Genomic DNA, 56,025 nt, shown 5'->3' on the forward strand with positions numbered 1-56,025 from the left:
GCGCGCCCGACCATCGTGTCGCGGTCGGCGTCGAGCAGGTCGTTGGTCCATCCGACGGTGAACTGGCTGGCCGCCACGGTGAGCACCACCGCGACGACGCCGCCGGGTGGATGCCCGACACCGACGGCGAGCAGGCCGGCCACTGTGGTGACCGCTGCGGTCGGCTCCGGATGGCTTGCTCTGACCAGCCCTAACACCGTCGACGACATAACGGAAGTCTGGTCGTTACCGGGGAGTCGTGCCACGCTCGTTGCCATGCGTGACGCCGGCCTCGTGCTGCCCCGCAACGATCCGCGCCAGTACGACGACCTGGCGGACGAATGGTGGCGGCCGGACGGGGTGTTCGCCATGCTGCACTGGCTGGCCCGGGCGCGGGCCGCGCTGGTGCCCCCGGCGGCGCGACCCGGCGCGGTCCTGGTCGACCTCGGCTGCGGGGCCGGGCTGCTCGCCCCACACCTGGCCGGCAAGGGTTACCGGCATGTGGGGGTGGACCTGACCCGCTCGGCGCTGGCCCAGGCGGCGGCGCACGGCGTGACGGTGGTGAACGGCGACGCGACGGCGGTGCCGCTGGTGGACGGCTGCGCCGACGTGGTCGCCGCCGGAGAGCTGCTGGAGCACGTCCCGGACTGGCGTGCGGCGGTGGCCGAGGCGTGCCGACTGCTGCGCCCCGGTGGTCTGCTGGTGCTGGACACACTCAACGACACCGCGCTGGCCCGGCTGGTCGCCGTCCGCATCGCCGAGCGCCTGCCCACCGTGCCGCGCGGCATCCACGACCCTCGGTTGTTCGTCGACGACCGCGAGTTGGTCGCCGAGTGTGCCCGGCACGGCGTCGACCTGCGGGTCCGTGGTGTCCGGCCCGGGGTGCCGGGGCTGCTGCGGTGGCTGCTGAGGCAGGTGACGGGCGTGGCGACACCGACCGGTCAGGCACCACGCATCGTGCCGACCGGGTCGAGGGCGGTGCTCTACCAGGGTCACGGGCTGCGCGACGGATAGCTGATCCAGGTGAGGGTATGGCAATGTCCGAAGAGGGGGTTCCATCCATGACCGAGCGCAGTGGAGCGCCGGCGGCGGCCCGGCGGCTGGCGCCCCGGCTGGCGGCGCGGGCCGCCACACACGACCGGGACGGCTCGTTCCCGGTGGACGACTTCGCCGACCTGCGCGAGGCGGGGCTGTTCGGACTGATGGTCCCGGCCGAGCTGGGTGGCGCCGGTGCCACCTTCGCCGGGTACGCGGCGGTCGCCACCGAACTGGCCCGCGGCAACGGCGCCACCGCCCTGGTGTTCAACATGCACGCCTCGGTGACCGGTGCGCTCGGCGCGGTCACCGAGGAGCTGGCCGAGGCGCTCGGCGTACCGGCGGAGGCGCTGGCCGCCCGCGACCGGCTGCTACGCGCGGCGGCCGACGGGGCCTGGTACGCGGTCGCGATGAGCGAGCGGGGCGCCGGTGCCCGGCTGTCCCAGCTCGCCACGGTCTACGAACCGGTCGACGGCGGCTGGCGGATCAAGGGCAGCAAGACCTTCTGCTCCGGTGCCGGCCACGCCGATGGCTACCTGGTGGCGGCCCGGAGCGCCGCCGACCCGTCCGTGGTCTCGCAGTTTCTGGTTCCGGCCGGGGAAGGGCTCACCGTCGAGCCGACCTGGGACGCTCTCGGCATGCGCGCCACCGCCTCGCACGACCTGCACCTCGACGTGACCGTCGGGACCGACCGGCTGCTCGGCGGGGTCGAAGGGCTGGCCCTGGTGGTGGCCCAGCTCATGCCGCACTGGCTGGTGGCCAGCTATGCGGCCGTCTACGTGGGGGTGGCCCGGGCGTCGATCGACGCGGCGGCGGAACACCTGAACACCCGTAACCTCGCCGGCCTGCCGGCGGTACGCGCCCGGCTCGGTCGTGCCGACGCCGCAGTGGCGGCGGCGGAGCTGGTGGTCGCCGAGGCGGCCCGACGGGTCGACGACGCACCGGGTGACGAGGAAACCAACCGGTGGGTGTGGCGGGCCAAGCTGCTGGCCGGCACCACTGCGGCGGAGGTGGCCGCGTCCATGCTGGAGGCGGCCGGCACCTCCGCCACCCGACGGGGCCATCCACTGGAACGCCTGTACCGCGATGCTCGCTGCGGGTCGCTGCACCCGGCGACCTCCGACGTCTGTGCCGACTGGCTCGGCATTGCCGCGCTTGGCGGTGACCCGGACCGGGACGGATCGAGTCCTCGTTGGTGAGCGTGAGGGAATGAGCTTGTGGGCCTGGCGGTCGTGGACCGGCGCGTGGTCGGCAGGCGTGAGATGTGAGCTTGCGAGAGGAAGGTGGGACCGTGTCCGTACCGGTTATCGCGGGCCTGGGCACGGCCCATCCGCCCTCGGCCGACCAGCAGGAGTTGTGGGAGAAGTTCTTTTCCCAGCATTTCTCCGGCTCGACCCGGGCCCTGGCCGAGCGGATCTTCGCGCACTCCGGGGTGACCCGGCGGCAGGCGGCAGTCAACCCGTTGCTTGAGGACGTCTCCGACTGGCCGACCGAGCGACGGATGCTCCGTTACCAGGTCGAGGCGTTACCGCTGGGCAAGGAGGCGGTCGGCCGGGCGTTGACCGCCGCCGGACTGGACGCCCGTGACGTCGGCCTCTTCGTCGTGTGCTCGTGCACCGGGTACGCCACCCCTGGGCTGGACATCCTGCTCGCCCGGGATCTGGGCATGGCCGCGACGACCCAGCGGATGTTCGTCGGTCACATGGGCTGCTACGCGGCGCTGCCGGGGCTGGGTGCGGTGGGTGACTTCGTCACCGCCCGGGGCCGGCCCGCACTGCTGCTCTGCGCCGAGTTGACCAGCCTGCACCTGCAGCCCTCCTCGGCCCGGATGGACACCCAGCAGATCGTCTCCCACGCGCTCTTCTCCGACGCCGCGGTCGCCGCGGTGGTCGTTCCCGGTGGGCGGGGGTACGCCGTACGTGAGGTCGCCTCGGTGACCGACACCTCCACCGCCGACCACATGACCTGGGAGGTGACCGACACCGGTTTCCGGATGGGGTTGTCACCGAAGGTGCCGCAGGTGCTGTCGAGGCACGTCCGGGGGCTGGTCGACGAGGTGCTGGCCCGGCACGGCACCCACCGGTCGGAGGTGGACGGTTGGGCCGTGCACCCGGGCGGCCCGCGCATCCTCAACGTGGTGGAGCGTGAGCTGGGACTGGCACCGGCGGCGTTGGCGGCGTCCCGGGAGACGCTCGACGAGCACGGCAACTGTTCCTCGCCGACGGTGCTGTTGATCCTCGACCGCCTGTTCCGGTCGGCACCGGCACCGCGCCGCGTGGTGATGCTGGCCTTCGGGCCTGGCCTGACCCTCTACGCCGCCCTGCTGGAACGTCACGCCTGACCAGTCGACGGAGTTACTCTTCAAGGATGGACGTCGATGCCATCCCCCAGCTGCGCGGAGCACTGTTGGCCGCCGTCGGGGTGGGGGTGCTGACCCTCGGCGGCTGGTGGTGGCAGGCGCAGGCACCGCAGGCGCGAAGCGACACGGGTCTCGTGCCGGGCGGGTCGTCGTCCGTCACGTACTGGCGGGAGAACCCGGTCACCGGCGCCGTGGTGCCCGAGCCGGCGTCCTCGATGGTGATCGACCCGAGTACCGGAGCGGTGGTCGGCACGGACGGCCCACCGGTGGACGGCACCGTCACGAGTTCCGCCGTCGCGGACGGCTGGCGGGGCGCGAACGACCTGGTCTGGACCGAGTCGGCGCGGATCAGCTCCGGCGGCGCGGTGCTTCGGCAGACCCGGATGGAGCGCGGTGAGCGGCACCTGCTGTGGCTGCGCTGCACCGGCCCGGGTGAGCTGCTGGTGGCCGTCAGCGGGGCCCGGTCAGCGGCACCGATGACGATGGGCTGCGACGGTGGGCAGGTCCTGATGGAACTCACCGGCACCGGCGCAGCGGCCCGGTTGTCGTTCTCGCCGGCCGGGTCGCAGCCGGTCCAGATCGAGGCCCGGCTGGTCGTCCTCACCTGAGCAGTCCCGGCGGGGGCCTGGGCGCAGGGCGGGATCAATCGGCCAGTCGGGACAGTTCGGCGTGGTGGTCGGCGATCGAGGTGACCTCGGGTACCACCAGGGTGATCCGGCCGGTGCGGTCGGCGAGCACGGCCGTCACGCCGTGCTGACCGGCCGGCAGGTGCAGGAAGGCGCGTAGGCCGCCGGCCGGATCGGCGAGTGGTCGCACCGGTGTTCCCGGCGGTGCTGCCCGTGGCTGGGCAACCGCCACGGTGACCACGTTCACCCCCGGCGGCACCGCGGTCGCCGCTTCGGTCACCTGCTCCGGGCAGGCGCAACCGTCCACCAGCAGCACCACGACCGGCAGCAGTCCGCGTAGCGGCACCGGTGACTGCCCGCCGTCGACCAGGTCGAGCGCGGGCAGTTGGCGTCCGGTCAGCTGCGCTTGCGCCGGGTCGGGGGTGCCGGTGGCCGGTCCGGTCCGGCTGGCCCGGGGCCAGGTGACAGCGGCCAGGCCGGCGATGGTGGTCAGGACGGCGACGATCAGTACGAGCACCGGGCCGGCGGGCGGACGCCAGCGGCGGCGGTCCGCAGCCGCCCGCCGCAGCTCGCGACGGACCTGTTCGGCCTCGTCGGCCAGGGCGGCCAGATCGTCCGGGATGACCACCCGGCCCCACTCCGGCGGCAGGTCGGGCAGCCCGGGACCATCGGCGTCAGCCTTGCCCATTACGACCCCCTGGAACCTCGTGGGTGCGCGGACGCGGCACTCCTCAAGCGTCCCGCACCGGGCCGGGTACCGCTACCGCTGCCCGCGTCCGGCTGCGGCGGGATATCATGGAACGGGTGCGTAGCCCTTGATCTCCAGCGGGTGTGTCGCAGAGCCTCGGCGCTTGTTCTCCCGGATCTCCACCTCCACGACGGTGGTGTCCGGGGGTCATCCCAAAGTTACGCAACGTGTTCGAATCATCGTCTGGATGGTCTGTCAAGCCGAAGAAATACCTCTCACAGGGCCCCTGAGCTGCGCCAACGGTCAGGACAGCGGTGAGACATCGGTGCCTGAGCGTGTTACCCTAGACACAGCGAAAGGGGTTTCGAACCTATGGTTTTCAGTGTCGGCGAGACCGTTGTTTACCCCCACCACGGGGCCGCACTCATCGAGGCAATCGAGACTCGGGTCATCAAGGGCGAGCCTAAGCAGTACCTCGTCCTGAGGGTCGCGCAGGGTGACCTGACGGTCCGGGTACCGGCCGAGAACGCCGAGATCGTGGGTGTGCGCGAGGTGGTTGGCGAAGAGGGCCTCGGCAAGGTCTTCGACGTTCTCCGGGCTCCGCACACCGAGGAGCCGACCAACTGGTCGCGGCGTTACAAGGCGAATCTGGAGAAGCTGGCCTCCGGCAACCCGCTGAAGGTGGCCGAGGTCGTCCGCGACCTGTGGCGTCGCGAGCGGGAGCGAGGGCTGTCCGCGGGTGAGAAGCGCATGCTCGCCAAGGCCCGCGACATTCTGGTCGGCGAGGTCGCGCTGGCCGAGAAGAGCACCAAGGACGAGGCGGAGACGTTGCTCGACAAGGTGCTGACGGAGGCCTAGTCCGCACCGCATCGTCGTACCCGATTCGTAGCGAACAAACCGTCGAGGACCGCGACGTGACCGCGCAGCTCAACCCGTGCGGTGACGTCGCGGTCCTCGTGCCTGCGGCCGGTGCCGGCGTACGCCTCGGGCCCGGTCGACCGAAGGCACTTCGGCTGCTGGCCGGTGAGCCGCTGCTGGTGCACGCGGTCCGTCGGCTGGCCGAAGCCCCCTCGGTGCACAGCATCGTGGTGGCCGCGCCGGCGGCGGAGGTGGCGGCCGTGCGGGAACTGCTCGCACCGGTCGCTCCGGTGACCGTGGTGCCCGGTGGCGCGGAACGGCAGGCCTCGGTGGCTGCCGCGCTCGCCGCGGTACCCGCCGGTCCGGAGATCGTCCTGGTGCACGACGCGGCCCGAGCGCTCACCCCGCCCGCGCTGGTGGAGTCGGTGGCCGCGGCGGTCCGGGCAGGTCACCACGCCGTGATCCCGGTGCTGCCGGTCGTCGACACGATCAAGGAGGTCGACGCGGACGAGATGGTGCTGGGCACCGTCGACCGGGCCGCGTTACGCGCCGTGCAGACTCCCCAGGGATTCCGCCGGGCGGTGCTGACCGCCGCCCACGCCGCCGCCGGCGACGCCCTCACCGACGACGCGGGGCTGGTGGAGAAGCAGGGCTTGGCGGTGCACTGCGTGCCCGGTTCGGAGCACGCTCTGAAGATCACCAGACCGTTCGACCTGGCGCTGGCCGAGCACCTGCTGGCGACCGGGCGGTAGCGCGTACCCTCGGCTCATGATCGTTCCTCGGGTGGCCATCGGGACCGACGTGCACGCCTTCGAGGCCGGTCGGCCCTGCTGGGTGGCCGGTCTGCACTGGCCGGGGCAGGACGGCCTGGCCGGGCACTCGGACGCCGACGTCGCCGCCCACGCCGCCTGCAACGCCCTGCTCTCCGCCGCCGGCCTGGGCGATCTCGGCGCCAACTTCGGCGTCGGGCAGCCCGAGTGGGCCGGGGCCAGCGGGGTGGCCCTGCTCACCGAGACGGCCCGTCGGGTCCGCGCCGCCGGATTCGCCATCGGCAACGTGTCCGTGCAGGTGGTGGGGGTCCGTCCGAAGATCGGCCCACGCCGGGACGAGGCCCAGCGGGTGCTGTCGGAGGCGGTCGGCGCGCCGGTCACGGTCTCCGCCGCAACCACCGACGGCCTGGGCTTCACCGGGCGCGGTGAGGGACTCGCCGGGATCGCGGTCGCCCTGGTGTACGAGCAGCCGAGCGCCTAGGCTCGCCGCGATGTCCGCCGATCCGCCCGCCGCCGACGGCTACCTCGAACGTGCCACGCTCCTGGCCGAGCTGGGCCGCTACGACGAGGCCGCGGCCGAACTCGGCTTCGCGCTGGCGCTCGACCCGGCCGCCGCCGAGGTGTCGACCATGCTGGCCCGGGTGCACCTGGCCGCCGGTCGACCGACCGAGGCGCTTGCCGCCGCCGAGGCCGCGGTGGCTGCCGCGCCGGGTCAGGTGTCCCCGCTCGTCGCCCGTGGGCTGGCCCTCGGTGACCTCGAACGGTACGCCGAGGCCGCCCGCGCGGCAGACGAGATCCTGGCCCTGGGGCCGCAGGACGCGTACGCCCAGCGCAGCGCGGCGGCGATCCTGGCCGGCTCGCGCAACGGCCAGCCGGCGTTGAACGCGGCCTGGCGCGCGGTGGAACTGGCCCCCGAGGAACCGCAGGGCCACCTGGTGCTGGGCCTGGTCGCGGCCAACATGCGGATGTACGACCTGGCGGAGCGGGCCTACCGGGAGGCGCTCCGGCTGGACCCGCGCCTGGCGGAGACGGCCGACGACGTCGGGGTACTGCGGCTGGAACAGCGTCGGTGGAGCGCCGCACTGGAGCGACTTGCCGAAGCGGCGGTGGCGAACCTGCCGCCGACCGACCCGCGCCGCGCCGACGAGGTGCCGGACGAGTCGACCCGGCCGGACGCGGCCGACGACGATCCGGACCGGCCCGGACGCGACCCGGACGAGGCGGGGCGTTCGGCGGCCGGCGACGTCGACGCCAGCCGTCCCGCCGGACCGGAGGACCGTCCGGGCTGGCCGGTGCCGGGCGGAGATGAACCCACCGGCGGGCCGGTGACCGGCCCCACCGGAGAGCCGGAGCGGGGGCGTGGCGAAGCCTGGCCGTCCGGGCCGGACCACCTCGGCACCGGGCCGGTCGTGGCACGCCAGCCGGTGCCGGCGGCATTGCGGCAGTTCGTGCTCTGGGGAGCCGGCTGGTCGGCGGTGGCCGCCCTCGTGGTCGCCTGTTCGACCGCGACCGGCTCCGGATTCTCCCGGCTGCTGGCGGTGGTGGCGGCCGCTGGCGGTGGCATCGTGCTCTGGCAGCAGGCGTCCCGGCTGCCCGGACTGACCCGGACCGTGCTGCCTGTGCTGCGGCGTACCGACCGTCCGCTCGCCCTGGCCGTGTACGCCGCCGCAGCGGCACCGGCGCTGATCCTGCTCTACGCCCTGCTCGGCACCCCGTGGCCGCTGGTCCTGGCCATCGCGATCGCCACCGCCGCCCGGCTGGCGATCATCGGCCGGCCGGTGGCCTGACCGCCTCAGGGACGGCGGGCCCAGGTCCAGGCGTATCCGTCGTCCTCGCACTCCGTCGCGGCGTCGCAGAGGTCGAGCGGGCGGAAGGTGTCGACCATGACCGCCAGTTCGTCGAAGAAGTCCACGCCGATGGCGCGTTCCGCCGCGCCGGGCTGCGGTCCGTGGGTGAAGCCGGACGGGTGCAGCGAGATGGAGCCCTGCTCGATGCCGGAGCCGCGCCGCGCCTCGTAGTTGCCCCCGGTGTAGAAGAGCATCTCGTCGGAGTCGACGTTGTGGTGGTGGTACGGCACCGGGATGGCGTCCGGGTGGTAGTCGACCTTGCGGGGCACGAACGAGCAGATCACGAAGTTCGGGCCGGCAAAGGTCTGGTGCACCGGTGGCGGCTGGTGGATCCGGCCGGTGATCGGCTCGAAGTCGTGGATGGAGAACGCCCACGGGTAGAGGTGCCCGTCCCAACCGACCACGTCGAAGGGGTGGTTGGCGTAGACGTGCCGGGTCCATCCCCGACGATGGCGGACCAGCACCTCGACGTCGGTGCCGTCGACGAGCAGCGGGGTGTCCGGTCCCCGGACGTCGCGCTCGCAGTACGGCGAGTGTTCCAGGAACTGGCCGCGTACGGAGAGGTAGCGCTTGGGTGGGCCGATGTGCCCGGACGCCTCCACGGCGAGCAGTCGGGTCGGGGTGTCGCCGGTGGGCACCAGGCGGTGCACCGTAGAGGTCGGGATGATGACGTAATCGCCGGCCACCGCGTCGAGCACGCCGAACGTCGACTCGACCCGCAGGGTGCCCGCCTCGACGTAGAGGCAGTGGTCGCCGGTGGCGTCGCGGAACAGGGGCGAGGGGCGGTCGGCCAGGACGTAGGCGATCCGCACGTCGTCGTTGGCGAGCAGGTAACGCCGGCCGAGGACCGGGTCCGCGCCGGTTCCGTCGAGCTTGTGGGTACGCAGGTGCCGGGGCTTGAGCGGCAGATTCGGCATCCGCGTCACGGCCGGCGGGGTGAACTCCTCGGCGGCGACGATCGCGGTCGGGGCGTACCGGTGGTAGAGCAGGGACGAGTCGGAGGAGAAGCCCTCCTGCCCCATCAGCTCCTCGGTGTAGAGGCTGCCGTCCGGCTGCCGGAACTGGGTGTGGCGCTTGCGTGGCAGCTCGCCGACGCTGCGGTAGTACGGCATCTCGCCCTCCCGGTCCGCTGTCCGTCCGATAATCGGACGCTGTTGTCCGCTTCTTGAAGCGTCCCGTACATTCTTGTCTCGTGTCAACGCAGCTGCCCACTCTTGTCGCCGGCCTGGTCGACGACGCCGCCGTCTTCCCGCCGGGCAGCGCGCCGCTGCCCGACGCCGTGGCGGCCCACCGGCGGCACCGTGCCGCGTGGTACGCCGACCTGGTCGGCCCGCTGCTGCTGCCCGCCTCGGCGATCACGGCGGGCGAGCTGAGCGGTCTGGTCGACCCCGAGGAGAACTTCGCGATCGGGCTGATCGGTGACACCGGCGTCGACCGGCTGCCCGTCGCGCTGTCGATCCTGCCCCCACTCGGGGTGACCGCCCGACAGGTCGAGGTGCCCGTCGCGCGGCGGGGCGAGGACCCCCAACCTGGGCTGACCGAGCTGGTGAAGCTGGCCGACCGGCTGGACGGCGTCCCCGTCTACGCGGAGGTGCCGCTCACCTTCGGGTTGATGGGTGCCCTGGACGTGCTCGCCGACGCCCGTACCCGAGGGATGTCGGTCGCCGCCAAGTTCCGCACCGGCGGGCTGGCCGCCGAGCTGTTCCCGACGCCCGCCGAGCTGGCCGCGGTGATCTGCGCCTGCCGGGACCGGGAGCTGCCGTTCAAGCTGACCGCCGGGCTGCACCACGCGGTGCGGCACGTGGACCCGGAGACCGGGTTCACCCACCACGGCTTCGGCAACGTGCTCGCCGCGACCCTGGCCGCCGCCGAGGGCGCGACCGTCGCTGCCGTCGCCGAGCTGCTCACTGTGCGCGACGAGCGCCCGCTGGTGCAGGCGGTCGACGGCCGGCACGACGCGGCGCGCCCGCTGTGGGTGGGGTTCGGCTCGTGCAGCATCGTGGAACCACTTACCGATCTGATCCGGCTCGGGCTGGTGAACGGAGGCTTCGAGGCATGAGCGAGAGTCAGCCAGCGAGCTGGGTGCCGGGTGCGGCGGGTTCCGGGTACGGGGTGCACCACCTGCCGTACGGGGTGTTCCGGGTGGGCGACGACGAGCCGCGCATCGGCGTACGCGTCGGCGACCTCGTCCTGGACCTGGCCGGCGCGGAGGCCGCGGACCTGGTGCTGGCCGGTGGCGCGCTGTGCCGGCCGACGCTCAACGCGTTCCTGGCGCTCGGTCGTCCGCAGTGGACCGCGGTGCGGGATCGGATCACCGAGCTGCTGACCGACCCGACGCACCGGGCGGCGGTGGAACCGCTGCTGGTGCCGGTGGACGAGGTGCGGATGGAGCTGCCCTTCGAGGTGGCCGACTACGTCGACTTCTACTCCTCGGAACACCACGCGTCGAACGTCGGCCTGATCTTCCGTCCCGGCCAGCCGCCGCTGCTGCCGAACTGGAAGCACCTGCCGATCGGCTACCACGGCCGGGCTGGCACGGTCGTGGTCTCCGGCACCCCGGTGGTGCGTCCACAGGGGCAGCGACCCAGCTCTGACGGGCCGACGTTCGGCCCGTCCGCGCGGCTCGACATCGAGGCCGAGGTCGGGTTCGTGGTCGGGGTGCCGAGCCCGCTCGGCCGCCGGGTGGCCGCCGCCGACTTCGCCGATCACGTCTTCGGCGTGGTGCTCGTCAACGACTGGTCGGCACGGGACATCCAGGCGTGGGAGTACCAGCCGCTCGGGCCGTTCCTGGGGAAGTCGTTCGCCACCTCGGTCGCCGCCTGGGTCACCCCGCTGGACGCGCTGCGCGACGCGTTCGTCGCCGGCCCGGCGCAGGATCCGCCGGTGGCCGACTACCTGCGCGACGAACCGCACCAAGGGCTGGACCTGCGGCTGAAGGTGCTCTGGAACGGGGAGCCGGTCAGCGAGCCGCCCTTCGCCGACATGTACTGGACCCCCGCCCAGCAGTTGGCGCACCTGACCGTCAACGGCGCCTCGCTGCGCACCGGCGACCTCTACGCCTCCGGCACGGTCTCCGGCCCTCGACGCGACCAGGTCGGCTCGTTCCTGGAACTCAGTTGGGGCGGCACCGAACCGGTCTCCGTGGGCGGGACGGAGCGCACCTTCCTGGCCGACGGCGACACGGTGACGATCACCGCCACCGCACCGGGCCCGGACGGCACCACCCTCACGTTGGGCGAGGTCACGGGCACCGTCCTGCCAGCGAACTGACCTGAACCCGACAGCTGTCCTTGATCGCACAGCGGGTGCGATCAAGGACCGTCACCGTCTTCGTTGATCGCCTCGGAATTCCGTCGCCATGCCGCGCCGGGCCGGCCGGTGCCCCCCTTTTCCGGTCGGCCCGGTCCCGGGTGGCGCAACGTCGAGACTGAGGGAGATGACGACGATGCACGATCTCGTGGACGCGGTCTGGCGGACCAGCAGCCGCTCCAACGACCAGGGTCTCTGCGTGGAGGTGGCCGACAACCTGGCCGCCGTCCGCGGTGTGGTGGGCATCCGCGACTCGAAGGACCAGACCGGGCCGGTGCTCGTGGTGAGCCCGCCGGGCTGGACCGCGTTCGTCGACGCGATCCGGGACGGCCGGTTCGTCGGCTGATGCCAGCAGCAGGGGGTCTCCGGCGGAGGATTCTCCGTACGGGGACCCCGAGCCACGCTCACGCCGCGTACCGTCGGTGCCACGGGAGGTGGCATGTCGACCGTTGCGGTCAACGGCGTGGTCGCGGCATCCGCGGCCGATCTGTGGCGGGTGCTCACCGACCTGTCCCGCCCCAGGTGCGGTGATCGGCCCGTGCAACTGCTGACGCCGGGTACGTTCGGCCCGGGCACGTCCTGGCGGGAGATCCGCAGCCGACCGGGCGGCGGCACGATGGCCGAGGAGTTCGTCGTGCTGGCCGCCGAGCCGCCCCGGCGGCTGGTCCTCGGCTCGCCCGGTGACGGCGTCGACTACCGGATCACCTGGACGCTACGGGACATCCACCGTCGCGGACGCCGCTACGCCTCCGTGACGGTGACGGTGCGGGCTCAGCCGGCCGCGGTTGCCGGCCGCGCGCTGGCACTGTTGCTCGGCGGGTTGGCGGTGCGAGCCGCGGAGCGGGTGCTGCGGCAGGACATAGCCGCCCTGGCCGCCGCAGCCAGTGCCCGCCACGCCGACGTCGCCTGACCCAGCGCGCCGCACGCCTCCGTAACGCCCGGACCCGCGCGGGCGGGGCGGCTCGGGGGCGGGGGCGGGCCCGGAGGCGGCTGGGTAGGGTGCCGTGCGGAGGTGCGGCATGGGGTGGGCGGCGGGTCGGCGGCGGATCGTGGCGGCGGTGGCGGCGGTGGGTGTCGCCGCGGCGGCCGGGATCATCGCGTACCGGGTCCTGGCGCCGGCGGAGGTGAGCACCCCTGCTCGGGACGACTACCCGGCGCGGAGCATGCCTGACCCGGGGGTGACCGGTCGCCTGCCGGTCGCTCCGCTGATCGTCGACGGTCGGCTACGGGTGTACGCCGCCCCTCGGCAGGTGTACGCCGACCAACCGGTCGACAGCCGCAGCCGACGTACCCCGTACTGGTCCTTCCGGCGCTGGCCGGCGAGCCTGGACGCGGTGGTGGCGAGCGGGACGACGGTGGTGAGCCGGTGGTCGGACGGGCAACTCGTGGCGATCGACGCGCGTACCGGTCGGGTGGCCTGGCGGGCGGCCGGGCCGGAGCCGGCGGCGGAGCGGATGGCGCGACGCACCGGCACGGCGGTCGTCTGGCGGCCGAGCGGGCTCACGGTGAGCCGGACGGCCGACGGCCACCACGTGGTCGTCAGCTCCGGCGACGGCGCGGTCCAGGCGGTCGACCTGGCCGATGGCGGACGGCTGTGGCGGGCGGCGGTGCGCTCCGGCTGCCGGGAGCCGGTGGGTGCCGGCTCGGGTGGTCGGCTGCTGACCGTGGACGACTGCGACGGGCCGGCGGTGGTCGAGTTCCGGGACACCGCGACCGGTGTGGTGACGGCCAGGTGGCGACCGCCGGACGCCGGTGACGAGCTGACCGCCACGTTGCTCGGCTGCCGGCCGGACGGTGACGGCTGTGCCGCGCTGCGCACGTCCCGCCCCGGCGACGGGCCCGCCCAGGGTTGGTTGCTCGGCCCGGAGGCTCCGGTCCAGGTGCCGGCGCTGGACGGCCCGGGCACCGAACTGGTCGACGGGACGGCGGTGAGCCTGGTCGACGGGGTGCTCATCGGCGAGACCGTTCCCGGTGGCGAGGAGCGCTGGCGGGTCGAGGTCGGTCCGGGGCGGGTGATCGCGGTCCAGCCCGGTCGGGTGCACGCGCTCACCGAGGCGAACGAGCTCGTCACGGTGGACCCCGCCACCGGTACGCGACTGTCCGGCTTCGTTCTCGACATCGGCTCCGACGGCACCGGCTGGGTGCCGGGCGACGCGTACGCGGCCGCCGGGTTCGTGGTGGTGGAACGGCTGCGTCCACCGGTCGATCCCGATGCTGACGACCAGCGGTACTACCTGACCGCCGAATCGTTGATAGTCGCCGCTACGTGACAATCAGCGGTGCGGTCAGCTCGACAAAACGGACATAAGTTACTTATAGTCCCACTGTGCGTCTCTTGGCAGCCCTGCTGGGCGTGATCGTCATCCTTGTCGCCGCCGCTCCGGCGGAGGCCGCCGCCCCGACCGGGCGGACCGTCCGGTTGGCCGCAACGCCGGGGGTGGACATCACCGTGCCGGCCGCGGTCAACCTCGGCACCGCCTTCGTCGGCGGGGTGTTGACCGGGCCGCTGGGTCGGGTCGAGGTGACGGACGTCCGTGGCCCGATCAACCCGAACACCTGGGTGGCGACGGTCTCCGCCACGATCTTCACCACCGGCGGGGGTGGGGCGCAGCGGACCATCTCCAACGCCTCGGTCTTCTACTGGTCGGGGCCGGCGGTGCAGAGCACCGGCGGCGGCACCCTGGTGCCCGGGCAGCTCACCCAGGCGCAGGCGGTGGCGCTGAACGTGACCCGCGAGGCGTTCCGGAAGACCTCCGGCAACGGCAACAACCGGGTCGCCTGGAACCCGAGCCTGCGGATCGTCGTGCCGACCGGCATCGTCGCTGGCACCTACACGGGCACGATCACCCACTCTGTAGCCTGATAGGTGATTTGCCCATTAATGCCAAGTATAGCCGATTTCTCGGCTCGAGCGTGATCGGCATGAGGAAGCCACTTCTTACCCTGACCGCCGCCGCGGCGGCCGTGGTGGCCCTGGCGGCACCCGCCGCCGCCCCGTCCGGCGACACCATCGTGACCTTCACGGTCGCCACCGCGAACCTGGACATCTCAGTCCCGGCATCGGTGAACCTCGGCGCCGCGTTCGCCGGTAACTCCATCACCGGCGAACTGGGCAACGTCACCGTCACGGACAGCCGGGCCGCCCTGAACGCCACCTGGACGGCCACGGTGAGCAGCAGCTCGTTCACCACCGGCACTGGCACTCCCGAGGAGACGATCCTGCCAAACCTGGTCGAGTACTGGTCGGGAGGGGCGATCTCGACCACCGGTACCGGCACCTTCGTGCCCGGCCAGCCCACCCAGGCCGATGCGGTCACGCTGAACGTGCCACGGGTCGCCTTCTCGAAGACCTCCGGCGCCGGCAACAACTCCGCGACCTGGGCACCGGACATCCGGATCACCATCCCGGGGGGAGCGGTCGGTGGCTCGTACTCGGGGGTGATCACCCATTCGGTGTCATGACCGCGTCAGCGCCCTCGCCCTGGCCGTGACCCTTTTGGTCACGGCCGGGGCGCCGGCGTCGGCCGCAGCCGGGGCGGTGCCGGCGCCCCGGGCGGTGACCCGCGCCGAACCGGCACCACCCGATGTCGTCGACCTGCCGGCGGCCGACCGGCGAGACGGTCGATCCAAGCCGCCGCAGCCGACCGGCAGTGCCTCGCCGAGCCCCAGCGGTCCTGCCGTGTCGGTCGGGGTGCGCCTGCTCGACGCACCGGTGAACCGCCGTGACGACTCCCGGGCGCACAAGTACATCGTCGACCACGTGAAGCCCGGCACCACGATCAAACGACGCATCGTGGTCAAGAACTCCTCGGAGGTCCAGCGCAAGGTCGCGCTCTACGCCGCCGCGGCGACGGTGACGAAGAAGGGCTTCGTCATCGCGCCGGACCGGACCGAGAACGAGCTGAGCAGTTGGATCCGGGTGGAACCCGATGAGGAGGCGCTGGCCGCCGGTGAGGAGGTGGAGGCGCTGGTCACGATCCGGGTGCCGCTCGCCGCCGAAGCCGGCGAGCGGTACGCGGTGGTCTGGGCCGAGATCTCGGGCACGGACGGCCAGCAGATCCGCAACGTCGGTCGAGCCGGCATCCGGGTCTACCTGTCGGTGGGTCCGGGCGGGGAGCCGCCGTCCGGCTTCCAGATCGGGCCGCTGACCGGCCTGCGGGAGCCCGACGGTACGCCGGTCGTCACCGCCGACGTACGCAACACCGGCAAGCGGGCGCTCGACCTGGCCGGCGAACTCCGGCTCGCCGACGGGCCGGGTGGGCTGTCCACCGATCCGGTCCGGGTCGAGGCCGCGACGCTGCCCCTGAACGGCAGCACCACCGTCCGTATCGCGCTCGACTCCCGCCTGCCCGACGGGCCCTGGTCGGCAAAGCTCGACCTGGCCAGCGGCTGGACGAAGCGCAGCGCCAGCGGCAGGGTCAGCTTCGGCGGCGCGACCGTCCCGGCGGCGGCGAGCGCCGACCGGTCGAGCGGGGTGCTGGCCGGCGGACTTGTCGCCTCGGGGCTGGTGCTGGCGCTGCTGTTCGGCTTCGCCTACCGGCGGCGGTCGCAGCAGCGGGAGCCGGTGCCGCAGGGGTAGGAGACTCGGGCCGGTCCGCTGGGGGATGGCGGACCGGCCCGGTAACTCCTCGGTGCGTTCGGGGCGTCAGCTCAGGGCGGCCTCGGCCGCGGCCAGGAAGGCGTCGTTCTCGGTCGGGGTGCCGATGGTGACCCGCACTCCGTCGCCGGGGAACGGACGGACGATCACGCCCCGCGACTCGCACGCCTTGCCGAACTCCACCGCCCGGTCGCCCAGCGGAAGCCAGACGAAGTTCGCCTGGCTGGCCGGCACACCGGGGACGAGCTTGGTCAGCGCCTCACCGACGCGCTCGCGTTCGGCCACCACCAGCGCGCACCGCCGGCGTACCTCGTCGGCCTGGGCCAGCGCGGCCAACGCGCCCGCCTGGGCGGCCATGCTGGTGGAGAACGGCGTGACGACCTTGCGGACCGCCGCCGCCACCTGCGGCTGGGCGACCAGGAAGCCGATCCGCAGACCGGCCAGGCCCCACGCCTTGGACAGGGTGCGCAGCACCGCGACGTTCGGCCGGTCGGCGTAGTCCAGCCCGTCCGGCACCTCCGGGTCCGTGACGAACTCGCGGTACGCCTCGTCGATCACCACCAGCACGTCGTCGGGTACGGCGTCGAGGAAGCGGTCCAGCTCCGCTCGGCGTACCGCGGTGCCGGTCGGATTGTTCGGGTTGCAGACCAGGATCATCCGGGTGCGGTCGGTCACCGCCGCGGCCATCGCCGCCAGGTCATGCCCGTGCCCGGCGTCGTTGGGCACCTGCACGCTTGTCGCGCCGCTGGTCGCCGCGATGATCGGGTACGCCTCGAACGAGCGCCACGAGTAGACGAGCTCGTCGCCGGGCAGGCAGGTGGCGCGGACCAGGTGCTCGGCCAGCGCCACCGAACCGCAGCCCGTCGCCACCCGGTCGACGTCCACCCCGTACCGCTCGGCGAGCGCCTGGCGGAGCGCGACCACGCCCATGTCCGGGTAGCGGTGCACGCCGGCGACCGCCTCGGCCACCGCCTCCACCACGCCGGGCAGCGGGCCGTACGGCACCTCGTTGCTGGCCAGCTTGATCGCCTCGGGCAGGCCCAGCTCACGGGCCAGGTCGGCCGGACTGCGCCCGGGCACGTAGTTGGGCAGCGCGTCCAGGTCGGCGCGGGTCAGCCGCACCGCCGCCTGCTGTCGTCCGTCGGTCATGAGGTCTCTCCCGGTGGGTTGGCGCGGTCGTCGGGGGTACGGGGAAGCTGAACCACCACGGTCTGCGCCCGCTTGTCGTGCAGTGCCTGCCGCAGCGGATGGTCGAACAGCGGTGAGAGCGCGTCGATCAGTTGGAGCAGTAAGCCGAGGCCGCAGCAGTACCAGAGCAGCGTGGGCAGGCCGAGAGTGTTCCAGCGGCGCAGCGCCCGGCCGAAGCCCAGGGGCGCGTCCGCCTCGACCGGCACCGCCCGGACCCGCAGCAGCCGCTTGCCGAAGGTCTGCCCGCTGGCGGCCATCGACGGCACCTCGTACGCCAGCCAGAGCGCGGTGGCGATGAGCAGGATCGTCACCACCAGCGCGCCGGCCTGATCGCCGGCGGCGGGCAGCGGGTCGGTGGTGCGGTCCTGGGACTGCACCCGGCGCCAGAACTCGTCCAGCGGTGCGGAGAGTTCCTGGAGGTAGCGCCAGACGAACCAGCCGTTGACCAGGGCGTTGAGCAGGAAGACGATGCCGAAGTCGATAAGCCGGGCACCCAGCCGGGCGCCGAACGAGGCGAGCGGCATGCCGTGCGGCCGGGGTGCCGGCGGGCGTCCGGGCCAGGTCGGGTACGGCCAGCCGGGCGGCGGCCCCTGCGGCGTGTCACCTGTCGGCCAGGCCGGTCCACCCTGCGACGACGCTGGGCCGCCTGGCCAGCCGGGCGGCGGACCGTGTGGCGCTGCCCCACCACCGGGCCAGCCCGACGGCGAGCCCTGGGGAACGGTGGCCGACGGGGTACCGGCGGCGGGGACGTCGGGCGTGGCAGGTGTCGAGGTGGCTGCAGGCGAGGTCGGCTCCGGTGCCGGCTCGGGCTCGGGCGGGGGTGGGCCCTCGGGTGGCGTGGCGTCCACCGGGATGGGCGCGCCGATCCAGCCCTCACCGTCCCAGTACCTGCGGGTTTCCGGGTCGGCGGGGTCGACGTACCAACCGGGTGCCACGCTCACGGCGCGGCCTCGCTGCGCTCAGTCACCTCGACACCTTAACGACGACGGTCCCGGCGAACTTGTCGTGGAGGCACTGCTGCCAGGGCTTGTCCCACAACTGCCAGAGGCCGTCGACGTAACTGCCGGCGGGCACCAGCGACCCGCCCACGAACTCCACGAGGTATCGCTTCCCCGCCATCCGTCGATCGAGGGTGCCGGTCGGATCGAGCGGAACCACCTGGAGGCCCATCACCTTCTTGCCCAGAGTCTGGCCGGTCCGCTTGAGGTACTCGACGTGGTACAGCCAGTAGATGCCGAACATGATCACGATGGACGCGGCCTGGAGCAGCAGCATCGGCAGCAGGATCTCCACGACGAACAACCCGGGCTCCGCCACGGTGCCGTCCGGGTTGGTCTCCGGATTCACGTCCAGGATCCGGGCCATGAAGATCACGAAAAGCGGCACGAACACCACCAACAGGGCAGCGACGACGACTGCGGTGTCGATCAGGTAGGCCAGCAGCCGGTCACCGAAGCTGGCCAGCGGCCGCCCACCCGGCCCCAGCACCGGCGGTGGCGGCCCGGCAACCCACTGCGGTGGCGGCTGACCTGGGGGCCAGCCCGGCGGCGGCTGACCCGGCGGCCAGCCGGGCGGCGGGCCACCGGGGACGCCCGGTGGGGGTGGCGAGCCGGCCCAACCTGCGGGGGGTGGGGCGTACTGCGGCGGGAGGCCGGTGGGCGGCGGGGCGTCACCGGCGGCGGGTGGCGGCCCACCGATCGGTGGGCCGCCACCCGCCGGCGACGTGGGGTGGGGTGGGGGCTGGGTCACGCTCGACAGTGTTACAGGTTGCCGCGCTTCTCCTGCTCCCGCTCGATGGCCTCGAAGAGCGCCTTGAAGTTGCCCTTGCCGAAGCCGAGCGAGCCGTGCCGCTCGATCAGCTCGAAGAAGACGGTCGGCCGGTCCTGCACCGGCTTGGTGAAGATCTGCAGCAGGTAGCCGTCCTCGTCCCGGTCGACCAGGATCTTGCGGGACTTGAGTTCCTCGATGGGTACGCGTACCTCGCCGATGCGGGCGCGCAGCTCCGGGTCGTCGTAGTACGAGTCCGGGGTTTCCAGGAAGTCGACGCCGGCCGCCCGCATCGCGTCCACGCTGGCCAGGATGTCGTTGGTGGCCACGGCGATGTGCTGGGCACCGGGGCCCCGGTAGAACTCCAGGTACTCGTCGATCTGCGACTTCTTCTTGGCGATGGCCGGCTCGTTGAGCGGGAACTTCACCTTGCGGGTGCCGTTCGCGACGACCTTGCTCATCAGCGCCGAGTAGTCGGTGGCGATGTCGTCGCCGATGAACTCGGCCATGTTGGTGAAGCCCATGACGCGGCGGTAGAACTCGACCCACTCGTCCATCCGGCCCAGCTCGACGTTGCCGACCACGTGGTCGACGGCCTGGAAGAAGCGCTTCGGCTGGATGCCGGCGTCGATCATCGGCTGCCGGTCCACGATCGGGCCGCGGGCGACGAAGCCGGGCAGGAACGGACCGGTGTAGCGGGACCGGTCGACGAGCGTGTGCCGGGTGTCGCCGTACGCGTCGATGACCGCGAAGCGGACCGTGCCGTGCTCGTCGGTCAGGTCGGTCGGCTCGGTCCGGCCGTTGGCGCCCTGCTGGACGGCGTGCGAGTAGGCCGCGTCGACGTCCGGCACCTCCAGCGCGATGTCGATCACGCCGTCGCTGTGCTTCGTCACGTGTTCGGCGCCGGGTGCGTCGGGGCGTACCGCGCCGGTCAAGACGAAACGGGCGGAACCGCTGGTCAGCACGTACTCGGCGTAGTCACGGTAGCCCTGCTCCGGCCCCCGGTACGCCACGCAGGTCATGCCGAACGCCGTGGAGTAGTAGTGCGCCGCCTGCTTGGCGTTGCCCACCATGAAATGCACGTAGTCGAGGCCCTTGACCGGGAACGGGTCCTTGCTGGTGTCGTGGTCGACGGCGCCGACGAGAGCGTCGACGTCCACCTCCTCGGTCGGCTGGGGTCGGTCGATCGCCTGGGTCATGGTGGCCTCCCTCGCGTACCGGCCGGCCTGGTGGGCCGACGGGATCGTGTGCTGTGTGCCGAGCATCGCGGTGACCGGGCGCACTGGGCAACCCTCACGGCATACGCTGGTCAGGTTGCACAAACGGTATGGTCTTCACGCATGAACACTGGTCAGGTTGCCCAGCTCGACGAGCTGGACGTGCGACTCATCGAACTGCTCGCCGAGGAACCCCGGATCGGCGTGCTGGAGTGCTCGCGCCGGCTCCGGGTCGCCCGGGGGACCGTCCAGGCGCGGCTCGACAAGCTGGTCGGCCGGGGCGTCATCGCCGGCTTCGGGCCGGACCTCGGCCCGGCCGCGCTCGGCTTCACGGTGACCAGCTTCGTCACCCTGGAGATCAGCCAGCGGCACGGGCACGACCCGGTCACCCGGCACCTGGCGGCGATCCCCGAGGTGTTGGAGGCGCACACCATCACCGGCTCGGGCGACCTGCTCTGCCGGATCGTGGCCCGCTCGAACACCGACCTGCAGCGGGTGATCGACCAGATCGTGGCGTACGAGGGGATCACCCGCGCCTCCACCATCATCGCGCTCGCCGAGCAGATCCCCTACCGGGTCCTTCCACTGCTGCGCTCGGCGGTGCGGTGAGTCCGGTCAGTTCTCCGCAAGCGTGTCGCCGAGGGGAGTGCGGCGGTAGCGGACGGACCGGCCGGAGCGGACCCGGGTGATCAGGCCCGCGTCGCGCAGCACCGACAGGTGGTCGCCGACGCCGCCCAGGCTCATCCCGAGCTGCACGACGAGCTGGCTGGTCGTGGCGGGCAGGGCGAGCGCCCGCAGCACCGCCGCGCGGGACCGCCCGACCAGCCGGTCCAGGGCGTCCTCGGGACGGCCCGGGTCGGGCGGCCCGAGCAGCTCGGCCACCCCGGAGGCCCGGTAGACGATCGCGAACGGCCACGGCGGCTCGACATAGTTGATCATCACGCCGAAGACCGTGGGGATGAAGAGCAGGCCCCGGCCGTCCAACGAGTAGCTGCGGGGGTCGCGGTCGGCCACCTCGATCGCGCCGAGGCCGCCACCGGAGACCCAGCGCAGCCTCGGGTCCAAGTCCGCCACGGCGGCCCCCCAGCCGTACGCGAGCAGGCGGCCCGCGCGATGTACCAGGTCCCGTTCCAGCACGGCCCGCAGTCGCGGCCAGTCCGGCTGTACCAGGGCCGTCCAGGACGCCTCGATCGCGTCGGCCAGCCGGTGCACGACGTCCGGCGCGTCGTAGATGCGGCGGGCGTACGCCGGTGGGGTGGGCAGTCCGGCGAGATTGCGGGACAACTCGTCACGGGCCTGCCCGAGCGGCGTGGCCCGGACCACGGCCAGCTCGTCGGCGAAGGTGCGACCGGTGCCGGCGGGCGGCGGCTGGATGAAGTCGGCGTTGTAGCCGCCCCGGCGCAGCAGCGCCATCAGCGCGCCCACCGCCGGGAAGTCCCGGCGCAGCCGCTCGAACACCGGTCGGGTACGGGCCACCCAGGGCGCCAGCCCCGGCACGGCGTGCTGGCCGGCGTGCACGCGCAGCGCCCAGACCGCCTCGCCCAGCGGCGAGATGGCGTACCGGCTGGCTGCCACGTCCGCCGGGGTGACCTCGATCCGCATCCCCGACCTTTCGCTCTCCAGCGAAAGGATAGAGCGGCCCGGCGCGTGCCACCAGGCTGAGCGGCGTGGACGACACCAGCATGAAAGCGCCGAAGGTGGCCGACCGGCAGGCCACCTTCCGGGACGTCTTCGCCGTCGCCGAGTTCCGGGTGGTCTTCGCCAGCTACGGGATCTTCATGATCGGCGAGACGGTGAAGATGCTCGCCCTCTCCGTGCTGGTCTACGAGCGCACCGGCTCCGGCCTGCTGGCCGCGCTCGCGTACGTCACCGGATTCCTGCCGCACGCGCTGGGTGGGCTGTTCCTGCTGGCCCTGGCCGACCGATGGCCCGCCCGCGCCCTGATCGTCGGCTACGACCTGGCGCGGCTGGCCACGGTGGCGGTGCTCGCCACGGGTGTGCTCTCCCCGTCGGCGATGCTCGGCCTGGTCGCCGTCGTGGCCCTCTTCGGTCCGGTGAGCAGCGCGTCCCGTACCGCGTTGCTGCCCGAGATGCTGCACGGTGACCGGTACGTGCTGGGTCGTTCGCTGCTCACCGTGGCCGCCGGGGGTACGCAGGTGGCCGGTTTCGCCGTCGGTGGTCTGCTGCTCGGACTGGTCGGCCCGTACGGCGCGCTCTGGTTGACCGCGGCGACCTGTGGCCTCTCCGCCCTGCTGGTGCGGTTCGGGCTGACTCCTCGTCCCGCCCGCGTCGGTCGGACGGGCGGCGGCCCGAGAACCGGTGCGTTCCGGGAGACCCTGCGGGTCAACCGGCAACTACTGGCGGATCGCCGGATCCGTGGCCTGCTGCTCGCCCAGTGGCTGCCCGGCTCGCTGCTGGTCGGCGCCGAGGGAGTGGCGGTGCCGTACGCGGCCGACCTCGGCCCGGGTGCGAGCGCCGGCGTCCTGCTGATGGCCGGTGCGGGCGGCATGCTCGTCGGCGACCTGCTGGTGGGGCGGTTCGTCGCGCCGGCCCGGCGGGAACGTCTGACGCCGTGGCTCGCGCTGCTGCTGGGCGTACCCATGCTGGCGTTCCTGGCCCGGCCGGCGCTGCTGCCCGCGGCGGTCCTGTTCGCGGTGGCGACCGCGGGGTTCGCCTACCAGCTCGGGCTGGCCCGGCGGTTCCTCGACGCGGTACCCGAGGCGCGCCGGGGGCAGGCGTTCGGACTGGTCAACACCGGCATGATGGCGGCGCAGGGGTTGGCCGCCGCCGGGGCCGGCGCGCTGAGCGAGGTGCTTTCCCCGGGGGTGGTGATGGCCGGCGCGGGGGCCGCCTCGGCCATCGCGACGCTGCTCCTGTGGCCGGTCCTCGCGGTGCCGGCGGTGCGGCCTACGCGATCTTCCCGGCGCGACACGCGGGGTGGTGCGGGCGGTGGCGAGCGTGGCTGGCTACCGTGTCCCGGTGGCGAAGGGGAGCGGCCTCGGCGTACGTAGCTGGCTGCTGCTCGGCCTGATCACGGTGGTGGTGCTCGCCGCTACCGGAGTCTGGAATCCGTTCCCCACCATGTGGGACTGGGTCAACCGGCCCCAACCGATCTCCCAGCCGGACGTGGTCTGGCAGCAACGTATCGGTGGCACCCCGCGCAGCGTCACCATCGCCGGGCAGAGCGTCGTGATCGAGCAGCGCACCCGGGTGGAGGCCCGCAGCCTGGCCGCCGGCACGCAGCTGTGGGAGCGCAAGGCCGACTGGAGCGCGGTCACCGGCGCCGGGCAGGAAGCCGTCGTCGTCGTGGGCAAGCTGCTGGTCAAGGGGTACGAGGTGCTCGACCCCGGCACCGGAGTGACCCGCCGCCGCGACGACGACGCGGTGGCCGTCTGGACCTACCGCAACCTGCTGCTGGACGCCCGCTGTGTGGAGGCCACCGACTGCACGCTGAGTGCCTGGGACCCGCGCGGCACCACTCCGCTGTGGACCGCGTTCCTGCCCGGAGTCAGCACCGGACTGCTCGCCGACAACCCGAATCTGCTCGACACCCGGCGGCTCGGCGGCAACCGGATCGACGGCGAGGTGGCCGGCCCGGAGGCGGTGCCGCCGCTGCTCGGCTTCCCGGTCGACGGCCGGGTGCACGTGGTGGACACCGCCACCGGCCGGGTGCTCCAGAACGTCGAACCGGGTCGGGAGGAACGGCTCGCCGTGATCGGCGGGCGCCTGCTGCGGATCACCGCCCGGTCACAGGACGGCAGTTGCTACTACGGCATCTCCGGTCGGGACTCGGCCACCGGCCAGGAGGCGTGGCAGCAGTCGGGACTCAACCTCCGCACCGCCGACAGCGCCGGTTGCGTGCAGCGGGAGGACCCGTACGGTGCCCGCAACGTGCTGCTCGGCGTGTCGCCCGACGGCCGGGAGGCGGTCCTCGACGCGTACGACGGTCGGTTGTTGCTGGTCACCGCGAACGGCGAACGGGTGCTCGCCGTCGACGACCGGTACGCGCTGGTCCGCACCGCCGACGGTGGCGCCGTATCCGCCCGTGAACTCGGTGCCGAGCGCACCCGGTGGAAGCGGCCGGCGGGGAAGAAAGCGGATGCGGCCCTCACCCCGTACGCGGCGATCGTCGCCGACGAGAAGCCCAACCGGCTGGTCGCGCTCGATCCGCGTACCGGGCGGGAACTGGCCGTGCTGCGTACCTCCGCGAACGCCCTCGCCGTGGGCCCCGCCGGCATGGTGATCGGGGAGGGCCGGGAGATCGGGTACGTCCGCTTCGGCGCGACGGCCGGCGGCACGCCGGGCGAGGCCGACGGGGCGGACCCGGGGCCCGCCGGCAGCGGAGCGGTGCCGCAGCCGCAGGACAGTTGCGGTCCGAAGAACGAGCTGTGCGCCGCCCCTGACCCCGGTAAGTGACCGGGCCCCCCGGGGGTGGGACGGACCAGACTCTCTGCCCTAGGCTTTGCCGTCATGAGCGAGCGGCAGCGAGCGAATCATCAGCGCAGTGCGATGGTGCCTCACGGCGGCACGAAGCGAAGCGGAGTGTCGTCGTGAGCGGTGCCGATTTCGCGTACGCCCCGCTGCTGCCGACCGGTCCGGACCAGACGGACTACCGCCTGGTCACCGACGAGGGCGTCGATGTGGTCAACGGCCCGGGTGGTCGGCGGTTCCTGACCGTCGAACCGGCCGCCCTGACCGCGCTCACCGCCGAGGCGATGCACGACATCGCGCACTTCCTGCGTCCCGCCCACCTGGCCCAGCTACGGTCGATCATCGATGACCCGGCGGCCTCCCCTAACGACCGGTTCGTCGCGCTGGACCTGCTGCGTAACGCCAACATCGCCGCCGGTGGGGTACTGCCGATGTGCCAGGACACCGGCACCGCGATCGTGATGGGCAAGCGGGGCCGGCACGTGCTCACCGATGGGACCGACGCGGAAGCGATCTCGCGGGGCGTGTGGCAGGCGTACACCCGGTTGAACCTGCGCTACTCGCAGCTCGCTCCACTGACCATGTGGGAGGAGCGCAACACCGGCAGCAACCTGCCCGCGCAGGTCGAGCTGTACGCCGACGACCCGGACGGCCACCCGGACGCGTACAAGTTCCTCTTCATGGCCAAGGGCGGCGGCTCGGCCAACAAGTCGTACCTCTACCAGGAGACGAAGGCGCTGTTGAATCCGACGCGGATGATGCAGTTCCTGGAGGAGAAGCTGCGGCTGATCGGCACCTCCGCCTGCCCGCCGTACCACCTGGCGGTGGTGATCGGCGGCACCAGCGCCGAGTACGCACTCAAGACCGCCAAGTACGCCTCCGCGAAGTACCTCGACGCCCTGCCCACCGCCGGCTCGATGACCGCGCACGGCTTCCGGGATCTGGAGCTGGAGGCGGAGGTGCTGGAGTTGACCCGCAACTTCGGTATCGGCGCGCAGTTCGGCGGTCGCTACTTCTGCCACGACGTGCGGGTGGTGCGGCTGCCCCGGCACGGCGCGTCCTGCCCGGTGGCCATCGCCGTTTCCTGCTCGGCCGACCGGCAGGCGGTTGCCAAGATCACCCCGTCGGGCGTGTGGCTGGAGCGACTCGAAACCGACCCGGCCCGCTTCCTGCCCGAGGTCACCGAGGCGCAGTTGGACGCGACCGAGGTGGTCCGCGTCGACCTCAACCGGCCGATGGACGAGATCCGCGCCGAGTTGTCCAAGTACCCGGTGAAGACCCGGCTGTCGCTGACCGGCCCGCTGGTGGTGGCCCGGGACATCGCGCACGCGAAGATCGCCGAACGGCTGGACGCGGGCGAGCCGATGCCGCAGTACCTGCGCGACCACGCCGTCTACTACGCCGGCCCCGCCAAGACCCCGGAGGGCTACGCCTCCGGTTCGTTCGGCCCGACCACCGCCGGTCGAATGGACGCGTACGTGGCGAAGTTCCAGGCCGCCGGCGGCTCGATGGTGATGCTGGCCAAGGGCAACCGGTCGGCGCAGGTGACCCGCTCCTGCGAGCAGCACGGCGGGTTCTACCTCGGCTCGATCGGCGGCCCGGCGGCCCGACTCGCTCAGGACTGCATCAAGCACGTCGAGGTCCTGGAGTACGCGGAACTCGGCATGGAGGCGGTCTGGAAGATCGAGGTGGCGGACTTCCCCGCGTTCATCGTGGTCGACGACAAGGGCAACGATTTCTTCGCCGAGGTCACCAAACCGGTCCTCACCATCGGTAGGCGCTGAGCGTCACCGGCTCAGCCGATCATCTGCAGGTCGTCGCGGCGCGGGGCAGGATGGTACGCGTGACGACTCCAGAGAGCACCGGCTACCGGATCGAACGCGACTCGATGGGCGAGGTGGAGGTGCCCGCCGAGGCGCTGTGGCGGGCTCAGACCCAGCGGGCGGTGCAGAACTTTCCGATCTCCGGCCGTGGCATCGAGCCGGCCCAGATCAGGGCGCTGGCCCAGATCAAGGGCGCGGCGGCTGAGGTCAACGGCGACCTGGGCGTGATCGACGCGAATGTGGCGGCGGCGATCGCCGCGGCCGCCGCGCACGTGGCCGAGGGCGGGTACGACGACCAGTTCCCGGTGGACGTGTTCCAGACCGGCTCCGGCACCTCGTCCAACATGAACACCAACGAGGTGATCGCCACCCTGGCCGGGCGGGAGTTGGGCAGCAGTGTTCATCCCAACGACGATGTCAACGCGTCGCAGTCCAGCAACGACGTGTTCCCGTCCTCGATCCACCTGGCCGCCACCGAGGCCGTCGTACGGGATCTGCTCCCGGCGCTGACTCACCTGGCGGGTGCGTTGGAGGCGAAGGCCGAGGAGTTCGAGACCGTCGTCAAGGCTGGACGTACCCACCTGATGGACGCCACTCCGGTGACGCTCGGGCAGGAGTTCGGCGGCTACGCCGCCCAGGTCCGCTACGGCATCGAGCGGTTGGAGGGGGTACTGCCGCGCCTGGCGGAGCTGCCGCTGGGCGGCACGGCGGTCGGCACCGGCATCAACACTCCGCTCGGTTTCGCCGCCCGGGTGATCGAGAAGCTGAGGGCCTCGACCGGGCTGCCGCTGACCGAGGCGCGCAACCACTTCGAGGCGCAGGGTGCCCGGGACGCCCTGGTCGAGACGTCGGGGCAGTTGCGTACCGTCGCCGTCGGGCTTTACAAGATTGCCAACGACATCCGCTGGATGGGTTCCGGCCCGCGCGCCGGCCTGCGTGAGCTGCGCATCCCGGACCTCCAGCCGGGCTCGTCGATCATGCCCGGCAAGGTCAACCCGGTGGTCTGCGAGGCGGTCCGGCAGGTCTGCGCGCAGGTGGTCGGCAACGACGCGACGGTGGCCTTCGCCGGCTCGCAGGGCGACTTCGAACTGAACGTCATGCTGCCGGTGATGGGCCGCAACATCCTGGAGTCGATCCGGCTGATCGCCGCGTCGAGCCGCCTGCTCGCCGACCGGTGCGTGGTCGGCCTGGTCGCGGACTCCGAGGTCTGCCTGTCGTACGCCGAGGGCTCGCCGTCGATCGTCACCCCGCTCAACCGTCACCTCGGCTACGACGAGGCCGCCTCGATCGCCAAGGAGGCATTGGCGAAGCAGATCTCCATCAAGGAGGTGGTGATCTCGCGAGGTCACCTCGACTCCGGCAAGCTCTCCGAGACCCAGTTGGAGGAGGCGCTCGACCTGCTCCGCATGACCCACCCCTGAGCCGCCGTGCCCGGCCCGCTGGTCCGTTCGCCGAACCCACCGGCCCGTCCGCTGGTCCGGCCCGTTCATCCGAGCTGCCCGGCCTGACCGTCTCGCCCGATCAGGCCTGGCTTGATCGACTCCAGTTGCGGCATCTTGCGGTCATCAGCAGCCCGGATGGGCCGGGATGCCGCAACACGAGTCGATCATTCGTCGGCTGGGCGACGCCGGGGTGCCCAGGCGAGGAAGCGGGCGAACAGCGCCGCCGGATCCGGACCGTCCTGCGGGTTCAGGCGGTACAGGTCGGCGGCCGCCTCGTGCAGCACCGCGCAGAGGTAGACGCTGAGCGCGACCCGGTCGTCGGCGTACTCGGCGACGAGATCAAGCCGCGCGGCGGCGCACGGCCAGGGCGCCGCGCAGACCCGGCAGAGCCAGAGCGGCCGCAACGGCAGGTGTGCCCGGCGCGACGCGGTCGGGGCCGTCATCCTCGACCACCAGCGCCCGGACGAGCCGCCCGGGACACGGTTCGAGGTTCGGCCCGGGACACGGTTCGAGGTTCGGCCCGAGAAGCGCTTCGGGTTCGGTCGGGGAAGCGTTCCGGGGCGCTTCGGGGTGCGGTCCGAGGGGTCACGGGCGTGGTCCGGGACATGGCGCGGCCTTCCTGTCGAGCTGAGTCGCTTGCGTCATCGCCCCGGCGGTGGGACCGCCCGGCCGGGGGAGCGGGCGGTCCCACCTCGACGCCGCGCTCGGGGGATGAGCGGCGGGCGTCGCGCTTCACAGTCTGCTGACAACACCACTACGGTCGGAAGTGTTCGTGCCTGCTGTCCGAGGCCCACTGCGGAAGGGCCGGGTCACCGGTGGCGTGGCGCTGGAGTCGATCGACCGGTTCCTGGAGGGCGGCTGGACATGGCGGGTGGGCAGACGACGGCGGCAGCGTTCCTGGTCGCGGAGCTGCGCCGGGCACGGGTCCGGCGGGGCTGGAGTCAGGAAGAGTTGGCCAAGGCCGTCAACTACTCGCCGTCGATGGTCAGTGCGGTGGAACTGGGCCAGCAGCCACCCACCCCGAAGTACCTGGAACAGTTCGACAAGGCCCTGGACACCAATGGCCTCTACGGCCGAATGCTCACCCACCTGGTAGCCCTCGACAAAGCCCAGGTCTGGCGACGAGGGGCGCAGGCGATCGTCCGGCAAGCGGCGAAACTCCGGTGGTATGAGCCGCTGTACGTGCCCGGTCTGCTACAGACGCAGGCGTATGCACGCGCCGTGTTTGAGGCCGGTGGGTTGCTGGACCCCGTGGAGGTGGAGCGGCGGCTCGCAGAGCGAATGGACAATCAGGCGGTGCTGTCCGGCGAACCCTCGCCCCACCTGGTGGCAATCATCGATGAGGCGGCCATCCGTCGATGCGTCGGGGACCGGAAGATCATTTTCGAGCAGGTGTCACACCTCGTGCAGGTCGCCAGCGAGCATCCGCGTGTGCGGCTACACGTCATTCCGCAGGCGGCGGCGGAGCACCCTGGCCTGGGTGGTCCGTTCCTTCTGGCCACGGCGAGGGACGGCACCGACATGGCTTTCCTCGGCAGCCACATCGGCGGACAGGAAGTGGACCGGCCAGCGGATCTCGATCTTCTCAGGCACGTGTGGGAGGTTTGCCTCGGCGAGGCGTACACGCCAACCCAGTCGATCGAGTTGATGAGGGAAGTGGCCGAGTCATGGAGCTGACTGGTGCCCGGTGGCGCAAGAGCAGTCGTAGTGCCCAGTCGAACGACTGTGTCGAGGTGGCGACGAACCTGCCTGGGGTGGTGGGAGTGCGGGACAGTAAGGACTCGGCGGGGGCGGTGCTGAGCTTTGACGCGTACGCCTGGCGGGTCTTTGTCGCGGCGCCGCCGCGCCGGACGTGACCGCCCTGCCCGGCGCGGAGGTGTTGGAGCGGCTGGCGCGGGAGCGGGTCGTCTGGATCTGCACGCTGCGGCCGGACGGCTCGCCGCATCTGACGCCGGTCTGGTTCCACTACGTCGAGGGTGAGTGGTGGATCGGCACCGGCGAGCGCAACCGGAAGGTACGCAACGTCGCCGCCGATCCTCGGGTGTCGCTGGCGCTGCCCGACGGTGATGCGCCGGTTGTCGCCGAGGGCGAGGCGAGCATCGTCCGCCGGCCGTTCCCACCCGAGGTGGTGGAGGCGCTTCGCCGCCGGTACGACGGCTGGGACGTCACGGTGGACGGCCCGGACGGCCGCTACGTGCTGCTCCGGGTCGTGGTGACCCGCTGGCTGATGGCCGGCCGCGCTCGCTGACCGGCGTCGGTCGTTCGAGACGAAGACGTGGGTACATCTGTTGTCGTTCCAGCGACAAGAAACGTACCCACAGTCGGTTGCGGCGAGGCAGGCGCTTCGCGCCCGCCTCGCCGCCGCACACCAGCGCTCAGCTGCGGGCGGCGGCCCGGCGGGCCCGGTAGGCGCTGACGGCGGCCCGGTTGCCGCAGCCGGCCTCGCAGAACCGGCGGGATCGGTTCTTGGACAGGTCGATTAGCACGTTGTCGCAGTCGGGGTGCTCGCAGATGCGCAGCCGGCGCAGCTCGCCACCGCGTACCACGTCCGCGATCGCCATCGCCGCCTCGACCGCGATCCGGGTGGCCAGCGGGGCGTCCCGGGGTACGGCGTGCAGATGGTACGGCTCTGTGTCGTGCGTGATGAGCTGGGGCAGCGCCCGGTGCTCGCGGAGCAGGGCGTTGACGATCGACACGATCTCGTTGACCTCGGCGTGCCAGATCCGGCGGAGGCGGGGGCGCAGCGCGCGTACCGCACGTAGTTCGGCCTCGGTGTGCTCGTGCCGGCCGCTGTACGAGTGGCTGGTGTAGAAGGCGTCCAGGGCGGCGACGTCCGGTAGCCCTTCGCCGTCGGAGCCGGCGGTGTTCACCAGCGCCGCGGCGGCGATGAGCGAACACTCGGTGTCATGGGCGAAAAGCAACTTGACTCCTGTCGTGGCCCCGTCTAGCGTCATCGGCATAATCTATTTTGCCCATGGCGGGCGGTCGTGCCAAGGAGAGCCCCATGCGTCAACCGCCCGCCGCGGGTGCCGGTCTCGCACTCGCGCTGCTCTCCGCGGTCACCTTCGCCACCTCAGGCACCTTCGCCCGATCCCTGATCGACGCCGGCTGGTCGGCCGAGGCGGTCGTCATCGCCCGGGTCGGTATCGCCGCCCTGATCCTGATGGTGCCGGCAATGCTCGTGCTGCGGGGACGATGGCCGGTGCTGCGCCGCAACCTCACCTCGATCGGCGTCTTCGGGCTACTCGGGGTTGCGGTCGCCCAGGCGTGCTTCTTCAACGCCGTGCGTTACCTGCCGGTCGGCGTCGCCCTGCTGCTGGAATACCTCGGCATCGTCCTCGTCGTCGGATGGTCCTGGCTGGTGCAGGGCCAGCGCCCCCGGCGGCTGACCGTCGCCGGCTCGGTGGCGGCCGTGGTCGGGCTGGCCTTCGTGCTGGACCTGACCGGGGCGGGTCGGCTCGACGTGGTCGGCGTCCTCTGGGGACTCGGCGCTGCGGTCGGGCTGGCCGGGTACTTCGTGCTCGCCGGCCGGGTCGACCCGGCCCTGCCGTCGATGATCATGGCCAGCGGCGGGATGGCCGCCGGCGCCGGAGTGCTGCTGCTGCTCGGCCTGACCGGCGCACTGCCACTGCGGGCCACCTTCGACACCGTGCAGTTCGCCGGCGCGCAGACCAGTTGGCTGGTGCCGATCGTCGGTCTGACGCTGGTGGCCGCGGTCGTCGCCTACCTGGCTGGGATCGCCGCGGTGCGGGTGCTCGGTTCCCGGCTGGCCTCGTTCGTCGGGCTGACCGAGGTGATGTTCGCGGTCCTGATCGCCTGGCTGGTCCTGGGCGAGCTGCCGACGATCGTGCAACTGCTCGGCGGGTTGCTGATCGTCGCGGGTGTGGCGCTGGTCCGCCTCGACGAGCTGCGCAAGCCCGTCCAGCCGGCTCGGGCGGAGGTTACCGAGCCGGCCCTGCGGTGACAGGCTGTCCGGCATGCTGACCACAGTGGTGTTCGATGTCGACGAGACCCTTGTCGATCTGCGGCCGGCCGTCACCGCCGGGCTGGAGGTCGTACTGGCGCAGATGCGGCGGCTCACCCCGGCGGCGGTCGAGGTCACTCTCGCGGACCTGGAATCGGACTGGGGTGCGGTCTTCGGTGACCTGGCCGCCGCGCCGGTGGCCGAGATCCGGCGGGCCGCTCTGGCCCGGTCGCTGGAGCGGGCCGGGCTCGGTGCCCACCTGGACGAGATCAGCGCGATGTTCTTCGCCCGCCGCTTCGCGCTGACCCGGCCGTTCGCCGACACGCTGCCGGCGCTGGCCGCCCTGCGCCAACGATGGACGCTGGGCCTTGCCACCAACGGCAACAGCCGCGCCGAACGCTGCGGCCTCGCCGGCGAGTTCGCCTTCGAGGTGTACGCGCACTGCGACGGAGTGCCGAAGAAGCCCGCCCCGGATTTCTACGCGGCGGTGTGTGCTGCCGCCGGAGCGGACCCGGCGCAGGTGGTACACGTCGGCGACAACCCGGCTCATGACGTGGTCGGTGCGCAGCGGGCCGGCCTGCGGGCCGTCTGGCTGAATCGCCGAGGCGAGCGGTTGCCGACGGATGTGCTGCCGGACGCCGTGGTCACCACGTTGACCGAGCTGCCCAGCGTGCTGGCCGATCTTTCCGGCGAAGCGGATCTTCCGCCGTTTATCCGGCGCTGCTCTGGCGAAACCTCACGCGTTGATGTCTGATGACGCCACGTCCCTCAACGAGAGGATCCGATGTGGTGAGCAAGCGCTTCACCGTCGGTGCCGTCGCGACCGCGGCGGCACTGACACTCACGGTCACAGGTCTGGGAGTGCCCGCCAGCGCCGAGCCGGCGGAACTGCGGACCTTCACCGTGGTCGCCGAGGACGGCGTCTCCACCGACGCGGCGCTGGCCGCGATCCGGTCGGCGGGCGGGACCGTGGTGTCCCGCAGCGACGAGGTCGGTGTCTACCAGGTGACGACCGACCGGGCCGACTTCGCGACGAAGGCGACCTCCGCCGCCGCCCTGATCGGCGCGGCCGAGGAGAAGGCCATCGGGCGCAAACCGCGCCTCGACCGGGTCGAGCAGGAACACCTGCTCGCCGCCGCGGCCGCCAAGGGCGCCGGTAAGCAGCGGGGCAAGAAGATGGACCCGCTGGACGACAAGCTCTGGGGTCTGGAGATGATCCGGGCCGACAAGGCACGCAAGGTGGAGCCCGGCGACCGCCGGGTGACCGTCGGCGTCCTCGACACCGGCGTCGACGCCGGTCACCCCGACATCGCCCCCAACTTCGACTGGACGCTGTCGCGGAACTTCGCCCCCGACATCCCGGAGATCGACGGTGAGTGCGAGGTAGCGAGCTGCCTCGACCCGGTCGGCACCGACGACGGCGGTCACGGCACCCACGTCGCCGGCACCATCGGCGCCGCGGCGAACGGGTTCGGCCTCTCTGGTGTCGCGCCGAAGGTCTCGCTAGTCGAGCTCAAGGGCGGCCAGGACTCCGGTTACTTCTTCCTGAACCCGGTCGTGAACGCCCTGCTGCACGCGGGCAAGTCGGGTCTGGACGTGGTCAACATGTCCTTCTACGTCGACCCGTGGCTCTACAACTGCACGGCCAACCCGGCTGACTCGCCGGAGGCGCAGGCGGCCCAGCGGGCCACCATCCGGGCGATGGGGCGGGCGCTGACCTTCGCCCACAACCGGGGCGTGACGCTCGTCGGCGCTCTGGGCAACAACCACGAGGACCTGGGCGACCCGCGTACCGACGTCTCCAGCCCCAACTACGGTGACGTCGCGCCGTACCCGCGCGAGATCGACAACGACAGCTGCTGGGACCTGCCCGCCGAAGGGCCGCACGTCATCAGCGTCTCCTCGGTCGGCCCGTCGGGCAAGAAGTCCGACTTCTCCAACTACGGGACCGAGCAGACCTCGGTGGCCGCGCCGGGTGGCTGGTACCGGGACGGCTTCGGCACGGACACGTTCCGCACCGACGCCAACATGATCCTCTCCACCTACCCGAAGAAGGTCCTCCAGGAGGAGGGTGCGGTCGACGAGGACGGCAACATCGTGCCCGGCGCCGAGACCTTCGTGTTCAAGGACTGCAAGCGCAACGGAGAGTGCGGTTACTACACCTACCTGCAGGGCACCTCGATGGCGGCACCGCACGCCTCCGGGGTCGCCGCGCTGATCGTGAGCCGCTACGGCAAGAAGCAGGGCCGTGACGGCTACGGTATGGCGCCGGACCAGGTCGAGCAGCAGCTCCTCCGGACCGCCGACGAGCGGGCCTGCCCGGAGCCGCGGCTGTTCAGCTACGCCAACGAGGGCCGGCCGGCCGAGTTCGACGCCTACTGCGCCGGCTCGCGCAACTTCAACGGCTTCTACGGGCACGGCATCGTCGACGCGTACGCGGCGGTGACGGTCAAGCCGCGCCGATAGCACGCCTCTGATCGACGGCAGGTGGCCGGGCTGGAACCTTCAGCCCGGCCACCTGCTGTCATCGGTGCCATCCCCGGTCACGTAGGGCGGCGCGGACCTCCCGGACGATCCCCGGGAAGTCCTGGTGGAGGCGGCGACTGGTGACGTGCAGGACCAGCCAGCCGGCACCGACGAGTCGGTTGAGTCGCTGTCGGTCACGATGCAACTGCTCGCGGTCCGAATGCCAGTGGCCGTCGTACTCCACCGCCACCCGGACGGCGGGCCAGGCGAGGTCCGGATGCAGGATCAGACCGCCGGACACCTGCACCGGATGCTGAACCACCGGTCGAGGCAGACCGGCCAGCACCAGGCGGATGCGCAGCTGTGACTCGGCCGGCGACTGAGCCGCCGGCTCAGCCAGATCGAAAAGCCAGCTTGCCCGGCGTATTCCGGGACGGCCTTCGTTTCGGGCCGCGAACTGGGCGAGGGCCGCTCGGGTGGTGAGTTGCCGGCCGAGCAGGGTGTCGATGATGGCGATCGCGCGGGTCGGCTCCAGCCAGACGGCACTCTCCCACGCCGCCCGGGTCGGGTCGGTGCGGGGCAGCATGCCCGCGCCGACGCCCTTGGTCGACGGTCCCTGGGACGTCGTGTGCACCTGCAGGCCAGGTTGGCTGCGCAACCCGGCTGGTGCCGGCACGAGCACGTGCACCTTGTCGGTGAAGTTCGCGGCATGCTCGACCCCGTGCAGGTACGCCGCCGACGGGCCGGCGAACGCTGCCGCGACCGGCAGTTGCAACGCCACGGCGCGGCAGGCCAACTCGTGATCGCGATCGAGCCGGGCATCGGCGTAGATGTCCCGCCGTAGTCGCGCCCAGGCGGAACTGCGTAGCTGATGCGAGGTGAGCAGGCTCTGGTCGACGGCGTCCGAGCCGCGGAACACCTGCCACGCCAGGGCTCCGGGTCGGTGTACTCGAACTGGCATGCAGAAAAGCCTGCGTGCCCTGGTCCCGCTACGGCAGCCCCTGTGGACAACCAAGGACAGCGCACCGCCCGTCCCCTGTGGACAACTGCCCCGATCATCGCCGAGTGTGCTATGGGGCCACGTCCGGACACGCGGAGCCGACCAGGACAGCAGGGCCTCCGCAGGGATGCCGCTGCGGCGGTGCGCTTGTGGCTCCATCTCGACTTGCGGCAAGTCGGGGTCTCAAGCCGGAGTTTGGCCGCGACTTGCCGCAAGTCGTGCCAGTCGGTGCGGCAAGCCGCGCCGGGCGGTGCGGGTTCGTGCCGGGCGGTGCGGGTTCGTGCCGGGCGGGCAGGGTGGCGAATCAGGTCAGGGCGGTGGCGATGGCGTTGGCTGCGGCCAGCACCTGTGCGCCGACGTCCTCAGCGTCCAGCGGGGCCAGGGCCACCACCCCGACGCTCGCCTCCAGGCCGGGTACCCCGAGCACCGGGGCGGCCACCCCGTACGCGCCCGGTTGCAGCTCACCTGCGGTGCTCACCGGCCCGGCGTCGCCTGACCGGCCGGCCAGGATCGCTCGTCCGGCGGCACCCCGCTCCAGCGGGTGGCGGGCCCCGGTCCGGTACGCGACATGGAACGACGTCCAACTCGGCTCGACCACCGCCAGCGCTACCCCCTCGCCACCCTCCACCACCGTGAGGTGGGCGGTGGCTCCGGCCTGTTCGGCCAGCCGCCGCAGCGCGGGCAACGCACCCTCGGCGAGCAGCGGTTGGGCCCGCCGGGCCAGGTGCAGCACCCCGGCACCGAGGCGCAGCCGGCCGGCGGCGTCACGACGCAGCATGCCGTGCCCGGCCAGCGGCCCGACCAGGCGGTAGACGGCGGCCCGACCGATGCCCAACCGGCTCGCGGCCTCCGTGACGGTCAACCCGCCCGGCGCGTCCGCAACCAGATGCAGCAGCCGTAGCCCTCGATCCAGCGTCTGCGACGCCTCGCCGCCTGGCGTCGACCCGCCTGGCGTCGACCCGCCTGGCGTCGACCCGCCTGGCGTCGACCCGCCTGGCGTCGACCCGCCTGGCGTCGACCCGCCTGCCGTCGATCGGCCTCGGACCGACCCGGCTGGCACCAGGCCGTCCGGCACTGCCGGCCGGGGGGCCGGGCCGGGTGTCGCTGGAGTGCTCACGGTCAGCAGCGTACGGCCAGCGGGGCGGCATCGGCAGGCGCGCAGCGGCCGGGCGCTATCAGGCTCGGGCCGAGCGGGCAACAGCGGACGGCTACCCTTGTACGGTGACGCTACGCCTGTATGACACCGCCAACCGATCGGTGCGGGACTTCGTCCCGCGGGAAGCCGGCAAGGTGGGGGTCTACCTGTGTGGTCTCACCCTCCAGGCACCGCCGCACATCGGCCACCTTCGCTCCGGCGTCAACTACGACGTGTTGCGTCGCTGGCTGGCGGCGGCCGGTTTCCAGGTCACCTTCATTCGCAACGTGACCGACATCGACGACAAGATCCTGGTCAAGGCGCAGGAGCAGGAGCGCCCCTTCTGGTCGATCGCGTACGCCAACGAGTTGAAGCTCGCCGAGGCGTACCGGGCGTTGAACGTGCTGCCACCCACCTACGAGCCACGCGCCACCGGTCACATCCCCGAGATGCACGAGTTGATCGCGCAGTTGATCGAGCGGGGGCACGCCTACCCGGCCACCGACGGCTCGGGCGACGTGTACTTCGACGTGTGCTCGTGGCCGTCGTACGGGGCGTTGTCCAACCAGCAGCCCGACGACATGCAGTCCGCCGGTGACGCGCCGGACCGGGGTAAGCGCGACCCGCGTGACTTCGCGCTCTGGAAGGGCGCCAAGCCGGATGAGCCGGCGGACGCCTACTGGCCGTCGCCCTGGGGGCAGGGCCGGCCCGGCTGGCACATCGAGTGCTCGGCGATGTGCTGGCGCTATCTGGGCGCGGAGTTCGACATCCACGGCGGCGGGCTCGACCTGACCTTCCCCCACCACGAGAACGAGTTGGCCCAGTCCCAGGCCGCCGGCCTGCCCTTCGCCAGGTACTGGGTGCATCACGGGCTGCTCAGCATCGGCGGGGCGAAGATGGGCAAGTCGCTGGGCAACGCCCTCGACCTCGACTACGTCGCCTCGCTCGGGGTGCGCCCGGTCGAGCTGCGCTACTACTACGTGGCCGCGCACTACCGTTCGCGGATCGACTACTCCGAGGAGGCGCTGCGCGAGGCTGCCGTCGCGTACCGGCGGATCGAGGGCTTCGTGACGCGGGCCGTGGAACGGGTCGGCGCGGGTGCGCCCGGCGAGCTGCCGGCGGCGTTCGTCGCCGCGATGGACGACGACCTGAACACCTCGGCCGCGCTGGCGGCGCTGCACGAGGTGCTGCGGGACGGCAACAACGCGCTGGCCGGTGGGGACGATGTGACCGTCCGCACGGCGCTCGCCAGCGTGCGCGCGATGCTGGATATCCTCGGGGTCGACCCCCTCGATCCGGCCTGGACCGGCGGAGCCCGGGCGAGCGACCTCCGTGGTGTGGTGGACTCCCTGATCGCCCTGGCACTGGAGCAGCGCGCGCAGGCCCGGATCCGCCGGGACTGGGCCGCCGCCGACGCGCTGCGGGATCAACTCAAGCGGGCCGGTGTGGTGGTCGAGGACACCCCACAGGGGCCGCGTTGGACTATTGGAGAGCAGGACTGATGGCCGGCAATTCGCAGCGCCGTGGTCGGCGGGTGGCGTCGAAGGCCAGTGCCCCGAAGGGGTCCGGTGGAAAGAACCGGGACTCCCTCGCCGGGCGCGGCCGGACGTTGCCGGCCGACGAGCGCCCCTGGCACAAGGCGTACTCGGGCACCGAGAAGCTGCCGCAGCGCACCGCCTGGAAGCAGGAGAAGGAGCGCCGGGCGGCGGCCGAGGAGGGGCGGGCCCCGAAGATCGGCCAGCCCGGCAGCAAGGACACCACCTGGGGCAAGGGTGGTGGCCGGGGCACGGCCAACGCCAAGCCGGCGCGCGGTAAGCAGCCCGCTGGGCGCAGCGGCCCCCGGGTCGCGCCGGGGCGCAAGTCCAACCCGGCGAAGGACTCCCCGGAACTGTTGGTGGGCCGCAACCCGGTGCTGGAGGCGCTGCGTACCCAGGTGCCGGCGACCGCGCTCTACACCGCGCTGGGCATCGACATCGACGACCGGGTCAAGGAGATCGTCCGGACCGCCGCCGACCGGGGCATCGCGATCCTTGAGATCAGCCGCGCCGAGTTGGACCGGATGACCGGCGGTGTGCTGCACCAGGGCGTCGGTCTCCAGGTGCCGCCGTTCGCGTACGAGCCGTTCGAGGATCTGGTCGCCGCCGCGCTGGAACAGCCGGCACCGCTGCTGGTGGCGCTGGACGGGGTGACCGATCCGCGTAACCTCGGCGCGGTCATCCGCTCCGCCGCCGCGTTCGGCGCGCAGGGCGTCTTCGTACCCGAGCGGCGGGCGGCCGGGATCACCGCGACCGCCTGGCGGACCAGCGCGGGCGCGGCGGCCCGGGTGCCGGTGGCCCAGGTGACCAACCTCACCCGGTCCCTGAAGGCCTGCCGGGACGCCGGGTTCGTGGTGGTCGGCCTGGACGCCGACGGGGAGACGGACCTGTACGACCTGGAGGCCGCCGTCGGCCCGCTGGTCGTGGTGGTCGGCTCGGAGGGACGGGGGCTGTCCCGCCTGGTCGGGCAGACCTGCGACCTCACCGTCAGCATCCCGATGATCTCCGAGGTGGAGTCGCTGAACGCCAGCGTCGCCGCCGCCGTCACGCTGGCCGAGGTGGCGCGCCGCCGGGCCGTCGAGGGCTGAGAACCGCAGAGCGTACGCGAAAAGGGGCGGCCCGCCATCGGCGGACCGCCCCTTTCGGTTGCTACCTCAGATGCGCTTCCCGGTGGCGGAGTGGAAGACGTGGCTCTGGCCGGCGCGCGGCTTCACGAAGATCGTGTCGCCGAGCTTCGGCATGGTCCGGCGGTCGGTGCGGACCACGAACCGCTCGGAGGCACCGTCGAGCGCGGCGTGACCGTAGACGTTGGCGTCGGAGCCAAGGTCCTCGACCAGCTCGACCACGACCGGCATGCCACCCTCGGTCGGGCTGACGATGTCGCAGTCCTCCGGACGGAAGCCCACGGTCACCTTGCCGTTGCCACCCTCGGCGTTGGCCGCCTCGACCTGCTCGCGGGTCAGCGGCACGGACATCTCCGCGAACGACGCGCCCTGCTCGCTGAACGGGACGGTCTTGATGTTCATGGCGGGCGAGCCGATGAAGCCGGCGACGAAGACGTTGGCCGGGGTGTCGTAGAGCGTCCGCGGGGTGTCGACCTGCTGGAGCACGCCGTCGAGCATGACCGCGACCCGGTGGCCCATGGTCATGGCCTCGACCTGGTCGTGGGTGACGTAGACGGTGGTGATGCCGAGCTTGGCCTGCAGCGACGCGATCTGCGTACGGGTCTGCACCCGCAGCTTGGCGTCGAGGTTCGACAGCGGCTCGTCCATCAGGAAGACCTGCGGCTCCCGGACGATGGCCCGGCCCATCGCGACCCGCTGGCGCTGACCACCGGAGAGCGCCTTCGGCTTACGGCTGAGGTACTCCTCCAGCTGGAGCAGCGCCGCCGCCTCCTTGACCCGCCGGTCGATCTCGGACTTGGAGGTCTTGCGCAGCTTGAGCGCGAACGCCATGTTCTCGTACACCGTCATGTGCGGGTAGAGGGCGTAGTTCTGGAAGACCATCGCGATGTCGCGGGCCTTCGGCGGCAGGTGGGTGACGTCCCGGTCGTCGATGTAGATCGCGCCGTCGTCGACGTCCTCCAGGCCCGCGAGCATGCGCAGGCTGGTGGACTTACCACAACCGGAGGGGCCGACGAGGACGAGGAACTCGCCGTCGCCGATCTGGAGGTCGAGCTGGTTGACCGCGGGGCGTTCGGTGCCCGGGTAGATCCGGGACGCCTTCGCGTAGGTGACCGTAGCCATGAGGGGGACGCTTCCTTTCACCGGCAGGAACGTGCCGGACGATCCGAGTGAAGGAGCGACCGGCACTGATGTCCGTACCGGCGCCACGGCAAGCGCGGGGCGAACCCGTGTCGGCCGTGTCACTGCACGGTAAACGGCTTTCGCCGCAATGCCAAGGTCCACGGTCGAGCGGTACTTCCGAAGCATTCGCATTCCGGTCAGTCGGGCACGGTCGGACACGAATCGACGGCCACGCGTCGGGATGTTGACGTTTCCCATGCTCGGGACCCCTGCCGAGCAGGAAAACCGGACGCCGGTCGCTATGCTGGCCACGACACAACGCCCCTGTAGCTCAGCTGGCCAGAGCACCCGCCTTGTAAGCGGGATGTCGCCGGTTCGATCCCGGCCGGGGGCTCCATCCGTATCACGCATGGCACACCGGGCGGACATCTCGGCGTGGCCGGGTGTTCAGACGGGCCCGTTAGGCTCCGCCTCCACCCGTCACGCCGTGATCCGTCACCACGACCAGGGGCGCCCGCCACCGTGCACCATGCCAACCACTACTACGGGCACTCCCACGTGCTGGCCCGCTACTGCGGGCTCGACGACCGGGACCCGCCGCGCATCCACGGCTACCTCCAGCACGGCTGGAACATCGGCGACGGCATGGCGTACGACCACGAGTTCGTGCCGGGCGTACCGCTGTTCCTGTGGTCGGAGCGGACGCGGCGGCGGGCCTGGTCCCTCGGCCGCCGACAGACGTACGTGGTGGGCGCCCCGTGGGCGTACCTGCTGGCGATGGAGCCGGACGGCCCGCAACGACGGGAGGGCACCATCTGGTACCCCTTCCACGGCTGGGAGGGGCAACGGGTCGTCGGTGACCACGACCGGCTGGTCGACGAGATCCGGGCCGTCGAACCGGGCCCCGTGACGGTCTGCCTCTACTGGCAGGAGTACCGGTCCACCCGGGTACGCCAGCACTATGAGCGGGCCGGCTTCCGGGTGATCTGCCACGGCTACCGGGGCGGCCGGTGGCGTGACCTCGACCCGGATTTCCCGCACCGGCAACTGGCCGAGCTGCGCCGGCATCGTCGGGTCGCCTCGAACCGGCTGTGCAGCGCGGTCTTCTACGGCATCCTGGCCGGCTGCGCGCCGGCCGTCTACGGCGATCCGATGCAGTTGGCCGGTGAGGCGCCGATCTGGGGTGGTCAGCCGCGGATCCGGCGCCAGTGGGCGAGCCTGCACGGCCCGCAGGTCGACCCGGACGGCGCCCGTGCCCTGGCCGTCGCCGAGTTGGGTGCCGACCGGCTGCTGCCCCCGGCCGAGCTGCGCCGGCTGTTCCGCTGGCCCGAGCCCACCGGTCGGCACCAGGCCCCCACGGTCCGATCCGCCGATGAGCAACACGGCACGGAGGTTGGCTGATGAGCGAGCGCAGCGAGCGAATCCTTCGGCGCAGTGGGGTGGCTCGTCGTGACGCCGAGCGCAGCGAGGTGGCGCGATGAGTGAGGTGCACCTGCTCGGTGGCGAGATGCTCGGCTGGTCGGATCTCGACGGCGCGCACGGCCCGGGCCCGGTACGCGGTCCGGGGCTGGCGGCCCTGTTGTCCGTCGCGTCGGGCCGCACACTGGTGGTGGGGCCACACGACCCCCAGCTGCTCGACGCGCTGCCCTCGGCCGACCTGACCGTGCTGGTACGGGGACTGCCCGACGCCGAGTCGCTGGCCGACCGTTACGCCGACCGCTCCGGGGTACGGGTGTGCTGCGGTGGCCCGGAGAAGCTCGCCGGCACCGCACCGTACGACACTGTGGTCGCCCTGGACGGCCTGGAGCGCCTCGACTCGGTCGAGGGGACGCAGCTGACCTGGGGCGAGGCGTTCGACCTGCTGGTGTCGGTGCTGCGGCCCGGCGGTCGGCTGCTGCTCGGGGCCGAGAACCCGCTCGGGCTGCACCGGTTGCTGGCGGCGCCGCCGCCGAGCACCGACTCCGACTGGGCGGCACTCGGCGAGTACGACGACACCCGCCCGGCCGGCCCCGCCCGGCTACGGGCCCGGCTGACCGCGTCGGGGCTGCGGATCGGCGGCGTCTGGGCGGTCTTTCCGTCTCCCATCGCGCCGGCCGCTCTGCTCGACACGGAACTGCTGGCCGACCCGGACCTGACCGGGTTTCTCCAGGCAGTGCTCGGCGACCCGGCCGTGCTCGGCAATCAGGCCGTCCCCGGCGACCGGGCCGTGCACGGCGACGGCGGCGGCAGGACGGGTGACCCCGGCACCGGACGTGATGGCCCGGTGCCGGCCGCACCGCTGCTGGCCGACCCGGCTCGGCTGGCCGGATCCGCCGTCCGGAACGGGATAGCCGGCGAGCTCGCGCCGGCCTGGGTGCTGCTCGGCGAGCGCCTGCCGGATCCGCTGACCCTGACGGACCAGACCGTCGCCGCGCGCGCCCACCTTGCGGACGACCGGACCGGGGCGGTGCCGCCTGCGGCACTGCTGATGCGGGACGGTCGGCTCCGGGAGGTGCGCCGGGATCCGGCGGGCGGCTGGCGGTTCGCCGACGGCGAGGCCGTTCCGTCGGGGCGTACCGTCGAGGACCTGGTGGTGGCCGCGGCGTTGCGCCGAGACCTGCCGGCGGTGCGGGCGCTGCTCACCACCTGGCAGTCCGGTGCGGTGGCGGGGATGCCGGCGGACGCCGTGGTCGTCACCCCTGCCGGCACCTGGCACGGACTGTCCGGTGCCACCGAGCCGATGTTTGTGTTGCGCCGGCTGGCGTCCCGGCTGATCGATGCCGGGCTTGCCGACCTCTGGCCGGCCGGTGAGCTGGCCGCCATGCTGACCACGACGGCCGGGCGGAAGCCGGGGTCGTCGGTCGACGACGTCAGCGGCGCCGCTGCCGGCGGGTGGCGGGAGCTGCTGGTGGACCGGGACCGGCTGACCCGCGAACTGTCCGAGGCGCGCGCGCTTCAGGACTGGTACGAACGGACGTTGACCGAGCGTGACGACGAGATGAAACGGCTACGCCGGATCGTCGCACTGCTGCACGGCACCCCCACCGCACGAGCCGGCCGGCTCCTGCTGGCCGGTGCCCGCACCGCCCGCCGCACCGCCCGTTCCGCCGTCCGCCGCCTCCGCCCCACCGACTGACTGCCCGCCCTGCCTCCGCGATCATGCAGTTGTGGCAGCGACAAATCAGGGCGGGCGTGGCGAAGAGACGACCACAACCGCATGATCGGCGGGGATCGGTCAGGGTGGGGGGAGGAGGGAGTCGTAGAGGGATTCGAGGCGGCGGGTCTGCTGGTGCAGGTCGAAGTCGGTCTCGGCGCGGTGGCGGGCGGCCTTGCCGAGCTGGTCGCGCAGCGGCGCGTCGGTGAGCAGGCGGCGGAGGTTGGCGGCGAGGGCCGGCCGGTCGCCCTCCGCGCAGAGCAGCCCGTTGGACTCGTGGGTGACCGCCTCGGGGATACCACTGTGGTAGGTCGAGACGACCGGCACACCGAGACTGAACGCCTCCAGGATGGTGGTGGGCAGGCCCTCGGTGTCGCCGTCCGACGCGGTGCGCGACGGCGCCGCGAGCAGCCGCGCCTCGGCGATGTGCCGCATCACCTCGGGCGGCGGCAGCGCGCCGGGAAACGTCGCGTCCACGCCCAACTGTGCGGCCCGCGCGCGTACCCGCTCGTGCAGCGGCCCGGTGCCGACCAGCAGCACCCGGGGGCGCAGTTCGGACAGCAAGCCCAGCGCCTCGACGAGATCCTCGATGCCTTTCTTCTCGACGAACCGGCCGACGAACACGACGTCCCACCGCTTCGGCCCGGCGGCCGGCTCCGGTGGCAACGGCACTCCGGTGTGATGGACGCGGATCTTCTCCGGATCCGCTCCCAGCGCCACCGCCCGGTCCCGGATCGCCCCGGAGACGGCCAGGATCAGCGCGGCCCGACCGAACATGGTCCGCAGGTTCCGCCGGTGCCGAGCGCCGCGCGGACCGGGTGCCGCCGCCTGCCGGGTGACGTCGAGACCGTGCAGGGTGACGACCAGCGGGATGCCCAGCTGTTCGGCGGCCCGGCTGACCAGCCAGCCGTCGCCGCCGAAGTGCGCGTGCACCACCCCGGGGCGTAGCCGGGCCAGCAGCCGCCGCAGCCGGGGCGACCCGCCGGTCAGCCGCAACCGCAGCCACTCGCGGCGGCCACGCGGCGTGTCCGGGCACAGCACCACGTCGCTGTCCCGGGACAACGGTGAGACCACCCGGACGGCACCCAGGTAGACCGGACGCCAGGTGGGCAGCGCGTCGCCCTGGTTGCGGACGAACGTCTCCGAGCCCGGTAGCAGGCAGCTGCGCCAGATCACGGCGACCCTATCGCCGGACATCGGCCCCGATCCCCGCCGTCCCGGCGGTGCCGGCCGTTCCCGTCGACGTGCCGGCGGCCGTCCCCGCCGGGTCGGTCGCCGCGCCACCTGGCGCTCGCCGGCCGGCATCGGCCTCCGTGCTCGCGGACCGCCCGGGCGAGGCCGGACCGCCGCGCCGGCCCCGGCCGAGGATCCGGTCGCGTACCCGGTGCCGCAGCTGCGGCGGAAGCAGCCAGATCTGCAGGAACGTCAGGTAGTCGACGAGACCGGGCCGCCCGTGCCGGCGCGCCTCGGCGAGCAGCAGCCGGAAGACCCGGAAGCTGCGGGTGGGCGCGGCCATGGAGCTGATGATGCTCATCGTGATCGCCGCGTACGCCCGTGGGGTGATCAGTGGTCGGATCCCGCGCAGCCACTCGAGCTGGGCCTCCCACGGCGAGCTGAGGCTGATCCGTGGCCGGTCCTCGTCCTGGTGCCAGAGCACCAGCGGCTCGGCGGCGATCAGCAGGTCGACGTCCGGGTGGCTCATCGCGCGTACGGTCCAGTCCAGTTCCTGCTGCCGGCGCAGCCCGACGGTGAACGGCACCCGGCGCAGCAGCTCGGTCGGCGCCATGATGGTCGAGGTCTGGATGAACCCGTCGCCGTGGAACAGTCCGCGCCGCAGGGTCAGGTACTCGCAGATCGGCTCGCCCGGCTCCGGCAGCCGCCGGGGCATCACGAACTCCGCCCGGGGCGTCTTGTTGATCAGCCGGCTGGCGATGATCGGGCTGCCGACCGTGGCGCTGCGGGCCAGCTCCAGCTGCGCGGCGAGCTTGGTGGGCAGCCACTCGTCGTCGTCGTCGAGCAGGGCGGTCCAGGGGGCACGCGCCTCGCGTACGCCGGTGTTGCGGGCGTTGGGCGCACCGCCCTTGCCGGGCAGCTCGACCACCCGCAGCCGGGGGTCGCCGATCTCGGCGAGGGCCTTGCCGGTGTCCTCGTCCGGACCGTCGACCACGACGATCACCTCGATGTCGGTGACGGTCTGCGCGAGCGCGCTGCGTACCGCACGGCTCACCAACGCCGGGCGGGCGAAGGTGGGGACGACCACGCTGACCTCGGGTGTGGATGGCATGACCACCTGCTCACTCGTGCTGGCTACGACGGGCGCGCACGGTGACGTTAGGTGGCGTGGGAGGACCCGAGGTGAATGCCGGGCTGCGCCCAGACGTACAGCGGTGGTCGTCGACCGGAGCGGCCCACCCGGCCCGGCGCGGAGCGGACGTCGCTAAGGTCGCCGCAGGTGACGTACGGCGTGGTGCGGCGAGGGGATGGTGGACGGTGGCGGACGCGGACCTGGTGGTCGAGGTCGCCGGTGCGGTGGCCACGGTGGTGATCCGCAATCCGGGCCGGCGTAACGCGATGACCCCCGCCATGTGGCGGCGGCTGCCCACGCTGCTCGACGGACTGGAGGCCGACCCGGCGGTCCGCGTCGTGGTGCTCACCGGCGCCGACGGAACCTTCTGCGCCGGTGCCGATCTTGGCGACCTGGACGAGCTGCTGGCCGCCGGCGACGGCAGCATCGCGGTCGTGGCCGAGGAACGGCTGGCCACCTTCGCCAAGCCGACGGTGGCCGCCGTCCACGGTGCCTGTGTCGGTGGCGGCTGCCAATTGGCGGTCGCCTGTGACCTGCGAATAGCCGCGGCCGACGCCCGTTTCGGCGTACCGCCGGCCCGGCTGGGGCTGGTCTACCCGACGCCCACCACCCACCGGCTGGCCCGGCTGGTCGGCCCGGCGGCGGCGAAGTACCTGCTGTTCACCGGCGAGTTGGTGGACGCCGACCGGGCGCTGCGGATCGGGCTGGTCGACGAGGTGCTGCCCGGCGCCGACCTGGCCGCCCGGGTCGACAGCCTCACCGGCGTGATCGCCGAGCGCTCGCAGCTCAGCGTCGCCGCCGCCAAGGAGATCGTCGACGGACGGGCGGACGAGGATCGGATGGCCTGGTGGCACGGGCAGGTGCGGGCCAGTGGCGAGGCCCGGGAGGGCGTGGCGGCCTTCCGCGAGCGCCGTGCACCGGAATTCGGTTGGACGCCGCCCGTCGCACATTGAGCCGTCAACCGGAGCCAGCCCGGATCGGTCGGCGACGCTCGGGCCAGCGGAGAGGGGCCGGCGGGCGCGGCGCCGATGTGCAACGCCGCCCCCTGTGCCCGCCGGCCGGCCTGGAACTGGCGGTATCCCGCAACGGCGGTTGACCTTGCGCGATCACGGTAGGTGTGGCCGAGGTGAGGCGGCAACGCATTTCGATGGCCGGGTCGGCGGTGAGCGCCGTCCCTGGAGGTCAGCGTCGGGCGAGCAGACCACGCGGCCGGATCGAGTGCAGCGGCTCGGCGGCACCGCCCTCGGCGCGCAGGATGTGGTTCGCCGCGAGGATGCCGGTGGCCGCCGCCCGTTCCATCAGGGCGCTGGGAAAGTCGGTGCCGATGCCGTCGCCGGCCAGGTAGAGGCCGGTGGCGTCGGTGCGGACCCCCGGACGCCAGGCGTGGCTGCCCGGCGTGAAGGCGGGCGCCTTCGCCTCGACCCGGGCCCGCAGTTCGCGTACCCGCAGGCGGGCCGTCTCCGGCCAGAGCACCGCCAGTTCGGCCCGCATCCTCTCGGCCAGCTCGGTGGCGGGCACGTCCGGCTCGCAGGCGTACGCGTGCAACTCGATCACCGAGCCACCGGCGCGTTCGGCCCAGTGGCGGGACTCGCGCTCCAGCCGGTGGTACAGCGTCACCGAGTCCAACGTGGCCTGTCGGGACACCCCGCTGAAGATCGCCCGATCGGGATCGACGTCTCCGTCGCACCAGTACCGGGCGACCGCGTACGGCGGGCCGGGCCGACCGTACGCGGGCATCGCCGCGGCCAGTGCCGGGGCCTGCTCGACAAGCGACGGCGAGCCCGCGACCAGGGCGGCGAGTGCGGGCGGGTCGACGGCGAGCACGACGTGCCCGGCCCGGTACGTGTCGTGCGTGCTGTGCACCTGCCAGCCGTCGGGATCGTGGTGCAGGCCGGTGACCGGCTCGCCGGTGCGGATCCGGCCGCCGTGCCGCTCGACGTGCCGGGTCAACGGCTTCCAGATCGACGTCGCGTAGTCCTCGTCGGGGCAGTCGAAGGCCAGTCCTTCCGGATTCCCGAGCAGGTAGAAGTGGAACTGCGCGATCATCTCGGCGGCCGACATCTCCGCCTCGTGATTGAAGAACGAGTGGGAGAAGACCTCGAAGAGCATCGCCCGGGCCCGGTCGGGCAGCCGCAGCGAGTCGAGCAGGTCGTCGGCGGTGGTGTGGTCGAACTCGGCGTAGGTGCGTACCGGGTCGTACGTCAGCAGGGGCAGGGCCGCGTCCCGATCCATACCGCGCAGATCGCGCAGGCGCAGGCTGGGGCTGCGGGCGAGCAGCGTGAGCAGGTTCGCCGGTGGCGCGGGGGGCAGCCGCCCGAACTCCTCGGTCGGCCACTGCGCGCTGAGCACCGGATAGCCGGGGACGGCCCGCAGGAACCGCAGGCTCGGGTCGACCCGGCGCAGGATGTTGCGCCAGTTGTAGTACTGCCGGAAGAAGGCGTGGAAGCCGTGCTCGTTGACCTGGTCGGTCCCGTCGGCGAGGGTTTCCGGCCAGGCACCGAGCCGGCCGCCCAGGGTTGGCGCGGCCTCCAGCACGGTCACCTCGACGCCGCGTTCGGCGAGCACCACCGCCGCGGACATGCCGGCGATGCCGCCGCCGACGACCGCCGCGGTGACCGGATGCGGCACGCGGGGGGCGCCACCCCCGCCGGGGTCGACCCGGTGCCGACGTACGCCGATGAACCGTCCGGCCAACTGCGACAGCGTCATCTGACCTCCCGGCCCAGTGTGCTCCTCCGGTCAGGGCAGGCAGCGGCGGGGGCGGTCGGAGGTCGGCCAGACGTACTCCACGTCGTCGGGAACGTCGTCGCCGAAGATGGGCCGGTAGTGCGCCGGATCCTTGCGCAGCAGCGACGAGCGGTGGCTCAGGTGCACCTCGGTTCGGCCGAGCCACGGCGGCAGTTCCCCGGCGACGGCGAGTTCCTGCTGGGTGCGGACCTGCTCGACGCCGCACGCGGCGGCCAGGTCGACGGTCAACGTGGTGGCGCAGGTGTCGGCCCGGCCGGCCGCGCACCAGACCGAGCAGATGTCCAGGCCGTACCGGGTCAGCGCCTCCTCGTACCCGGCCCACATCTTCACCGCCGGGTGGTTGCGCCAGCCGTACGTCGGCCAGGTCAGCCCGCGTAGCACCTGGATCGCCTCCACCCGCTGCTTGCCGAGCCGTCGTTGGTCCAGCGCGCGGGCGCTGGCCAGAAAGTCCGGGTACGGCAGGAAGGTCTGCATGCCGCTGCCCTACCCGTCGCCGGGCCGGACATGCCGCGTCGCGGCTGCCACGATCATGACGGGCTGCGCGGGCTGCGACCGGCTGACTACCATGCGGGGCATGGCGGAGCCGCTGCTCGATCGGGCCCTGCGGGCCAGCCGCCGGTTGCGGGTCAACGGGGAGTCCCGGGCGCACTACGTGATCTGTGGGCAGGATCCGCTCGCCTACTGGGTGGTGCGGACGTTGCTGGCCGGCGAGACACAGGCCGGCCGGGTACGGATCACCCTGATCGTGCCGGAGCGTCGGCGTTCTCCCGGGCCGGACGGCCGTGACCTGCCGGGCATCGAGGTGATCCGGGCCGACCGGCTGGACGAGGTCACCTTCCGCCGGGCCGGGCTGGCCGAGGCCGCGGGGCTGGCCCTGCTGCACCAGGACGACGTGGGAAACATGCACGCCGCGCTCTGCGCGCAGGAGGTGGAGTCCCGGCTGCGCCTGGTGGTGCGGATGTTCAACACCGGGCTGGCCAACGGCGTACGACAGATCTTCCCCGACTCGGCGGTGCTCTCCGACGCCTCGATGGCCGCACCGGCCTTCGTGGCCGCCGCGCTCGGCGAGGTCGCGCCGACGCACTTCCGGCACGGCGGACGCACCCTCTACGTCGCCCGCCGCGACGACGTACGCCCCAGCGAGATCGTCTGCGGGGTGGCCGACACCGGCGACGCCCAGCAGGATCTGGTGCTGCCGGCCGACGACCGGGACGCCGACGTGGTGCTCGCCGAGGCGGTGGGCCGGCCGGCCGGCACCGAGCTGGCCGCGCGGCGGCTGGTCCGGGCGCGGCGGCGGCGTCGGCCGGTGGCGGTGGTGCTGCGCGCGGTCCGCAGCTTCGCCACCCGGAAGATCGGGATAGCGGTGCTGGTGCTGCTCGCCATGGTGGCCGCCCTGGGCGGGCTCTACGCGAACGCGGCGCACGTCGGCTGGGGCGACGCGCTCTACCTGACGCTCGTTACCACCCTCACCGGGCAGGATCCGGACCCCGCCAAGTCGGCCGCCGAGCAGGTCATGCAGGTGGTGCTGAACCTCGCCGGGCTGGCGCTGATCCCGCTGATCACGGCGGTGGTGGTCGACGGGGTGGTGAACGCCCGACTGGCCCTGCACACCGGGCGGATCCTGCCCGAGCGCTCCGGGCACGTCGTGGTGGTCGGGCTCGGCAACATCGGCACCCGGGTGATGGCCCAGCTCAACGACTTCGGCGTCGAGGTGGTGGCGATCGACAAGAGTGCGGACGCGCGCGGCGCCGGGCTGGCCCGACGGCTCGGCGTACCGCTGGTGGTGGGCGACGCGGCGCAGGAGGAGACGCTGCGGGCCGCCTCGGTGGCGACCTGCCAGGCGTTGGTGGTGGTCTCCACGGATGACGGCGCCAACCTCCGCGCCGCGCTCAACGCCCGTGCCCTCGACGACCAGCTCCGGGTGGTGCTGCGGCTCTTCGACGGCGACTTCGCCGAACGGGTGCAGCGGGCGTTCGGCATCGGCACCTCGCGCAGCGTCTCCTACCTGGCGGCGCCGTCGTTCGCCGCCGCCCTGCTGGACCGGGCGGTGATCGCCACGATCCCGGTGGGCCGGCACGCGTTGCTGGTCACCGAGGTTCCGGTGGCCGCCGGCTCGGACCTGGACGGTCGGACGCTCGCCACCGTCGGCCGGGCCGGCAGCGTCCGCCTGCTCGCGCACGCCCGCGCCGGCCAGCGCCTGGACTGGTCGCCGGACCCGCGCATGGTGATCGTGGCGGGTGACCGGCTGACCGTGGTGGCCCGCCGGGCCGGCCTGAACGCGTTGCTCCGCGAGGTCGCGCCACCGGAGCCGGCACCGCCGTCCGGCGCGCCGGTACCGCGCGAAGCGACGGAGTGACCCGGTCAGCGGCGGGCTGACCGGAGGGCGTACCAGACGGCACCGAGGGCCAGCACGCCGAAACCGGCGAGCACGCTGGACAGCGGCAGGTTGACCGCGAGCAGCACGCAGCCGACAAGTCCCGCCACGGCGAGCGCCTGCACCGGCAGCTTCCGCTCCGGCTCCCGTCCCAGGGTCAGCGCGGCGGCGTTGGTGATGGCGTAGTAGACGAGCACCGTGCAGGCGGAGAAGCCGATCGCCCCGCGCACGTCGCCGAGCACCACGACCAGGATGACCACGGCGGCCACCGCCAGCTCGGCCCGGTGCGGCACCCGGTACCGGGGATGCACCGCGGCCAGCCCGGCCGGTAGATCCCGGTGGCGGGCCATCGCCAGCGTGGTGCGGCCCACCCCGGCCAGCAGCGAGAGCAGCACCCCGGTCACCGCGATCGTCGCGCCGGCCCGGACCACCCACTCCAGGCCGGGCAGTCCGGCCGCGCCCACCACGTCGGCCAGCGGCGCGGCGGAGGCGGCCAGCCGGTCCGCGCCGAGCACGCCGACGGCGACCACCCCCAGGACCAGGTAGATCACCAGCACCAGACCGAGCGCCAACGGCACCGCCCGGGGAATGGTGCGCTGCGGATCGCGTACCTCCTCGCCGAGGGTGGCGATCCGGGCGTACCCGGCGAAGGCGAAGAAGAGCAGCCCAGCGGCGGTGAGCACCCCCCGGCCGGTGCCGCCGGGCTGGTCGATCCGGTCGACGGAGACGCTCGTCGCGCCGGCCACCGCGACGAGCGCGAGCACGGCGAGCACCAGGACCACCAGGATCCGGGTGGCGGCGGCGGTCTTGCCGATGCCGCGCAGGTTCACCGCCGTGACCGCGACCACCGCCAGCACCGCGACGAGCCGGGCCTGCCCCGGCCAGAGGTACGCCCCGATGGTCAGTGCCATCGCCGCGCAGCTGGCCGTCTTGCCGATCACGAAACCCCAGCCGGCGAGAAACCCGGCGAACGGGTTCAACCGCTCCCGACCGTAGACGTAGGTGCCGCCGGACTCGGGATAGCGGGCGGCCAGCCGGGCGGAGCTTGTCGCGTTGCAGAACGCGATGAACCCGGCCAGGGCCAGGGCGACAAGCAGGCCGGTGCCACCGGCCGCCGCCGCGGCGGGAGCGAAGACCACGAAGATGCCCGCGCCGAGCATCGACCCGAGACCGATGACGACGGCGTCCGGTACGCCCAGCCGGCGCGTGAGTCGGTCCACGGCGGGACCCTACCGGTGCCGGATGAACGGCCCGTCCCACTGCCGGAGGCGACCGGGTAGCGGCAGGTCGTCCCAGGGCACCCGGTGCAGCAGCCGGTCCAGCAGCAGCCCCAGCAGCAGCCCGGCCACCGAGTCGGTCAGCCAGTGCCAGCCCAGATACGTGGTGGTGCACAGCACCACGGTCGGTGGCACGATCCGCACCACCAGCACCACCCGTTGGGGTACGGCCCGGCCAAGGCTGGCCAGCAGTGGGACGAGTAACAGTGCGAGCACGCCGTACCAGACGATCGCGTTGGCGACGTGTCCGGACGGATAGGACTGGGCGAATCGCACCGGCAGGTCGTCCTGGAAGAGCGGAAGCGTCTGCCCGGGCGGCAGGAACGGCTCCTTGACGCTGGCGCTCGGCGCGGGCCGGGCCGTCCAGACCTTCAGCGGGCCGATCGTCAGGTAGGTGAGAACGAAGGCCGCCACGGGGACGAACAGCGGGCGCACGGACCGCAGCCGGACCGCGAGCAGCACTCCCAGTCCAGCCGCGATCAGCGTCAGCGGGGTGCCCTGACCGAGGTAGTTGAACACGACCGCGATCCATCGGGCGGCTGTGGGTCGATGCGCGTCAGCCCAGTCCGCCACCGCGCGGTCGAGCCCGAAGAACCAGTGAGCGGCAAGGGCGGCGGTCAGCCCGGTGAGAGCGGCCAGCAGGACGGCGTCGAACCACCAGCCGGCCGGGCGTACCGGTGCCAGACGGATGCTCCGGCGTACCGGTGTCGTCTCCCGCACCCCGATCACGCTACCGGCCCGCGCGGTGCTCCCGAGGGCCGGCGACTGTGGGCCGAGCCACGTAGTGAGGCGTTCCGGCGGCGGAAACGTCAAACTTGACGCCGTGCGGATCACCTCGGCCCTCGTCGACCCGGCGTTGCTCGACCTTCCCTGGTCGACCCCGTTGGAGCAGTGGCCGGCCGAGCACCTGGTCGCGCTGCCGCAGGGCATCTCCCGGCACGTGGTGCGGTTCGTGCAGTTGGGCGGGCACGTCTACGCGGTCAAGGAGACCGGCGAGCGGGTGGCCGAGCGGGAGTACGACCTGTTGCGTGCCCTGGAACGGATCGACTTCCCGTCGGTCAAGGCGGTGGCGATCGTCGCCGACCGGGAGTCCGACGCCGGTGAGCCGCTGGACCCGGTGCTGATCACCCGTCATCTCCAGTTCTCCCTGCCGTACCGGGCGCTGTTCTCCCACACGCTGCGGCCACCGACGATGGGGCGACTGCTCGACGCGCTCGCCGCGCTGCTGGTCCGGATGCATCTGACCGGCTTCTTCTGGGGCGACTGCTCGCTGTCGAACACGCTGTTCCGGCGGGACGCGGGTGCCTTCGCCGCGTACCTGGTCGACGCCGAGACCGGCGCGCTGCGCAGCGTGCTCTCCAACGGTCAGCGTGGCGAGGACCTGGAGATCGCCCGGGTCAACATCTTCGGCGAGGCGCTCGACCTTCAGGCGGCCGGCCTGCTGCACGACTCGATCGACCCGGAGGTGGTCTGCGAGGAGGTGGTGCAGCGCTACGAGCGGCTCTGGCACGAGATCACCTACGAGCAGCAGGTCGAACGCGCGGCCCGGCACGACATCGAGGGACGCATCCGCCGGCTCAACGAGCTGGGTTTCGACGTGGCGGAGGTGGCCATGTCTAGCATCGACAACGGTCGCTACCTCATTCGGCCGAAGGTCGTCGATGCCGGGTACCACCACCGTCGGCTGCTCCGCCTCACCGGGCTGGACGCCGAGGAGAACCAGGCCCGCAAGCTGCTCAACGACCTCGACGCGTACCGGGCGGAGAGCGACCTGACCGACGAGCAGCAGGCCGCGCACCGCTGGTTGACCGAGGTCTTCGAGCCGGTGGTCCGGGCGGTACCGGCGCACCTGCGGCGCAAGCTGGAGCCGCAGGAGCTGTTCGCCCAGATCATCGAGCACAAGTGGCTGCTCTCCGAGCAGGCCGGTCGGGATGTGGGGATGCGCCACGCGGTGCAGTCGTTCCTATCGGACGTGCTGGTGCACCGCCCGGACGAGCAGGCCGTCCTCGGCGTGGAGATCTCGACGCGCTGACGTCGCGGCTGTCGGGTCACTCCACCCAGGTGCCGGCCCGCATCACCCGGACGATCTCCAGGTCGTCGTCGAGCACCACCAGGTCGGCGCGGAGCCCTGCCTGGAGGGTGCCCACCTGGTCGCCGAGGCCGAGGGCCAGGGCCGGCGTGGTGGACGCCATGCGTACCGCGTCGGGAACCGAGACCCCGGCGGCCACGGCGCTGCGTAGCGCCGCGTCCATGGTCAGCGTGCTTCCCGCGATCGCCCCGTCCCGGGCGAGCCGGGCCACCCCGTCGTCCACGGTCACTGCCTGGCCGCCCAGCTCGTACTCGCCGTCGGGCATGCCGGCGGCGGCCATCGCGTCGGTGACCAGCGCGCACCGTTCCGGTCCGGCGGTCGAGGTGGCGAAGGTGAGCGTTCCCTCGTGCAGGTGCACCCCGTCGGCGATCAGTTCGCAGATCACGTTCGGCGCGGTCAGCAGCGCCACCACGGGGCCGGGCTCACGGTGGTGCACCGGGCGCATCCCGTTGAAAAGGTGGGTGCCGACGGTGGCGCCCGCCGCCACGGCGGCGCGGGTCTGCTCGTACGTGCCGTCGGTGTGCCCGACGGCGACGACCACCCCGTGCCGGGTGAGCAGTTCCACGGCCTCCAGCGCACCCGGCCGCTCGGGGGCGAGGGTGACCATCCGGAGCGCGCCGTCACCGATCTTGATGAGCTCGGTCAGCTCGTCGGTGGCGGGATCCCGCAGGAACTCCGGGTTCTGTGCGCCGCACCGGGCGGCGGACAGGTACGGCCCCTCGAAGTGGATGCCGGCCAGCACGCCCTCGCGCACCAGCGGGGCGAAGGCGGCGGTGGCCGAGCGCATCAGCTCCAACGGTGAGCTGACCAGGCTGGCCACCAGGCTGGTGGTGCCGTGCCCCAGGTGGAACGCGGCCGCGGCCCGGGCCTGGCCGGCGTCGCCGGTGGTGAAGGTGTGCCCACCGCCGCCATGGCTGTGGATGTCCACGAAGCCGGGCACGATCCAGTGCCCGTCGCGCACCGACGGGTACTCCGCGACCGCACTGATCCGGTCGCCCCTGACCTCGACGCAGCCCTGCGAGATCACCCCGCCGGGGGTCACCACCTTGCCGTTCACCCGTACGGTCATGGCGTCTCCATCTGGTCGAGGGCGAGCAGGGCGGCACCGAGGCAGCCCGCCTCGTCGCCGAGGGCGGCCGGGACCAGTCGTGGCTCCCGGTGGAAGGTGAGCCGGTCCCGCAGCGCGGCACGCAGCGGGTCGAACAGCCCGGCGCCGGCCTGGGCGAGGCCGCCGCCCAGGACGATGGTCGCCACGTCGAACAGGGCCTGGGCGGTGGCGAGGCCGTCGGCCAGTGCCTCGACCGTTTCCCGCCAGACCTGGGCGGCCACCTCCTCGCCGGCGTCCGCCCGGGCGGCCACCTCGGCGGCGGTCACCATGGTCCGCCCCTGGCCCGGCCCGGCGGCGGACCCGTCGTCCGACGCGCTGCCGGTGCGCCGGCTCGTGGCCGTGCTGGTGTCGGCGGCCGTGCCGGTCCCGGTGAGTTCGGCGTAGCGGCGGGCGACGGCCGACGCGGAGGCGATGGCCTCCAGGCAGCCGGGTCGTCCGCAGCCGCAGGTCGGTCCGTCGGGACGGACCAGGATGTGACCGAGTTCCCCGGCGGCGCCGTGCGCACCGGTGACGGCCTTGCCGGCCACCACGTGCGCGGCGGCGATCCCGGTGCCGATGGCGACGAAGAGGACGTGCCCGGTGTCCCGGCCGGCACCCAACCGCGCCTCGGCGAGGCCACCGGCACGCACGTCGTGGCCGAGCGCCGTGGGCAGGCCGAGCCGCGCGGCCGCCAGGTCGCGCAGGGGTACGTCCCGGAAGCCGACGTTGG

At 72.5% G+C, this 56,025-nt stretch carries 54 protein-coding genes, 1 tRNA gene and 1 pseudogene (2 of these 56 cut by a window edge); 35 read left to right on the top strand and 21 right to left on the bottom strand.

The features are described 5' to 3' along the window. On the bottom strand, positions 1-257 hold the 5' portion of the coding sequence (locus O3597_RS27555; protein ID WP_281602847.1) for a UbiA family prenyltransferase. The gene continues 631 nt to the left of window position 1, outside the view; the window shows 257 of its 888 coding nt (coding positions 1-257); the start codon lies at positions 255-257; its stop codon lies beyond the left edge, outside the window. Between O3597_RS27555 and O3597_RS27560 the strand changes: the two genes are divergently transcribed. The 4 genes from O3597_RS27560 (at position 256) to O3597_RS27575 (ending at position 3,981) form a co-directional block, all read left to right on the top strand. Continuing rightward, positions 256-993, top strand: coding sequence for a methyltransferase domain-containing protein (locus tag O3597_RS27560; protein ID WP_281602848.1), 738 nt, complete (start codon positions 256-258; stop codon positions 991-993). The genes O3597_RS27555 and O3597_RS27560 overlap by 2 nt on opposite strands. Positions 994-1,040: 47 nt before the next feature. Continuing rightward, a complete protein-coding gene (locus O3597_RS27565) occupies positions 1,041-2,213 on the top strand; it encodes an acyl-CoA dehydrogenase family protein (protein WP_281602849.1) in 1,173 nt (390 codons plus the stop codon). A 92-nt stretch (positions 2,214-2,305) separates the two neighbouring features. After that, the gene (locus O3597_RS27570) at positions 2,306-3,355 is read left to right on the top strand and encodes a 3-oxoacyl-[acyl-carrier-protein] synthase III C-terminal domain-containing protein (protein ID WP_164448603.1); all 1,050 of its coding nucleotides are present in this window, start codon (positions 2,306-2,308) and stop codon (positions 3,353-3,355) included. Between the two features lie 26 nt (positions 3,356-3,381). Further along, complete coding sequence (locus O3597_RS27575) at positions 3,382-3,981, top strand: hypothetical protein (protein WP_164448602.1); 600 nt, start codon at positions 3,382-3,384, stop codon at positions 3,979-3,981. Between the two features lie 34 nt (positions 3,982-4,015). On the opposite strand, the gene O3597_RS27580 is transcribed toward O3597_RS27575, so the two are convergent. Continuing rightward, positions 4,016-4,687: a hypothetical protein gene (locus tag O3597_RS27580; protein ID WP_281602850.1), complete on the bottom strand. Its 672-nt coding sequence runs from the start codon at positions 4,685-4,687 to the stop codon at positions 4,016-4,018. 372 nt (positions 4,688-5,059) lie between these two features. Here O3597_RS27580 and O3597_RS27585 point away from each other — a divergent pair, with 372 nt between their 5' ends. From O3597_RS27585 to O3597_RS27600, 4 genes and pseudogenes are all read left to right on the top strand, one after another. Then, the gene (locus O3597_RS27585) at positions 5,060-5,545 is read left to right on the top strand and encodes a CarD family transcriptional regulator (protein WP_007073334.1); all 486 of its coding nucleotides are present in this window, start codon (positions 5,060-5,062) and stop codon (positions 5,543-5,545) included. A gap of 56 nt (positions 5,546-5,601) precedes the next feature. Further along, positions 5,602-6,297: a 2-C-methyl-D-erythritol 4-phosphate cytidylyltransferase gene (gene ispD / locus O3597_RS27590; RefSeq protein ID WP_164448601.1), complete on the top strand. Its 696-nt coding sequence runs from the start codon at positions 5,602-5,604 to the stop codon at positions 6,295-6,297. A gap of 16 nt (positions 6,298-6,313) precedes the next feature. Beyond that, positions 6,314-6,796, top strand: coding sequence for a 2-C-methyl-D-erythritol 2,4-cyclodiphosphate synthase (gene ispF / locus O3597_RS27595; protein ID WP_164448600.1), 483 nt, complete (start codon positions 6,314-6,316; stop codon positions 6,794-6,796). Positions 6,797-6,806: 10 nt separating this feature from the next. Then, positions 6,807-7,421, top strand: a pseudogene (locus O3597_RS27600) (tetratricopeptide repeat protein); the annotation flags it as partial. A 686-nt stretch (positions 7,422-8,107) separates the two neighbouring features. Here the strand turns inward: O3597_RS27600 and O3597_RS27605 are convergent. Beyond that, positions 8,108-9,274, bottom strand: coding sequence for a homogentisate 1,2-dioxygenase domain-containing protein (locus O3597_RS27605; RefSeq protein ID WP_164448598.1), 1,167 nt, complete (start codon positions 9,272-9,274; stop codon positions 8,108-8,110). Positions 9,275-9,354: 80 nt separating this feature from the next. Between O3597_RS27605 and O3597_RS27610 the strand changes: the two genes are divergently transcribed. The 8 genes from O3597_RS27610 to O3597_RS27645 all read left to right on the top strand — a co-directional run bounded on the left by O3597_RS27610 (position 9,355) and on the right by O3597_RS27645 (position 16,050). Further along, positions 9,355-10,221: a hypothetical protein gene (locus O3597_RS27610; RefSeq protein ID WP_164448597.1), complete on the top strand. Its 867-nt coding sequence runs from the start codon at positions 9,355-9,357 to the stop codon at positions 10,219-10,221. Next, entirely contained in the window at positions 10,218-11,432 is a 1,215-nt protein-coding gene (gene fahA / locus O3597_RS27615) for a fumarylacetoacetase (protein ID WP_164448596.1), read from the top strand. Before O3597_RS27610 ends, fahA begins: the two co-directional genes overlap by 4 nt. A 175-nt stretch (positions 11,433-11,607) precedes the next feature. Further along, the gene (locus tag O3597_RS27620; protein ID WP_164448677.1) at positions 11,608-11,817 is read left to right on the top strand and encodes a DUF397 domain-containing protein; all 210 of its coding nucleotides are present in this window, start codon (positions 11,608-11,610) and stop codon (positions 11,815-11,817) included. A 93-nt stretch (positions 11,818-11,910) separates the two neighbouring features. Beyond that, the gene (locus O3597_RS27625; protein ID WP_164448595.1) at positions 11,911-12,381 is read left to right on the top strand and encodes an SRPBCC family protein; all 471 of its coding nucleotides are present in this window, start codon (positions 11,911-11,913) and stop codon (positions 12,379-12,381) included. A gap of 109 nt (positions 12,382-12,490) precedes the next feature. Next, positions 12,491-13,741, top strand: a complete 1,251-nt coding sequence (locus tag O3597_RS27630; RefSeq protein WP_281602851.1) for a PQQ-binding-like beta-propeller repeat protein — start codon at positions 12,491-12,493, stop codon at positions 13,739-13,741. Between the two features lie 56 nt (positions 13,742-13,797). Then, positions 13,798-14,334, top strand: a complete 537-nt coding sequence (locus O3597_RS27635) for a hypothetical protein (RefSeq protein ID WP_281602852.1) — start codon at positions 13,798-13,800, stop codon at positions 14,332-14,334. A gap of 59 nt (positions 14,335-14,393) precedes the next feature. Then, positions 14,394-14,933 carry a hypothetical protein gene (locus tag O3597_RS27640; RefSeq protein ID WP_281602853.1) on the top strand — a complete coding sequence of 180 codons (540 nt, stop codon included), beginning with the start codon at positions 14,394-14,396 and terminating at the stop codon, positions 14,931-14,933. Positions 14,934-14,958: 25 nt separating this feature from the next. Further along, entirely contained in the window at positions 14,959-16,050 is a 1,092-nt protein-coding gene (locus tag O3597_RS27645) for a hypothetical protein (RefSeq protein ID WP_281602854.1), read from the top strand. A 66-nt stretch (positions 16,051-16,116) separates the two neighbouring features. Here O3597_RS27645 and hisC read toward each other — a convergent pair whose 3' ends face one another. The 4 genes from hisC to hppD are packed head-to-tail and all read right to left on the bottom strand — an operon-like array spanning position 16,117 to position 20,222. Beyond that, complete coding sequence (gene hisC, locus O3597_RS27650) at positions 16,117-17,217, bottom strand: histidinol-phosphate transaminase (protein ID WP_164448593.1); 1,101 nt, start codon at positions 17,215-17,217, stop codon at positions 16,117-16,119. After that, positions 17,214-18,197 (bottom strand): RDD family protein, encoded by a 984-nt coding sequence (locus O3597_RS27655; RefSeq protein ID WP_281602855.1) that lies wholly within the window; start codon positions 18,195-18,197, stop codon positions 17,214-17,216. The genes hisC and O3597_RS27655 overlap by 4 nt, the downstream gene beginning before the upstream one ends. A gap of 22 nt (positions 18,198-18,219) precedes the next feature. After that, positions 18,220-19,005 carry an RDD family protein gene (locus O3597_RS27660; protein WP_281602856.1) on the bottom strand — a complete coding sequence of 262 codons (786 nt, stop codon included), beginning with the start codon at positions 19,003-19,005 and terminating at the stop codon, positions 18,220-18,222. Positions 19,006-19,016: 11 nt separating this feature from the next. After that, the gene (gene hppD, locus O3597_RS27665) at positions 19,017-20,222 is read right to left on the bottom strand and encodes a 4-hydroxyphenylpyruvate dioxygenase (RefSeq protein ID WP_164448590.1); all 1,206 of its coding nucleotides are present in this window, start codon (positions 20,220-20,222) and stop codon (positions 19,017-19,019) included. 141 nt (positions 20,223-20,363) lie between these two features. Here hppD and O3597_RS27670 point away from each other — a divergent pair, with 141 nt between their 5' ends. After that, positions 20,364-20,849 (top strand): Lrp/AsnC family transcriptional regulator, encoded by a 486-nt coding sequence (locus O3597_RS27670; protein ID WP_164448589.1) that lies wholly within the window; start codon positions 20,364-20,366, stop codon positions 20,847-20,849. Positions 20,850-20,855: 6 nt separating this feature from the next. On the opposite strand, the gene O3597_RS27675 is transcribed toward O3597_RS27670, so the two are convergent. After that, positions 20,856-21,842, bottom strand: a complete 987-nt coding sequence (locus tag O3597_RS27675) for a helix-turn-helix domain-containing protein (protein WP_164448588.1) — start codon at positions 21,840-21,842, stop codon at positions 20,856-20,858. An 80-nt stretch (positions 21,843-21,922) separates the two neighbouring features. Between O3597_RS27675 and O3597_RS27680 the strand changes: the two genes are divergently transcribed. The 4 genes from O3597_RS27680 to O3597_RS27695 all read left to right on the top strand — a co-directional run bounded on the left by O3597_RS27680 (position 21,923) and on the right by O3597_RS27695 (position 27,915). Then, positions 21,923-23,251 carry an MFS transporter gene (locus tag O3597_RS27680; RefSeq protein ID WP_281604653.1) on the top strand — a complete coding sequence of 443 codons (1,329 nt, stop codon included), beginning with the start codon at positions 21,923-21,925 and terminating at the stop codon, positions 23,249-23,251. Continuing rightward, complete coding sequence (locus tag O3597_RS27685; RefSeq protein ID WP_164448587.1) at positions 23,220-24,656, top strand: PQQ-binding-like beta-propeller repeat protein; 1,437 nt, start codon at positions 23,220-23,222, stop codon at positions 24,654-24,656. Before O3597_RS27680 ends, O3597_RS27685 begins: the two co-directional genes overlap by 32 nt. Positions 24,657-24,790: 134 nt before the next feature. Beyond that, positions 24,791-26,455 (top strand): fumarate hydratase, encoded by a 1,665-nt coding sequence (locus O3597_RS27690; RefSeq protein ID WP_164448586.1) that lies wholly within the window; start codon positions 24,791-24,793, stop codon positions 26,453-26,455. 50 nt (positions 26,456-26,505) lie between these two features. Further along, positions 26,506-27,915, top strand: coding sequence for a class II fumarate hydratase (locus O3597_RS27695; RefSeq protein ID WP_281602857.1), 1,410 nt, complete (start codon positions 26,506-26,508; stop codon positions 27,913-27,915). A 185-nt stretch (positions 27,916-28,100) separates the two neighbouring features. Here O3597_RS27695 and O3597_RS27700 read toward each other — a convergent pair whose 3' ends face one another. Further along, positions 28,101-28,379 (bottom strand): hypothetical protein, encoded by a 279-nt coding sequence (locus tag O3597_RS27700; protein WP_281602858.1) that lies wholly within the window; start codon positions 28,377-28,379, stop codon positions 28,101-28,103. A 421-nt stretch (positions 28,380-28,800) separates the two neighbouring features. On the opposite strand from O3597_RS27700, the gene O3597_RS27705 reads away from it, so the two are divergent. The 3 genes from O3597_RS27705 to O3597_RS27715 are packed head-to-tail and all read left to right on the top strand — an operon-like array spanning position 28,801 to position 30,184. Next, positions 28,801-29,613 carry a helix-turn-helix transcriptional regulator gene (locus O3597_RS27705; RefSeq protein WP_281602859.1) on the top strand — a complete coding sequence of 271 codons (813 nt, stop codon included), beginning with the start codon at positions 28,801-28,803 and terminating at the stop codon, positions 29,611-29,613. Continuing rightward, positions 29,604-29,792: a DUF397 domain-containing protein gene (locus O3597_RS27710; RefSeq protein ID WP_281602860.1), complete on the top strand. Its 189-nt coding sequence runs from the start codon at positions 29,604-29,606 to the stop codon at positions 29,790-29,792. The genes O3597_RS27705 and O3597_RS27710 overlap by 10 nt, the downstream gene beginning before the upstream one ends. Then, positions 29,789-30,184: a TIGR03618 family F420-dependent PPOX class oxidoreductase gene (locus O3597_RS27715; RefSeq protein ID WP_164448581.1), complete on the top strand. Its 396-nt coding sequence runs from the start codon at positions 29,789-29,791 to the stop codon at positions 30,182-30,184. Before O3597_RS27710 ends, O3597_RS27715 begins: the two co-directional genes overlap by 4 nt. 127 nt (positions 30,185-30,311) lie before the next feature. Here O3597_RS27715 and O3597_RS27720 read toward each other — a convergent pair whose 3' ends face one another. Continuing rightward, on the bottom strand, positions 30,312-30,857 hold the full coding sequence (locus tag O3597_RS27720) for a CGNR zinc finger domain-containing protein (RefSeq protein ID WP_281602861.1): 546 nt from the start codon (positions 30,855-30,857) through the stop codon (positions 30,312-30,314). An 83-nt stretch (positions 30,858-30,940) separates the two neighbouring features. On the opposite strand from O3597_RS27720, the gene O3597_RS27725 reads away from it, so the two are divergent. From O3597_RS27725 to O3597_RS27735, 3 genes are read left to right on the top strand one after another with little or no spacing between them, the layout of a single operon-like run. Continuing rightward, the gene (locus O3597_RS27725; RefSeq protein ID WP_281602862.1) at positions 30,941-31,900 is read left to right on the top strand and encodes an EamA family transporter; all 960 of its coding nucleotides are present in this window, start codon (positions 30,941-30,943) and stop codon (positions 31,898-31,900) included. A gap of 13 nt (positions 31,901-31,913) precedes the next feature. Continuing rightward, positions 31,914-32,654 carry an HAD family hydrolase gene (locus O3597_RS27730; protein ID WP_281602863.1) on the top strand — a complete coding sequence of 247 codons (741 nt, stop codon included), beginning with the start codon at positions 31,914-31,916 and terminating at the stop codon, positions 32,652-32,654. Positions 32,655-32,689: 35 nt separating this feature from the next. Then, on the top strand, positions 32,690-34,366 hold the full coding sequence (locus O3597_RS27735; RefSeq protein ID WP_164448577.1) for a S8 family serine peptidase: 1,677 nt from the start codon (positions 32,690-32,692) through the stop codon (positions 34,364-34,366). Between the two features lie 58 nt (positions 34,367-34,424). On the opposite strand, the gene O3597_RS27740 is transcribed toward O3597_RS27735, so the two are convergent. Both O3597_RS27740 and O3597_RS27745 read right to left on the bottom strand, forming a co-directional pair. Then, entirely contained in the window at positions 34,425-35,327 is a 903-nt protein-coding gene (locus tag O3597_RS27740; RefSeq protein WP_281602864.1) for a hypothetical protein, read from the bottom strand. Between the two features lie 343 nt (positions 35,328-35,670). Beyond that, on the bottom strand, positions 35,671-36,279 hold the full coding sequence (locus O3597_RS27745) for a helix-turn-helix domain-containing protein (protein ID WP_281604654.1): 609 nt from the start codon (positions 36,277-36,279) through the stop codon (positions 35,671-35,673). A gap of 308 nt (positions 36,280-36,587) precedes the next feature. On the opposite strand from O3597_RS27745, the gene cysS reads away from it, so the two are divergent. Both cysS and rlmB read left to right on the top strand, forming a co-directional pair. Beyond that, positions 36,588-38,003, top strand: a complete 1,416-nt coding sequence (gene cysS / locus O3597_RS27750) for a cysteine--tRNA ligase (RefSeq protein ID WP_281602865.1) — start codon at positions 36,588-36,590, stop codon at positions 38,001-38,003. Continuing rightward, entirely contained in the window at positions 38,003-39,124 is a 1,122-nt protein-coding gene (gene rlmB / locus O3597_RS27755; protein WP_281602866.1) for a 23S rRNA (guanosine(2251)-2'-O)-methyltransferase RlmB, read from the top strand. Before cysS ends, rlmB begins: the two co-directional genes overlap by 1 nt. Positions 39,125-39,190: 66 nt before the next feature. Here rlmB and ugpC read toward each other — a convergent pair whose 3' ends face one another. Beyond that, complete coding sequence (gene ugpC, locus O3597_RS27760) at positions 39,191-40,282, bottom strand: sn-glycerol-3-phosphate ABC transporter ATP-binding protein UgpC (protein WP_164448574.1); 1,092 nt, start codon at positions 40,280-40,282, stop codon at positions 39,191-39,193. Positions 40,283-40,602: 320 nt separating this feature from the next. Here ugpC and O3597_RS27765 point away from each other — a divergent pair. The 3 genes from O3597_RS27765 to O3597_RS27775 all read left to right on the top strand — a co-directional run bounded on the left by O3597_RS27765 (position 40,603) and on the right by O3597_RS27775 (position 43,397). Further along, positions 40,603-40,679 (top strand) — tRNA-Thr (locus tag O3597_RS27765). A gap of 125 nt (positions 40,680-40,804) precedes the next feature. Further along, positions 40,805-41,683 carry a hypothetical protein gene (locus tag O3597_RS27770; RefSeq protein WP_281602867.1) on the top strand — a complete coding sequence of 293 codons (879 nt, stop codon included), beginning with the start codon at positions 40,805-40,807 and terminating at the stop codon, positions 41,681-41,683. A gap of 76 nt (positions 41,684-41,759) precedes the next feature. Further along, entirely contained in the window at positions 41,760-43,397 is a 1,638-nt protein-coding gene (locus O3597_RS27775) for a hypothetical protein (RefSeq protein ID WP_281602868.1), read from the top strand. 99 nt (positions 43,398-43,496) lie between these two features. Here O3597_RS27775 and O3597_RS27780 read toward each other — a convergent pair whose 3' ends face one another. Both O3597_RS27780 and O3597_RS27785 read right to left on the bottom strand, forming a co-directional pair. Next, positions 43,497-44,612 (bottom strand): glycosyltransferase, encoded by a 1,116-nt coding sequence (locus O3597_RS27780; RefSeq protein ID WP_281602869.1) that lies wholly within the window; start codon positions 44,610-44,612, stop codon positions 43,497-43,499. Next, positions 44,599-45,699 carry a glycosyltransferase family 2 protein gene (locus O3597_RS27785; RefSeq protein ID WP_281602870.1) on the bottom strand — a complete coding sequence of 367 codons (1,101 nt, stop codon included), beginning with the start codon at positions 45,697-45,699 and terminating at the stop codon, positions 44,599-44,601. The genes O3597_RS27780 and O3597_RS27785 overlap by 14 nt, the downstream gene beginning before the upstream one ends. A gap of 206 nt (positions 45,700-45,905) precedes the next feature. On the opposite strand from O3597_RS27785, the gene O3597_RS27790 reads away from it, so the two are divergent. Continuing rightward, positions 45,906-46,673: an enoyl-CoA hydratase/isomerase family protein gene (locus O3597_RS27790; protein ID WP_281602871.1), complete on the top strand. Its 768-nt coding sequence runs from the start codon at positions 45,906-45,908 to the stop codon at positions 46,671-46,673. 229 nt (positions 46,674-46,902) lie between these two features. Here O3597_RS27790 and O3597_RS27795 read toward each other — a convergent pair whose 3' ends face one another. Beyond that, the gene (locus O3597_RS27795; protein WP_281602872.1) at positions 46,903-48,429 is read right to left on the bottom strand and encodes an FAD-dependent oxidoreductase; all 1,527 of its coding nucleotides are present in this window, start codon (positions 48,427-48,429) and stop codon (positions 46,903-46,905) included. 30 nt (positions 48,430-48,459) lie between these two features. Continuing rightward, the gene (locus tag O3597_RS27800) at positions 48,460-48,942 is read right to left on the bottom strand and encodes an MSMEG_6728 family protein (RefSeq protein ID WP_164448568.1); all 483 of its coding nucleotides are present in this window, start codon (positions 48,940-48,942) and stop codon (positions 48,460-48,462) included. Positions 48,943-49,033: 91 nt separating this feature from the next. Between O3597_RS27800 and O3597_RS27805 the strand changes: the two genes are divergently transcribed. Continuing rightward, positions 49,034-50,824 carry an NAD-binding protein gene (locus tag O3597_RS27805; RefSeq protein ID WP_281602873.1) on the top strand — a complete coding sequence of 597 codons (1,791 nt, stop codon included), beginning with the start codon at positions 49,034-49,036 and terminating at the stop codon, positions 50,822-50,824. Positions 50,825-50,829: 5 nt separating this feature from the next. Here O3597_RS27805 and O3597_RS27810 read toward each other — a convergent pair whose 3' ends face one another. Both O3597_RS27810 and O3597_RS27815 read right to left on the bottom strand, forming a co-directional pair. Beyond that, the gene (locus tag O3597_RS27810; RefSeq protein WP_281602874.1) at positions 50,830-52,062 is read right to left on the bottom strand and encodes an APC family permease; all 1,233 of its coding nucleotides are present in this window, start codon (positions 52,060-52,062) and stop codon (positions 50,830-50,832) included. Between the two features lie 9 nt (positions 52,063-52,071). Beyond that, a complete protein-coding gene (locus O3597_RS27815; protein ID WP_281602875.1) occupies positions 52,072-52,839 on the bottom strand; it encodes a phosphatase PAP2 family protein in 768 nt (255 codons plus the stop codon). Positions 52,840-52,942: 103 nt separating this feature from the next. Here O3597_RS27815 and O3597_RS27820 point away from each other — a divergent pair, with 103 nt between their 5' ends. Further along, entirely contained in the window at positions 52,943-54,151 is a 1,209-nt protein-coding gene (locus O3597_RS27820) for a DUF4032 domain-containing protein (RefSeq protein WP_164448565.1), read from the top strand. A gap of 16 nt (positions 54,152-54,167) precedes the next feature. Here the strand turns inward: O3597_RS27820 and nagA are convergent, their stop codons facing one another. Next, positions 54,168-55,277 carry an N-acetylglucosamine-6-phosphate deacetylase gene (nagA, locus tag O3597_RS27825; RefSeq protein ID WP_164448564.1) on the bottom strand — a complete coding sequence of 370 codons (1,110 nt, stop codon included), beginning with the start codon at positions 55,275-55,277 and terminating at the stop codon, positions 54,168-54,170. Beyond that, positions 55,274-56,025: the 3' portion of an ROK family protein gene (locus O3597_RS27830; RefSeq protein WP_281602876.1), read on the bottom strand. It continues 262 nt past the right edge of the window; only the last 752 of its 1,014 coding nucleotides appear in the window; its start codon lies beyond the right edge, outside the window; it ends in the stop codon at positions 55,274-55,276. Before O3597_RS27830 ends, nagA begins: the two co-directional genes overlap by 4 nt.

This window comes from Verrucosispora sp. WMMA2044 (genome assembly GCF_027497155.1).
Taxonomy (GTDB): Bacteria; Actinomycetota; Actinomycetes; order Mycobacteriales; family Micromonosporaceae; genus Micromonospora; species Micromonospora palythoicola.

Coding starts and splice junctions, on each gene's coding strand:
- O3597_RS27565 (WP_281602849.1), top strand. CDS start 1,041: ATGACCGAGCGCAGTGGAGCGCCGGCGGCGGCCCGGCGGCTGGCGCCC.
- O3597_RS27740 (WP_281602864.1), bottom strand. CDS start 35,327: ATGCCAGTTCGAGTACACCGACCCGGAGCCCTGGCGTGGCAGGTGTTC.
- O3597_RS27625 (WP_164448595.1), top strand. CDS start 11,911: ATGTCGACCGTTGCGGTCAACGGCGTGGTCGCGGCATCCGCGGCCGAT.
- O3597_RS27575 (WP_164448602.1), top strand. CDS start 3,382: ATGGACGTCGATGCCATCCCCCAGCTGCGCGGAGCACTGTTGGCCGCC.
- O3597_RS27680 (WP_281604653.1), top strand. CDS start 21,923: ATGAAAGCGCCGAAGGTGGCCGACCGGCAGGCCACCTTCCGGGACGTC.
- O3597_RS27605 (WP_164448598.1), bottom strand. CDS start 9,274: ATGCCGTACTACCGCAGCGTCGGCGAGCTGCCACGCAAGCGCCACACC.
- rlmB (WP_281602866.1), top strand. CDS start 38,003: ATGGCCGGCAATTCGCAGCGCCGTGGTCGGCGGGTGGCGTCGAAGGCC.
- O3597_RS27630 (WP_281602851.1), top strand. CDS start 12,491: ATGGGGTGGGCGGCGGGTCGGCGGCGGATCGTGGCGGCGGTGGCGGCG.
- O3597_RS27695 (WP_281602857.1), top strand. CDS start 26,506: ATGGTACGCGTGACGACTCCAGAGAGCACCGGCTACCGGATCGAACGC.
- O3597_RS27675 (WP_164448588.1), bottom strand. CDS start 21,842: ATGCGGATCGAGGTCACCCCGGCGGACGTGGCAGCCAGCCGGTACGCC.
- hisC (WP_164448593.1), bottom strand. CDS start 17,217: ATGACCGACGGACGACAGCAGGCGGCGGTGCGGCTGACCCGCGCCGAC.
- O3597_RS27620 (WP_164448677.1), top strand. CDS start 11,608: ATGCACGATCTCGTGGACGCGGTCTGGCGGACCAGCAGCCGCTCCAAC.
- O3597_RS27795 (WP_281602872.1), bottom strand. CDS start 48,429: ATGACGCTGTCGCAGTTGGCCGGACGGTTCATCGGCGTACGTCGGCAC.
- O3597_RS27585 (WP_007073334.1), top strand. CDS start 5,060: ATGGTTTTCAGTGTCGGCGAGACCGTTGTTTACCCCCACCACGGGGCC.
- O3597_RS27640 (WP_281602853.1), top strand. CDS start 14,394: ATGAGGAAGCCACTTCTTACCCTGACCGCCGCCGCGGCGGCCGTGGTG.
- O3597_RS27800 (WP_164448568.1), bottom strand. CDS start 48,942: ATGCAGACCTTCCTGCCGTACCCGGACTTTCTGGCCAGCGCCCGCGCG.
- fahA (WP_164448596.1), top strand. CDS start 10,218: ATGAGCGAGAGTCAGCCAGCGAGCTGGGTGCCGGGTGCGGCGGGTTCC.
- ispF (WP_164448600.1), top strand. CDS start 6,314: ATGATCGTTCCTCGGGTGGCCATCGGGACCGACGTGCACGCCTTCGAG.
- O3597_RS27700 (WP_281602858.1), bottom strand. CDS start 28,379: ATGACGGCCCCGACCGCGTCGCGCCGGGCACACCTGCCGTTGCGGCCG.
- O3597_RS27805 (WP_281602873.1), top strand. CDS start 49,034: ATGCGGGGCATGGCGGAGCCGCTGCTCGATCGGGCCCTGCGGGCCAGC.
- nagA (WP_164448564.1), bottom strand. CDS start 55,277: ATGACCGTACGGGTGAACGGCAAGGTGGTGACCCCCGGCGGGGTGATC.
- O3597_RS27580 (WP_281602850.1), bottom strand. CDS start 4,687: ATGGGCAAGGCTGACGCCGATGGTCCCGGGCTGCCCGACCTGCCGCCG.
- O3597_RS27785 (WP_281602870.1), bottom strand. CDS start 45,699: ATGCCATCCACACCCGAGGTCAGCGTGGTCGTCCCCACCTTCGCCCGC.
- O3597_RS27710 (WP_281602860.1), top strand. CDS start 29,604: ATGGAGCTGACTGGTGCCCGGTGGCGCAAGAGCAGTCGTAGTGCCCAG.
- hppD (WP_164448590.1), bottom strand. CDS start 20,222: ATGACCCAGGCGATCGACCGACCCCAGCCGACCGAGGAGGTGGACGTC.
- O3597_RS27705 (WP_281602859.1), top strand. CDS start 28,801: ATGGCGGGTGGGCAGACGACGGCGGCAGCGTTCCTGGTCGCGGAGCTG.
- O3597_RS27670 (WP_164448589.1), top strand. CDS start 20,364: ATGAACACTGGTCAGGTTGCCCAGCTCGACGAGCTGGACGTGCGACTC.
- O3597_RS27725 (WP_281602862.1), top strand. CDS start 30,941: ATGCGTCAACCGCCCGCCGCGGGTGCCGGTCTCGCACTCGCGCTGCTC.
- ugpC (WP_164448574.1), bottom strand. CDS start 40,282: ATGGCTACGGTCACCTACGCGAAGGCGTCCCGGATCTACCCGGGCACC.
- O3597_RS27730 (WP_281602863.1), top strand. CDS start 31,914: ATGCTGACCACAGTGGTGTTCGATGTCGACGAGACCCTTGTCGATCTG.
- O3597_RS27775 (WP_281602868.1), top strand. CDS start 41,760: ATGAGTGAGGTGCACCTGCTCGGTGGCGAGATGCTCGGCTGGTCGGAT.
- O3597_RS27780 (WP_281602869.1), bottom strand. CDS start 44,612: ATGTCCGGCGATAGGGTCGCCGTGATCTGGCGCAGCTGCCTGCTACCG.
- O3597_RS27560 (WP_281602848.1), top strand. CDS start 256: ATGCGTGACGCCGGCCTCGTGCTGCCCCGCAACGATCCGCGCCAGTAC.